The sequence below is a fragment of the Geomicrobium sp. JCM 19039 genome, assembly GCF_000698145.1.
Taxonomy (GTDB): domain Bacteria; phylum Bacillota; class Bacilli; order Bacillales; family Marinococcaceae; genus Geomicrobium_A.
On record NZ_BAXB01000013.1, the window covers coordinates 1 to 57,671 of the forward strand.

Consider the following 57,671-nt stretch of genomic DNA (forward strand, 5'->3'; position numbering starts at 1 on the left):
GATTTTAGCACCGTTTTCACCAAACTTGCGCGCAGTTTGTTCCAACTGGAGCGCAGATTCGATGCCCATAACCGAGCAACCTGTCGGTCCCAGCGGGACCGAACGCAAACTGGCCCCGGTTCGCGCGACCCGCGCCGACGTCTTGCTAGGTTTTTGGCTTGGAAATGCAAAGGATGGTTCTCTGAACCCGTTGCCGCAGGGATGGTGGCACATGCGGGCAAGACGAACGACCGTTCTGCGCGCGAGTTTCCCCCATCTGCGCGCAAGATTGCTCTTTTAACCGATTTTAGCGCCGTTTTCACCAAACTTGCGCGCAGTTTGTTCCAACTGGAGCGCAGATTCAATCCCCATAACTGAGCAACCTGTCGGCCCCAGCGGGGCCGAACGCAAACCGGTTCCGGTTCAGCGCGACCCGCGCCGACAGCATTTCGGGTTTTTCAACTCAGGGTTTGGTCAGGATGTGCATCTCAATAACCATCACTTTGGAACAACATTGTTGTTCATTTTCTTTAAAGTGCTGAATCTGATTCCATAAACGGAGGATTGGAACGAGATGTCGACCGATTGGAAGTAGAACGAGGCAAAGCGGTCACATATGAGTGAATCTAATTCCAATCGATCATCTTTGGAACCCGTTTTTCCAATTAACGATTAAAACTCGGCAGTCCAGAACAACACATCACTTTGTAAGTTCCTCACGACCTAGGTCCGTTCTGTGCGACCATGGCGCGTGATTTTATCATATGACCTCGTAACGGGGACTCATCTAACCAACTGAGCGCTCAGTCAGTCAAATGGACATCTCACCTTAAACAATAAATAAATATTGACACAAAATATTCAAAATTTACGATGTCGAACGAGCGAGCAACTTGCATACATATACGTGGGGTGGAAAACAGTGCGGGTGGTGCTTGTACCGGTATGTTTGTTGAATTGTGTCATTTTTTCTTAATAGTGAAATCTGTCTATACAAGGCAATTGAGCACTTATTTGGCGTTAATTCGACAATATTGGACACCAATTTGATATGTCGACAACGGATAACCTGTTTGATATAATTATATCGTTATGAAATTTTTAGGTTGATGAAGAAACGATTACATAGTGACGTTTTGTTAAGGAAGGAATCGTTGATTTTGCTGATATTTGATCAAATCGGACAACATGCTTTGCTTCATATTACATTTAACTTATTTGTGCTTGTTATCGTTTGGTGGAGTTTGCAAGCACTGAAGTTGGACCGGATCATCCAGCATCCTAAAAGCGGTAGAGGTATGATGTTGTTTATTTTAATTGCCGTTGCGATTACCCACCTGGTGAGCACCTTTTTCCTCGAGTATTTAAATCAAGCACTCATGCTTAGGTACTTATTTTAATGGAACAGAGTTCTAGGTATGTGTGTACTGAAAAAGCAAACACTACTCACAAGTAAACATCGACAGTTTTTCTCATTTAAAAACGTTTGACCATGAAACATGTTGGGAATAAGTCAATGTGAATGAACAAACACAATGACAAAAAATATGCTTGTAACTTTTTACCTGAGTTCACGACTAAGAAAGTGTGTTTCTGTAAAAAGGTACTTAGCAAACGGCTACAGACTGAAACATACTGTGAATTTGGTTGCCAGGTGAATGAAATGGGCGCGGTTCAAGGGGTTTTGTTGGGAACGCCCATCCACGATTCTGAATAGAATAGGAACGAAGTGAGCATTCCTGTCTGGTTGCCAAGCGATCCAGCATTGCCAACGAGTACATTGGCATGCACAAGTGAAAAGATTAATGGACGCGGAGGGGAATACGTTGGAAAAAATTAGAGTCAGAGGGGGTAAAAGGCTCAACGGAACGGTAAAGACAGAAGGGGCAAAAAATGCTGTTTTACCTGTACTTGCAGCTCCCTACTCGCTGAAAAAGGAACCAGCACCATATATGATGTACCAGCTCTAGCAGATGTATACACGATGAAGAGTGTTTTGAACCACCTACAAATGGACGTTGATTATAAAGAAGGCGTTTTCTATGCGAATGCCGAAAAACCGCTTCGTCCGAATGCGCCGTTTGAATATGTGAGAAAGATGCGTGCATCATTTCTCGTGATGGGGCCACTTCTTGCGCGTACCGGTCATGCGCACATTGCGCTACCAGGTGGCTGTGCGATTGGCTCTCGACCGATTGATCAGCACTTGAAAGGCTTCGAAGCTATGGGTGCAACCGTAGAGATTGGTCAAGGATATATTGAAGCCCGCGTAGATGGCAGGCTGCAAGGTGCAAAGATTTACCTTGATTTCCCAAGTGTAGGTGCAACAGAGAATATTATGATGGCAGCAGCGCTTGCTGAAGGAACGACGGTGCTTGAGAACGTAGCGGAAGAACCGGAGATTGTTTGTTTGGCCAATTACTTGAATGCGATGGGAGCAAAAGTGCGTGGTGCAGGGACAGGGACCATTCGCATTGAAGGTGTTGAGCGCTTAGTTGCGGCTGACCACACAATTATTCCGGACCGTATTGAAGCCGGCACATTTATGATTGCGGCGGCGATTACCCGTGGAGACGTTTTTGTAGAAGGTGCGCTCGTTGAGCATATGCGCCCACTTGTTGCAAAGATGCGTGAAATGGGCGTTGTTATTGAGGAATCTGACAACGGTATGAGAGTGATCGGACCGGACATTTTGCGCCCGGTTGATATTAAAACGATGCCACATCCTGGCTTCCCGACAGATATGCAAGCACAATTTATGGCGTTACTCACACAAGCGAAAGGCTCTAGTGTCGTTACAGAGACGGTATTTGAGAATCGTTTTATGCATGTGGAAGAATTCCGCCGTATGAATGCGAACATTAAGATTGAAGATCGTTCAGCGATTGTAACCGGTCCTGTGAAATTGCAAGGGGCAGAAGTTGCAGCGACTGACCTTCGAGCTGCCGCTGCGCTTATTTTAGGTGGTCTCGTTGCTGACGGTGTGACGGAGCTATCTGAACTTCGCCATATTGACCGTGGTTATGTCGACTTCCACAAGAAATTAGAAGGCATTGGCGCGAGAATTGAGCGCGTTGATGTGGAAGAGGCTGCAGAAGGCACGAACCTTCAAGTATTAGACAATGAAGCCATTAATTAACATGTAATGAAAGAACTGAGGTGAAAGCTTCAGTTCTTTTTTGTATACTTAAAAGAAAAAAGGGGATAAACAACGTATGGATCGACGATTTAAAGTCGCCCATCGGGAAGCGTGGATTGGTGTTGGACTGGCTATAATCAACTTCGTATGGTGGTATGGGTTTGCTTACGGCTTAGGGTCACGACCGGTCTCGGAGTACCAATGGGTGTTTGGAATGCCTGCGTGGTTTTTTTACAGCTGCGTAGTCGGCTCCATTGTTATGATTGTGCTCGTCATTATCGCTGTTCGCTACTTCTTTACGGAAGTGCCACTAGAAGAGGATAATGAGCAATGAATTGGGACGTCATGATTCCACTCATTATTTTCGTCGTCCTTGTTTTTGCGATCGGTTTTTGGTCATCAAAAAAAGTGTATGCGAAGTCAAACTTCATGCAAGAATATTTTCTTGGCAGTCGTGAGCTCGGTGGACTCATTCTAGCGATGACGATGATTGCGACATATGGAAGTGCCAGCAGTTTTGTTGGGGGCCCAGGCGCAGCATATACAGAAGGCCTTGGGTGGGTGCTATTATCCATGGCCCAAGTAGCGACCGGATATTTTATACTTATGATATTAGGAAAGAAGTTTGCAATTATGGCGAGGCGTTACAACGCTGTCACAATTGTCGATTATATGAAGGGACGATACGATAATAGCAAACCTGTCGTCATCTTAAGCGCATTGTCGATTATTATTTTTCTTTTTGCGGCGATGACGGCTCAATGGGTTGGTGGCGCTCGGTTAATTGAGGCCATTACAGGTTTGCCGTATACGAGCGCCCTGTTTTTATTTGCCGTCGCTGTTCTTTGTTACGTGATTATCGGTGGTTTTCGGGCGATTGCGATTACCGATGCTGTTCAAGGGTTCGTTATGTTTTTCGGAACACTCATTTTACTCGTGGGAACAATTATTGCCGGCGGCGGTTTGCCAAACATCATGAATGATCTTGCGCAAGAGAATGAATTGTTACTTACACCGTTCGGGCATGATGGTAGTCTTGCAGCGCTGTACGTTTCTTCATTTTGGATTCTTGTCGGCGTTGGTGTTGTTGGACTACCGCAAATCGCAGTACGAGCAATGTCTTATAAAGATTCTCGTGCGATGCACCGCGCGCTCATCATCGGAACGATTGTCGTCGCGTTCATGATGTTTGGAATGCACTTTGCAGGCGTACTTGCCCGCCCGATTCTTCCAGGCATTGAAGAGGCAGACACGGTTATGCCGACGCTTGCAATGACTGTGCTGCCTGCCTGGCTAGCGGGCATTGTGCTTGCGGCACCGATGGCTGCAATTATGTCAACAGTAGATGCGCTTTTGCTCATGGTCAGCTCTTCGATCGTAAAAGATATTTATTATAATTATGTGAATCCAGATGCGACAGAAAAACGGATCAAGCAAATGAGCTTAGGGGTTACAAGTGTCATTGGAATTCTCGTCGTCTTGTTCGCCCTCAGTCCACCCGATCTTCTCATATGGTTAAATTTGTTTGCTTTCGGTGGGTTAGAGTCTGCGTTCGTTTGGCCGCTCGTGCTCGGTTTGTATTGGTCTCGCGGGAATAAATACGGGGCGCTAGCATCGATTATCTTAGGGGTCGGAAGTTATGTCGCGATCTCCATCTTTATGCCAGAGCCGTTTGGAATGCACTCGGTCGTTCTGCCTGTCGCCTTGTCTCTTGTCGGTTATGTGGTGGCTAGTTTGTGCACTCCAGCACCAGCCTTGCAACAAGTCCGCTCGTAAAACTTGTTCTAATCAGTCACGTTTCGCCATAGGCTCATAGTGGTTATCATTGCTAACGAGACAGTGATATGGACAAGTGTTTAGATTGGAGGGGCGTTTTTTGAGGCAGATCTTTGTCGTCGTGAGTATCCTTGCAAGTGTGATTCTCGTCCTTCCCGCCATACTCGTCATGGTTTTTTCAGATTCAGAGGCGAATATGAAAACCGTTGATGTGGAAGAGACAGAGAACATACAAACCGTACAAGAGGCTGAAGAAGCAGATGGAGTAGAAGAAGCCGTCGATGTTTTCGTGCCCGTGTATCGCGACCAAACAGAACAAGTAGAAGAAGTGGAACTTGAAACGTATGTTCGAGGAGTCGTAGCCAGTGAGATGCCTGCTTCCTTCGAAATGGAAGCATTAAAAGCGCAAGCGCTCGTAGCAAGAACGTACGTCGTAAAACAAATGGAATATGAAGAGAGCATTAATTTGCCGGGAGGCGCTTTAGTGACCGATACGACCTCCCATCAAGTGTATTCAAGTGATGAAGAGTTACAACAACGGTGGGGCGCGGATTACGAAGACAGATGACGCGAATTGAAGAAGCCGTCAATGCAACGGCTGGGGAAGTCATCACTCACGATGGCGATCCGATTACCGCATCTTTTTTCTCTACAAGCAATGGATATACAGAAAACGTTGAAGACTACTGGAAAACATCATTGCCTTATTTGCGAAGTGTGGAGAGTCCTTGGGATCAAGACGTCTCCCCTCGATTTAACAATACAGTTACGCTAACTGTAGGCGATGTAGAAACCGCTCTCGGCGTTTCGCTCCCTGAATTTGGCGACTTTGCACCGATCACTGAACGAACAGAGGGGGGGCGGGTCGCTGAAGTCTCAATTGGAGAGCATACGTTCCACGGAAGAGAAATCCGTGAAGCGCTCGGATTAGATTCGAGTGATTTTGATTGGCATCGTGAAGGTAATGAAGTAATTGTAGAAACACGAGGTTGGGGTCATGGGGTGGGTATGAGTCAATACGGTGCGGATGGTATGGCGAAAGACGGCCGTAATTATGAAGAGATCGTGACCCACTACTATCAAGATATTCAAATTGATGATACGACCCAAGCAGCTGAAAGTTATGTATTGAATTTCACAAAAGATGACGAGACAGATTAGAAACCGCCGATCATGGGCGGTTTTTTAATTTTTAACCGAACTATCAAAAAATTTTCATTTACAAGTATATCTTTCTGTGAAATTGATCAGAATGGTTGCTGAGGTGGTGATCAAATGAAAGATCAAGAGAAAAAAGTTTCTCAATCAAAAGAAAAAGAAAATCAAGGGCAAGTAAAAGAAATCACGAAAAAGCCTTGGTTTTGGCCGGCGGTTTATCTTACGGTCTGTGCGGTACTGCTTAGTTCATTCTTTATGTTCCAAGGTGGCGGCACCGATTTAGCCGAAGAGGATCCAACGGAAGAAAATGAAGGAATCTTCGATTTCAATACAGATTCTGAAGACGAAGAAGCGGTTCCTGTAGGCACGGAAGAGGAGCAAATGCAGCTGCCGGTATTTGATGAGTCCGTAGTCAATGTTGTCGGTCATTTCTACGATCATAATGCGACGGCAGAAGAGCAAGAAGCTGCACTCGTATATTACAACCAGACGTATTACCAAAACAAAGGAATTGACCTTGCTAACGCTGATGGGGAAACGTTTGATGTAACAGCAGCGCTCAGTGGTGAAGTCGTGAGAGCAGAGCAAGATTCGCTTTTAGGACATGTTGTTGAGATTTCCCATGGTGATGACCTTGTAACCGCGTATCACAGTTTGCAAGACTTGCAAGTTGAAGAAGGTGATACGATTACGAAAGGCTCAATCATCGGTACAGCTGGTGAAAATGAGTACAACCGTGATGCAGGCGTACACGTTCACTTTGAAGTTCGAGAAAACGGTGTCGCGTACAACCCGATGGATGTGATGAATCTACGTGTTGCTGAAATGAGCTTTGACGATGCTGATGGTATTGATGAAGCGACTCCCTCAGACGAGGAAGGCGACGATGAAGAAGATGAACGTGAAGATGAAGACACTGAATTAGAAGAAGAAGCATCAGATTCAGATGAAGATGATGACACAGAAGAAGAAGAATAAAGTGTCCTTACCCTTGATTTGATCTTGCTCCCGACGATCGGGGGCTTTTTTTGATGTAAGCGCTTTATTTAAAAATTCAAAAAATTATCTTGCATTTTTTTGATGATCGTCGTATGATAATTTTCATAACTAGTGATGTTAATTATATTTACATATTAGGAGGGGGATGTATGAAAAAGATTGAAGCGATCATTCGACCTGAACATTTTCAAAAGTTACGCGTTGGGCTCGATGAAATTGGGATTAGTGGCTTAACGGTTTCTGAAGTCGCTGGTTGTGGCAAGCAAAAGGGGCAAAAGGGCGTGTTTAGAGGCAATGCGTTTGAGGTGACGCTGTTGCCGAAAGTTAAAGTGGAAATGATTATCGCAGAAGAACAAGTCGAAGAAATCATCGATTTAATTTCGGAATCTTCCTTCACAGGAGATGTTGGGGATGGCAAGATCTTCGTCTACGAAGTGGTTGAAGCGGTAAGGATTCGTACGAAAGAACGCGGAGAAAAAGCGATTTCATAAAAAGGGGGATTTCAAATGGACGCGATTGCAGTAGATACGATGTGGGTAATGATTGCTACGTTTCTTGTCTTTTTTATGCATGCTGGGTTTGCCATGTTAGAAACAGGATTTTCCAGGTCAAAAAACGCCGTCAACATTCTCATGAAAAATATGCTTACGATGGCTGTCTCGGTCATTGCTTTCTTTTTCATCGGGTATGCTTTCATGTTTGGGGATACTGCAGGTGGCTTTCTTGGTACGAGCGGGTTTGCCCTCTCTGGCGTTGATGACATTGGGTTCTTCGCGTTTCAAGCCATGTTCGCTGCAACTTGTGCAACAATAATTTCAGGGGCAGTAGCTGAGCGGATGAAGCTCGGAAGTTATATTGCGCTCGCGCTCATGATGGTCGTCATCATCTATCCGATGGTCGGTCACTGGATTTGGTCAGATAACGGCTGGTTAGCCAACTTAGGATTCGTTGATTTTGCAGGGTCAACCGTCGTTCACTTTACCGGTGCCGCTGCGGCCGCAGTTGCTGTATTCGTGCTCGGTGGTCGGATTGGTAAATACAATAAAGATGGCAGTGCCAATGCCATCCCAGGCCACAACTTACCACTCGGTGCACTAGGTGTGTTTATCCTTTGGTTCGGCTGGTTCGGCTTTAACGGAGGCAGTACGCTTTCCCCAGCAGACCCTCTCCTTACTTCCGTTGTCGTGTGCACTGCGCTGAGTGCATCCGGAGGGATTGTCGCAACGGCGATGTACACGCTCTTCAAGTACAAGCGAGTAGACGGATCACTCACACTGAACGGCGCACTCGCAGGGCTTGTCGGGATTACAGCAGGTGCTGCTGATGTTGCCCCGATTGGCGCGCTTATTATGGGTCTTGTAGCCGGTATAATCCTCGTCGAAGCGGTCGCGCTTTTAGACAATAAGTTGAAGCTCGACGACCCGGTCGGCGCCATCGCCGTTCACGGCATTTGCGGCATTTGGGGAACGGTAGCCGTCGGATTATTCGCACTCGAAGGCGGCTTGTTTTATGGCGGCGGAGCGACGCTACTCGGAATCCAAGCGCTCGGAGTGTTCGCCGTCATGGCTTGGGTGCTCGGCTCCACCTTCATCGTCGTGAAAATCATTGGTGCACTCGGTGGTGGCATCCGTGTAAGCGAGCAAGAAGAACTAGAAGGATTAGACTTCAGCGAACACGGCTCCAACGCATACGACTCTGGCTCCACGGCGTTAGGCCTGTCCGGACGTCAAAGTGTCGGCGGCTTAAGCGAAGGTCTCGTCACTCGCTTGGACGCACTGTCTGATGATGATAAAAGCGCAAAAGTGTAACTCAATCGTGTAGAAACGCTCTAGATCCCCGTAGGTCTAGAGCGTTTTTTTGCGGGTGTTAAAGGGACGCAAGTGAAGCGGCAGGAGCGCCGAGCGGAGGACGGTTTTGTTGTCGGCCCCCAGCGGGAGGCCGGCGTGTTGCTGGGGAAAGGCTGAAGTAGAAACTGTGCTCGAGTTGCGACTGAACTGTTCTCAAGTTTGGAAAATACATAGCAAACGAGGCCAAATTACGTAAACTAGGGAACAGAATGAGCGAACTCGGTAACAGATTGCCGGGCACCGTGTGCATCCTCGTTAAGAACTTTCCTAATCTGCGCGCAAGTTAGAGAGAACTGCGCGCAAGTTTTGCAAAATGACTATTAAAATTGTTAAAAAAAGCAAACTTGCGCGCAGATAGCATAAACTTGCGCGCAGAACGAGCGTTCGTCTTCTGCGCAGCCGCGCCGAACCGAGACCGGCTTTGTTCCGGCCCCCCTGGAGGGGGCCGACGTTTCTCTAGCTATTTAAGCGCTGATGTGCGCGCAAGTTACCATGAAATCCACATTAATTCCTCTAATCTCAACAAACTAGAGCGCAAAATCAAGTGGTCCGTCCGGAACGCATCCTGAAGAAATGGGGTGTTCTACCCTACTCGTCATCAATGAAGGGATCGCCACGTATATTTCGTGGTCGCCTTCGTATAATTAGAACCAGTAACCCATTTTGTTTGAGGAAATGTTTTTTTGATTGCTTGAATAAGCGGTCTGTAAGGCGATTTTTCTTACTTTTTCACAGCAAACCCTTGTCCTCACTGAGTTTTTGGTATATCTGCCGGTCTTGGTTAATAAACTGTAACAAACCATCCAGACTGGGAGGCGAGCGGTGTGCATGACTACATCAAAGAGCGAACCATCAAGATCGGTAAGTACATTGTGGAAACTCGAAAAACCGTCCGGACAATCGCTAAGGAGTTCGGCGTTTCGAAGAGTACTGTCCATAAAGACCTAACGGAGCGGTTGCCGGAAATTAATCCTGAATTGGCGAGTGAAGTGAAGGTTATTCTGGATTACCACAAATCTATTCGACATCTAAGAGGAGGAGAAGCGACGAAGGTAAAATATAAAAAAGATACAGAATCGGTATCCCAGCCATAATCATCTAATAGAAGTTAGAAAGTTCAAACATAATAAGAGATGAGGGTTTGATCGTTAGTGACGATCAACCTTCTTTACGTTTACAGCAGGACGAGCTTAAAGTGAGTGACGATTCATTCATAATGTGATACAGTAAATACACAAATATTCACACAAAAGGTGGTTCTTATGTTAAAAGATCACGTTCAACTCCCGGTCATTGCGGCACCGATGTTTCTCGTTTCAGGTACAGAAATGGTAATTGAAAGTTGTAAGCAAGGAATTATCGGAACGTTCCCGCTGCTCAATGCACGTACGGGTGAACAATTGGAACGTTGGATGACAGAAGTGAAAGATGCGCTCGATCAGGCGAAACAAGACGATCCTGAGGCAACGATTGCTCCGTGGGGAGTGAACTTGATCGTACATCGCTCAAACGCGCGGTATGAAGAAGATTTGGAGCGGATCCGCCAATTCCAGCCACCGGTCGTAATTACGTCACTTGGAAATCCAACACCGGTCGTTGAAGTCGTTCACAGTTACGGTGGTATCGTCATGAGCGATGTGATCACGACCAAACATGCAAAAAAAGCAGCGGGTGCAGGTGTAGATGGACTTATTCTCGTCTCAAGCGGCGCAGGTGGCCACGGTGGCTTATTAAACCCGATGGCATTTATCGCTGAAGTAAAGCAGTTTTTTGATGGAACGATTGTACTTGCAGGCTGCATTTCTAGTGGCCGAGAAGTACTCGCAGCCGAAGTGCTCGGTGCGGATTTAGCCTACATGGGCACGCGGTTCATTGCGACTGAGGAAGCGATGGCACAACCGGAGTACAAGCAAATGCTCGTCGAAGCGAATACGGATGACATTCTTTATACGGATGCCATTAGCGGGGTGAACGCCAACTTCCTCATTCCGAGCATGCAAGCCGCTGGTTTGGACCCGACAAACTTACAACCAGCTGGGGAAGTTGATGTGACACATACGAAAAAAGAAGCCAAATCGTGGAAAGACGTGTGGAGCGCAGGCCAAGGCGTGACGTCAGTAAAGACAGTCGCATCAATTAAAGATACCGTAAAAGAAATTAAAGCTGAATATGAGAAAGCAGCGGACGAAATTAGTGCGAAGCGGGCGTGACTCGCATAACAAAACGAGCTAAATTTAGGCTCGTTTCGTTTATTCCACAAATCCGAATCGTTGGACGGGCCAGTAACGCAAGCTCGCTTTGCCGACGATCGCATCTTCCTCAATAAAACCGCTCGACCGGCTATCGATGCTGTTATTGCGGTTATCGCCAACGACGAAATACTCATCCTCGGGGATGATTTCGCCTTCCCCAATATCTGTGAACGTAAAGTCCATCGTCAAGTCATCGGTAAACGGCTCATCGATGAGCTCTCCATTAATGTATAAATCATTATCCGTATATTCCACTTCATCTCCAGGCAACCCAATGACCCGCTTAATGTGGTCTTCCGTTTCGGAGTAGTTAAACACAATCACATCAAATCGATCGGGCTCAGAAAATGTGTACGACAATTTATTAATAATGATCCGGTCCCCATGTTCAATGGTTGGGAGCATCGAACTTCCATTCACGAGATAATTCCCAAAAAGAAACGTTCTTACGATTAAAACAATAATCAACACAATTAAAATTGTCTTTACCCAAGACCAGACCTCTTTCATCAATGCCGTTGCCCTCCTCTGTCTATATTTTGATTGTACAACAACATCCAATCATCCACAAAGGATAGATAAAATTACAATAAAAGGAAATGAAAGACAGAACGTTCAGGATCTTAACTTGTTAAAGTATTGTGTTGCAATATGCAGATAAATGCCTAATGGGCCGTCGACCACATAAGTTCTGCTCGTTCACTTTGCATGTGGTGAACTTATGGAAGATGACTATAGCTTGTCATCAAAAACAGGAAAAGGTAATTGCTAGACCGATAAGAAAAAAGCACCCGACAGAGAGGTGCTTTTTTTCTTATCATAGTGTTCGCTTTTCAATCGCAACTATAAATTCACACCTTAGCCCTTAGATGATAACGGGCTTCAATACAGTGGAGATTTCTATATCATTTGGTTTTTATCGTGGTCGTTTGCGTCTCCGCCAATACCTTCGGTTCCTTCTGCATTGACATTCAAAACGTCGTCCCCGCCTATGTGGGCATTAACCTCGGGTTCCATCGTTTCAAGGTCGTCTTCAGGTGCCTCGCCATTGCACGCTGCGAGCACACTTAACAAGATCATGCTGGAAATGATGCGTTTATTCATGGTCGTTCACCTCATTTCTTTTGCTAAGTATTCCCGAGTGAATAGAGAACATGCATCGCATGATTCTGTCCATCGCTTCATACACTAAGCATATTACTTGTTCGAATTATAGTGCGGGTGTATGGTGTTCTATAGAATCAAACTAGAAAGGGTGGACAAAGTGAGTCAACTTCCCCTCTCCGTGCTTGACCTTGCGCCCGTGTTGCCGGGTCAAACACCAAGCGAAGCATTTGAAAATAGCAAGCATCTTATTCAACATACAGATCGACTTGACTACCACAGGTATTGGGTAGCGGAGCACCATAACATGGAAAGTATTGCTAGCTCAGCGACGAGTGTGCTCATTGGCTACCTTGCGGGGCATAGCGAAAAGATTCGAGTTGGATCTGGAGGCATTATGCTTCCGAACCACGCCCCACTCATTATCGCAGAACAGTTCGGAACACTGGAAAGTATGTATCCAGGCAGAATTGATCTCGGACTAGGTCGTGCACCAGGTACAGACCCGATGACCGTGCAGGCTTTGCGCAGAGATACGAGAAATGCAGTAAACCAATTCCCTGAGAACGTAAACGAGTTGCAGCAATTACTAGGTGATGCAGACATGCCAGTAAAAGCTCACCCAGGTCACAACACGAATGTTCCGATATACTTGCTCGGTTCGAGCACGTACGGTGCACAGTTAGCAGCGGCGATGGGACTGCCATACGCATTTGCTAGCCACTTTGCGCCGAAAGAGCTACACAACGCTTTGAAGATTTATCACGACCGTTTCCAGCCATCTGCATATCTCGATGAACCGTATGCGATGGTCACGGTCAATGCGACTGTTGCCGAAACAAACGAAGAAGCAGAGCGGCTTGCTTCTACAAGTAAGCTGAAGTTCTTAAGCATCATTCGTGGCAATCGAGGCGTGGACACCGCACCCGTTGATAACGTGGAAGACTACATGAGCCGATTGAAAAAGAGCAAGTAGAAAGCATGCTTAAATACTCCTTTGTTGGGGACGAAGAGCGAGTGGCTACAGATCTAAAAGCATTTTACAATGAGACGCGCTTCAATGAACTGATTGTCGCCACCGATATCCACGATCAAGAAAAACGCCGCGACAGCTACACAAGGCTGAAAAAAGCATGGGACCACATCGATTTTTAAAACGTAAGGCGAGCGTAGCTAACAGCTACGCTCGCCTTTTTTGGCGGTGTTTGAAGGGTGGGGCTGGGAGCTAAACCCTTCAAAATTCAAGCGACATGTTGGCACCGTAGGTGCCGAAACCAAATCGAACTTGGTTCGGCGCGGTTCGCGCCGACGTCTTGCTAGGTTTTTGGCGTGGAAATGCAAAGGATGGTTCTATGAACCCGTTGCCGCTGGGGATGGCGGTACATGCGGGCAAGACGAACAACTGTTCTGCGCGCTAGTTTTCCCCATTTGCGCGCAAGTTAGAGCTTTTCACTGATTTTAGCGCTGATTTTGCCAAACTAGCGCGCAGATTCCAGGTTGAAGTGCCAACGACACGTCGGCCCCGTCGGGGCCGAAACGAAACCGAACTCGGTTCGGCGCGGCTCTCGCCGATATCATGTGGGTACTTCGATCCCGTGGATGTACACATGAGCCGGCAATCTATGACCGAGTTTATGAGAATAGACCGCTTTTTCTGCGATTTTCCCCAACTTGAGAATCGTTCGGTCGCAACTCGAGCACAGTTTTCACCTTACCAAGCTTACGATTGGTTCTTGATGAAATTCTTTCGTTCAACTTATCTAGATCGCCAATCTCCAAAATATACCAGAATCAAGCGACATGTCGGCACTGGGGGTGCCGAAACCAATGAAAAACGATCTAGAGCACACATCTCCTAAAATCCCCCAAACCCGACTTCCCTCTATTCCACCTACAAGCTACTCAGCGAACCGACGGATGGCGGCGAGATCAAGGTTGCCCCCGCTGGCAACGAGGACGATGTTGCCGCCGTTGTGGGGAATGTTCCCCGAGCGCAAGGCGGCGAGGTAGTAGCACCAGAAGGTTCGATTACTTGTTTCATGCGAGACAGATAAAAGACGAAGGCTTCTCGGATGTCTTCTTCGCTGACGGTAACGATTTCGTCGACGTATTGCTGAATGATAGGGAACGTCATTGCGCCGGGTGTAGATGCACGTAATCCATCTGCGATGGTATTGGCTGCATCAATGGAAACGCGTTCCCCGCGTTCGAGTGAGCGTCGTGTATCATCAGCGTTGGTGGCTCCACGCCGATGATCTTTACTTCTGGATGGATGCTCTTGATGGCAGTCGCTACACCTGAGATAAGCCCGCCTCCACCAATAGGGACCGCAACGACTTCTGGGTTGTTCACTTGGGATAGGATCTCTAAGCCGACGGTCCCTTGTCCGGCAATGATTTGCGTGTCATCGTATGGCGGGATGAAGGTTGCACCGAGCTGATCAACAAGTTCGTTGGCGTGGGCGATTCGTTCCTCTGATGTCGTTCCGCAGTGAACTACCTCTGCTCCGTAGTTACGAATGGCTTCTTCTTTGGCGGCGTTAGCATCTTCAGGAATGACGATTGTCGCTTTTAGGCCGAGTTCCCGAGCAATGTAGGCGACGGCTTGTCCGTGATTGCCAGATGAGGCGGCAATGAGGTGCGTTGCTCCTTGCTCTTTGGCTTGCATCACGCAATTGGTGGCACCTCGAATTTTGAAGCTTCCTGTTTTTTGTAAATGCTCAGACTTAATATATACACTTGCGTTTGCTTGTTTGTTCAATGTGTTGGACGTGAGTACGGGTGTGACGTGGACGGTATTGTGCAGTCGGACACGTGCTTCGTTTAATTCTTTAACGGTAATCATAGAAGAGTCTCCTTATACTAAATGGTTGAGATACACTTCTCTATACTAGCTGCAAAACCCTCTTTTTATATTTAATAACAACTTTACTTATAGGTTTTATAAGATTAAAATAAAATAATCTCTATTAAGAAGGGACCAAGGGCAATGAATATGGAGAATATTGAGGCGTACTTGTATGTCGCACACTTTCAAAATGTGCACCGGGCAGCCAGAGCGCTTTATCTATCTCAACCATCAGTGACGGCGCGTATTAAATCAATTGAAAAAGAACTGAATGTACAGTTATTCACACGTAAAGGTAGAGGCATTGAAATAACCGCGCAAGGTGCGGAATTTTTACCTTTTGCTGAGCAAATATTCAAAACATATCAGCAGGGCAAAAACATGATGCAAAAACAAGAACATAGTCATGAAGAGTTGGTGATTGGCGCAAATGGCATTGCTACTCGGTTTTTTCTTCCATACGTACTACCTATATGGAGAAATCAGCTTGATTATATTCGAATAAAGACAATTTCAGGGGACAATGAAGACATTCTCAATAAGCTTATCAAAAAAGAAGTCGATGTTGCTTTTGTGCGTGGAATGGAACATCCACTTGTTACCTCCTTTACGCTCCTGAAAAATCAAATACAGCTTGCAGTCAAGCAAGAGCATTCTTTGCTAAGGCAATCTTCCATTAGTGTGGATGATCTCGCTTCTGAGCCGATGGTTTTTTTTGAGTGTGGGGCGTTTGACTGGTCTAGAATTCGTAAGATGTTTGATGTTCACCATACGCGGCCGCCAATTGATTATCACGTTGACGATTTGAGTGTAGCAACAAAACTGATCTCAGCAGGAAAAGGTATAGCTTTCTTCCAGAACTTTGTATGGTAGGGAGCACCGATGATCTTGCCCTCATTGATGTCACTCATCTTATCCAAATACACCACGATATTCAACTCGCATACTTACCTGACCATCTGGATGACGGATACATCAAGACCATGCAACGCAGCGCAATGCACTACACAAACAAAAACAAATCAAAATTTTTCGATCATTGATAAAAATGATTGATCAATGAGTGATTGCCGATGAATCGTCACATTGATACGATATTTCTACCTTTAATTCATACTTAACTTATAAGAATTATATAATAAGTAAGTTTAACGATGGGGGAATGGGAGATGAAGTTTGGAATACTTGATCAAAGCCCGATTGAGATAGGGGGGAGCAGTTCAGACGCTCTTAAACAGAGTGTTCATTTAGCCAAAACTGCAGAGTCTCTAGGATATGAACGGTTTTGGGTTTCAGAGCATCATGGCAGTGAGCAACTTGCGGGAACGTCACCTGAAGTGTTGATGTCTTATTTGCTTGCTCATACGAATACGATTCGAGTCGGTTCTGGTGGGGTGATGCTTCAACACTACAGCCCATACAAAGTCGCAGAGAACTTCAATGTTCTGGATGCGTTGGCGCCTGGACGTGTTGATGTAGGGGTAGGAAAAGCACCTGGGGGTCTACCAATTACTACGCAGGCATTACAAATTGAACAACAGGAAGAGAAGAAGCAATCATTTGATAAAAAATTGTCCCTTCTTCATCAGTACTTTGACGAACGAAGTTCGCTTAGGGCAGAGCCATATCGAAGTACCCCCCCTCCAGTTTACGTTCTCGGAGCAAGTGTTGAAAGTGCACAGTTGGCAGCAAGAACAGGGAGTTCCTTTGTTTTTGCTGGATTTATCAATCAAAGTCGAGAACTTTTAAAAGCCGCTGTAAACGCGTATAGGGAGCTGAGTAAAACGGGCTTGGTCATTCTTGCTCTTCCTATATATGTCGGAGAAAGCGATGAGGAAGCCACTGCTGAAACAAATGACCTTTGGCATTATCGAGTCATTTTTGATGATGGGAGTAAGGTTACGGTCACTTCGAGAGAGCAAGCCGAGTTATTTGGATCTCAAGAAAAAAGGCCTTTCCGTATTGAAGCAGACAAACTTCCGATAATTGCAGGATCTGCTCTCACTGTCCAGCAAACACTTGAGGAAATTACTTCAGATGTTGGGATTGATGAACTCATTTTTCATACACCAATTCGAAATTTCCGTAAACGAATTCGTTCATACGAACAACTTTCGCGTTTATTTGAAAAGGAGGAAGTAGAATGAGCAAGCGAAAACAATTGAAACTGGGTGTGATGCTGCAAGGGCCCGGCAGCATTTTGCTTCATGGAGACATCCGAGTGTGCCGTCTGATGCCAGTGTAAATTTCCGCTACTACACGGAGCTTGCGAAAAAAGCCGAGGCGGCAAAGTTTGACCTCGTTTTTATTGCGGACGGTTTGTACATTAACGAGAAATCAATCCCGCACTTTTTGAACCGGTTTGAACCGATCACGATTCTTTCCGCACTCGCGGCGGCAACAGATCAGATCGGGCTCGTCGGGACGTTGTCCACGTCGTACAGCGAACCGTTCACCGTCGCCAGGCAATTCGCTTCCCTGGATAAGATTAGCGGCGGCCGGGCAGGCTGGAATGCGGTCACCTCTCCGCTTGAAGGGTCGGCGAAGAACTATAGCAAATCAGCTCATCCGACCCATGCGGATCGATATGAAATTGCAGAAGAATATTTGGGCGTCGTGCAAGGGCTTTGGGACTCCTGGGAAGATGACGCCTTCATCAGGGACCGTGATAGCGGTCAGTTTTTCCGAGCGGACGGCATGCACCGCCTTCATCATGAGGCAAACATTTTTCCGTGGAGGGACCACTCAATATTGATCGCTCGCCTCAAGGGCAGCCGCTCATCTTTCAAGCAGGTTCCTCGGAACCTGGAAAAAACCTAGCCGCAAAAGCGGCAGATGCTATTTTTACGAATGCGACGTCTCGAGAGGAAGCGGAGGCGTTTTATAAAGACGTAAAACAAAGAGCGTTTGGTCAGGGTAGAAATGCCGACGAACTTCTTATCTTCCCTGGACTTCGGCCGATTATCGGCAAGACGAAAGCTGATGCAGAGGCAAAGTATGAAGCGATTGCCGACCTCGTGTCAACGACGGACACGCTGAACTATTTGGGTCGCTATTTTGACCATTTTGATTTCAGTCAATTTTCATTAGATGCTCCATTCCCGGACATTGGCGATGTGGGCAAGAACAGCTTTCGTTCGACGACGGACAGCATTAAACAAAAAGCAAAACAAGAAAACCTCACGCTTCGTGAAGTGGCACGGCTTGTGACCACGCCGAAAGGTCCATTTCTCGGCACAGCGCAAGAAATTGCAGATGAGTTAATTGATTGGTATGAAGCAGAAGCGGCGGACGGTTTTATTCTTGCTCCACCGGTGCTTGGAGAAGGGCTTGACGATTTCATCGAAGGCGTTGTGCCGCTGCTTCGTGAAGCAGGTGTGTTCCGCGATGAGTATGAGGGCGAAACGCTTCGCGATCAATTAGGGCTGCCAGTGAAAGAAAACCGTCATTCCAAGGCGGTTCACAGATAAGAAAGAGGAGTGAGGGAGAAGATGAAGAAGACAGCGACGCTTCTGACCGCAGGAATTTTATTGCTCGGTGCATGTAGCGAGGAAAATGAACAAAGTGCAGCGGATGCGACACCAACCGAAGGTGGGGAACTTAGTTATGCACTGGCGACGTCTCCGGGTGGGCTCGATCCGAATGTGGTTCCTGCAGCTGTTGATTACCGAGTGATGCGTTCTATTTATGACAGCCTCGTCATTCAAACCGAAGACGGAATTGAACCTTGGCTCGCAGAGAGCTGGGAAATCTCAGATGATGGTACAGCGTATACGTTTCATTTACGCGACGACGTCACGTTTCACGATGGCACACCATTCAATGCGGAAGCAGTCCAATACAATTTCGAACGCATTAAAGATCCTAAGACGCAGTAAGATTTGCGACGACGCTTCTCGGACCTTATGAATCATCGGAAATCGTCGATGAACATACAATTACCGTCCAACTTTCACAGCCGTACAGCCCCTTTTTAAGCTATTTAAGCCAAGCATTTCTAGGCATCGTTTCTCCGACAGCAGCTGAAGAGCACGGAAGTGCGTTAAGCACGAATCCAGTTGGTACCGGCCCGTTTGTGTTTGAAAGCTGGCAAGAGAACAGCAAGATTACGCTACAGCGAAACGATGAGTATCAATGGGGACCGCCGATAGCTGAAAATCAAGGAACGCCTCATCTGGACACTTTGTCGTTTTACATCATTCCCGAAGAGTCTTCGAGGATTGGAAGCGTACAAAGCAACGAAGTATTAGCAGCTGAAACTGTACCGCCGCAAAACGTCGATGCCTTGGAAGGAAATCCAGACATCGATTTGCTGAGTGCAGAATCTACAGGCATTCCGTTTACGCTCATGTTTAACCAAAATCATGAGCCTTGGGATGAGTATGAAGCGAGGAAAGCGGTGCAACTTGCCCTCGACTTGGACAGCATCGTCGACAGTCTCTACCTTGGTCAGTATGAGCGGGCAGACGCGCCGCTGACCCCGGGGACACCTGGTCAATTGATCGAGAAACGGATGATCAAAACATTGAAGAAGCGAATCGCTTGCTAGATGAACTCGGATGGGAACGTCAAGGAGACGGAACGCGTGTAAAAGACGGAGAGCCACTTCAACTTTTTTACGTTGAATCATCTCCAAACAGGGAGAAACGAAATGACATTGCCTATTTAATTCAACAGCAATTAAGTGAGGTCGGCATTGAGGTGGACATTGAAATTTATGCAGACACATTTGATGTCGTCATGGACCGAAGTGATAATCATTTGCACGGGGTGAGCAACGTTTCCGGAGATCCGGACATTTTAAGAAGCTTCTATCATTCAAATGCGATTCCAACCGCGGAACAGTGGGGACATAATCATACACACTATTCTTCTGATGAGTTGGATCAATTGTTCGTCGATGGACTGGAAGCGCTCGATGAGGAAGAGCGATTGGCCATTTATGATGAAATTCAAACATACGTGCAAGATGAAGTGTTGGGACTGCCGGTCTATGTGTTTCCGTACACTGTTGCGTCGAGCAGCCGTGTAGACGGAATTGCCTTTGATACACTCGGCTATCCGTTATTCTATGATGCAAGTGTAGGGCAGTAAGGAGTGAATGAGAATGAAGCGGCTAGTTATTCAACGGTTGTTTAGTGCAATTGGCGTTGTGCTCGGGGCTTGTGCTCTCGTATTCTTGATTTTGTATATGTTGCCCGGAGACCCAGTTCAGCGCATGTTAGACGGTGCGCCGGCAGATGAGAACACCATTATGCACCTACGGGAACAGCTCGGTTTGGATTTGCCGCTCCATCAGCAGTTTCTTAATTATATGGGTAATTTGCTGCAAGGCGATTTCGGGCACTCCTTCGTCACTCAGGAGCCGGTACTCGACCGTATTCTCGAACAGTTGCCAGCAACCATTCAATTGACGGTCATGAGCATGGGAGTTGCGGTTGTGTTTGGTGTCACGCTCGGCATTCTTTCGGCGCTAAAATCGAATACGTGGATTGATTTTCTCGTGCGCGTTGTGAGTTTGTTCGGTGTATCGATGCCGACCTTCTGGTCAGGGATTCTGCTGATTCTATTGTTTGGCGTCACCCTTGGTTGGCTTCCGACAATGGGCTCTGAAGGATTTCAGTCGTTAATTTTACCATCGCTAGCCCTCGGTTTTGTCAGTGCTGGATACATTGTTCGGATGGTCCGAAACAGTGTACTGGAGACGATTCAAGATCCTTACGTCACGACGCTGCGAGCAAAAGGGTTGTCTGACGGAAAAGTGACTTACCTTCACGTGTTCCGTAATGCTCTGATACCTGCAATCACAATGATCGGCGTGCAAGTCGGAGAGCTGCTGGCAGGTGCTGTCGTTATTGAGACGGTTTTTTCCAGACAAGGCATCGGAAGGTTGGTGGCGGATGCCATTATTACGCAAGACTTTCCGGTCGTGCAAGGTGTCGTTATCGTCACGGCAGTCGTGTATGTGCTTGTGAACTTCACGATTGACCTATCGTATTCCGCCATCGACCCACGAATACGAAGAGGCGCCGGCTAGCTGGATGAAAGGAGGAAACGGTGTGCGCGTACTAACAAGTGAAAAAATCCAAATGAACGCAAGCGAAAACATCCATCCGAAAAGAAAGAGACGACGCGCGCTCTCCGACGTCGGCGTCTGGGTGGCAAGTGTCATTGTTTTTATCTTTATTTTATGTGCTCTACTACCGGGGTGGATAGCTCCGTACGGACCGACCGAGTTGTTTCAAGATCGTACACTCCAGTCCCCGTCACTCTCGCATTGGATGGGTACTGACCATTACGGTCGCGACGTGCTGACGATGGTCATCCACGGAGCAAGAGATTCGTTAGTCATCGGATTTGCGGCCGTAGCCATCGGTCTTTTCGCGGGTGGCCTCGTTGGGGCGATTGCCGGATATGCTGGAGGCGTAATTGAAGGTGTGCTCATGCGGCTCATTGATATTCTCATGGCGATTCCGGGGGTGCTGCTCGCGCTCGTGATTGCACTCGCACTTGGCCCAAGCTTGCAAAACCTTATCTTGGCAATCGCCATCGCTGCGATACCAGGCTATGCTCGGGTCATTCGCGGACAGGTGAAATCAACAAAACAAAGGCCGTATATTACCGCTTCACGAGCGATCGGACTCAACCCGATTCGAACGTTTAAGCGCCACATTATGCCGAACGTGTATGCGCCGATTCTAGTCATGGCGACTGTCGGAGTCGGCTCATCTTTACTCGTCGGTGCGGGCCTTAGTTTTTTAGGTTTAGGCGTGATTAAGGAGATTCCTGATTGGGGTACGCTACTTTCCCAAGGGCGCAACTATTTGACGGTTGCCTGGTGGACGGTCACTTTCCCGGGACTTGCGATCACGTTGTTCGTACTTTCCATTAATATTGTCGGCGACTACCTTAGAGATCGTTTAGATCCCCGTCGTTCAATTTGAGAGGAGGACCCGTGTTTTGGAACAGATTCTGGATGTAAGAGATGTAAGTGTAGAAGTAAAGGGAAAAGAAGGAGAAGGAATTCCTTTACTTCGTCACGTGTCGCTTGAGTTGCGCGAAGGGGAGACCGTTTGTCTCGTAGGAGAATCGGGAAGTGGGAAAACGTTGCTCGCAAAAACGATCATGCGTCTCATTGATTACGAACAAGCAGAGCAGACCTGCGGAGAAGTGGCGTTTCGCCACGAACCGCTTCATCTAAAAACAGCAAAACAGATGCAGGCGATTCGCGGGAAGGAAATCGCGATGATTTTTCAAGAGCCGATGTCTGCTTTTGATCCGGTGTTCACGATCGGCAGGCAGATCGTTGAGACAATACGAGAGCATGAAGACATTTCGAAGAAAGAAGCGAAACAAAAAGCGCTCGACATGCTGGCAAAAGTAAAGCTGCCATCTCCATCTCTTCATTTCAAGCAATACCCAAATGAACTTTCAGGCGGCATGCTGCAGCGAGCCATGATTGCGATGGCCCTTTCCTGCAGGCCTGCGCTGCTCATCGCTGATGAGCCGACGACAGCACTCGATGTGACCGTTCAAGCAGACATCATGAGTCTGTTAAAGTCGCTGCAAAACGAATACAAAATGACGCTGTTGATGGTCACTCACGACTTGAGTCTTGCCGCGGAAGTGTCGGACCGAATTGTCGTGATGTATGCGGGCAAGATCGTTGAGATTGCGGATGCGAAAACCCTAGCCCGCAAAGCGTTGCATCCTTACACGTCCGGTCTTTTAAAGGCGAGTGCGGTCGCACAGGCCGACCCAGCTTACCCACTCAGGACCATTCCCGGTTCCATACCGGACCCATCAAACGTGCCTTCGGGTTGTGCGTTCCAAGACCGCTGTGCACATGCGACGAATAAATGCCGTAAAGAGCCGCAGCTGACGTCTGTCGATCAGCAGCACGTTGCGTGTTGGCATGTGGATGATGCTGTACAGCCGCTGGATGAAATCGCTGCTGAAAAAAATCTGAAAGGCAACACATTGAAAAGTAATGAAATTCTTTATACGGCGGAAAACGTAAAAAAGGTATTTTCATCAAAGAGAGCAAGGAAAACGAAAATCATTGCCGTGAATGGTGTTTCTGTTGATATCTACAAAGGAGAAACGTTCGGACTCGTTGGCGAATCCGGCAGCGGAAAATCGACGTTGGGCCGGTTGCTGCTTCAATTAGAAGACCAAACAGAAGGAACGATCCTTTACGATCAAATCAATTTAAGAACCTTAAAAAATCGACAATTAAGAAGCTACCGTAAAGACATTCAGATTATTTTCCAAGATCCATATGCATCATTGGATCCACGCTGGAAAGCAAAAGACATTGTCGGGGAACCGCTTGCCTCCATTTCGGTTTGAAAGGAAGAAAACTTCAAGAAAAAGTCGAACGTCTTCTCGATCAGGTCGGTTTGAATCCGGAATGGGGAGAACGGTATCCTCATCAATTTTCTGGAGGGCAGCGACAAAGGCTGAACATTGCCCGCGCCATTAGTACAAAGCCCCGCTTTATCGTTGCAGATGAAGCCGTATCCGCGTTGGATGTTTCTGTGCAGGCGCAAATCATTAACTTATTGAAACATTTGCAAAGAGAACTCGGTCTTACGTATCTGTTTATTAGCCACGACCTTGGTGTCGTTCGCTACATCTCGGATCGTATCGGTGTCATGAAGGCCGGAGAGCTCATTGAGATCGGTGATCGAAATCACATCTTTCACACTCCGCAGCATGACTATACGAAAAAGCTGATCGGAGCAATCCCACAATCTATGTAAGGAGGACGTTGGAATGAGTCAAACCATAATCGTTTGGTCAAAAGCAGGGTGCCACTATTGTGAAGAAGTGCGAGGATTTCTCCGCGGAAAAAACGTTGCGTTTTCAGAGATTGATATTACAGAGAAGGATGACTATCGTGACATTTTGGAAGTGAAGTACGGCATTCGCCACGTACCCGTCGTGGAAATTGGAAACGACCATGTCTACTCAGCTGTCACAGAGGTCGGCATTGAGCATGTGGAAAAAGCACTCCAACAAACGTAAAGAAAAGGGGATGAGTCATATGACGGATGTAGCGATCATTTACGGAGGTGTAAAAGCTGAGTCCCGTTTGAACGTATTAACCGACTATGCCATCGATCATCTGGAGTCGACGCAACAGTCCTATTCCGTCATTCCAGTGTTTGAACTGCCGTCCGAAGACTTAATTACAGCAAATTCAAAGCGCGCAGAAATTGCGAATGCATTAAAAACCGTACAAGAAGCGCGGGCGGTCATTGTGCTAACACCTGTGTTTAAATCCGCCTATTCCGGTGTGTTAAAGACGTTTTTGGATCTGTTACCGATGAAAAGTCTGGAAAATAAAGTCGTACTTCCCATAATGATTGGTGGGTCCTTCGGCCACCTTCTTGCTATTGATTACAGCCTCAAACCTGTCCTCACCGCACTCGGTGCCAGCTGGATTCAAAAAGGAAGTTACGTCTTGGATGCTCATGTAGCAGAGGGGAGAATCATTGAACAGCAAGCAGAAGCTAGGATGCACACAGAGCTAGAACATTTTATAAACGCGATGATCGTTCAGCAGCAGACATCGTAAAGAATTACCTCGACGTCGGCCGTTTCGGCCGGCTGTTTTTTTATCAATAAAGAAAGCGCTTTCTAAAAAAACATTGACTTATTTCTGAATTGATTGTAAATTGTATTCGAAACCGGTTTAGTATATTTTTCGAAAGGGGCGAGTCAACTGTATACATTTCCACGATCGTTTCATTGGGGCGCTGCCACATCCTCATATCAAATTGAAGGAGCAGCGGACGTTGACGGAAAAGGGCCGTGCATTTGGGATACATTTGTTGAACAAGAAGGGGCGATCCTCGATCAGACAGATGGCAGAATAGCCTGTGATCACTATACTTATTTCAAAGAAGATATTAAATTGATGAAAAATTTAAACTTTAGCCATTATCGTTTCTCGATCAATTGGTCACGTGTGATGCCGGATGGTAGAGGCCCTGTAAACGAAGCCGGAATTGATTTTTATAAACGGCTGATCAATGAATTGAATGAACACCAGATCACACCGATGCTCACACTCTATCATTGGGAGCTTCCTCAACAATTAGAGGATGAAGGCGGCTGGTTAAACCGCGATACGGCTTACTACTTTGCGGAATATGCGGAGCGGATGTTTCGCGAATTCTCTGCTGAAGTGCCGTATTGGATTACGCAAAATGAGCCGTGGGTAGCATCGCGCTTAGGGTATGGCGAAGGAATTCACGCTCCGGGTAAAAAAGGATTAAACAATTTCCTGACCGCCGCTCACCACTTGCTACTTTCCCACGGTCTTGCGACAGAGCGTTTGCGCGCGATGAAGCAAACCGAGCAACAAACGGGCATCGCCTTAAACCTTAGTTCTCATTACCCAGCAGATTCCCGCCCGTCGAGCCAAGAGGCTGTCATTCGGCGGATGGCTTCTTAAACCGGTGGTTTTTGGACCCCGTTTATAAAGGAACGTATCCTAAGGATATGCTCACAATCTATGAAAAACAGACGGATCTGTCATTTTTACAACAAGGAGATTTAGAGCAGATTCAGCAGCCAATTGATTTTCTCGGCATTAATTATTATTCAAGCGATTTTGTGGAGGCTTCCCCGGTGTCGACTGAGAATCCCGCAGGATCGAAGCCGGTAGAAACGAGCCTGCCGAAAACGGCTATGGAATGGGATGTGTATCCAGAAGGGTTATATGATTTGCTCGTTAGAGTGACGAATGATTATGGAAAACAGCCGTTGTATGTGTCAGAAAACGGTGCGGCGTATCGAGATGAAGTGGTTGGGGGAGAGGTGAATGATGAGCAGCGAGCCGATTATCTAGACCAACACTTGCAATCGTGTTTACGAGCCATCCAGTCGGGCGTTGATTTACGTGGGTATTATGTCTGGTCGTTTCTGGACAATTTTGAATGGGCGTACGGGTTATCAAAGCGATTTGGGGTTGTTCATATTGATTTTACAACACTCAAACGAACGCCTAAGCAAAGTGCCTATTGGTTACAAGCGTTCATTGCTAGTCAGACGGTACATTCATGAATGTTTACGAAAGCGGTTTCTTCAAAAAAGGAGGACGAATGAATGAAGTGGCGTAACGGGTATGTTGTTGTCGGTTCGGTGCTACTATTGACTGCATGTAATGGGGATGAGGGGTCTTCTGCAGATGGTGAAGAGGTGTCATTAACGATGTGGACGTTTGACACCGTTCCGTATGAGGAGATGGCAGCGGAGTATATGGAAGAACATCCACATATTACGATTCAAGTGGAAAATCTCGATATGGAAGACCACCACAACAACTTGTTTAATGCACTATCAGCAAGTAGTGGAGCACCAGACATGGCGATGATTGAAGTTTCCGAAATGGATCGGTTCCAAGTGGCGGAAGATCGCTTTCACAATTTGTATGAGTACGGTGCAGAAGATGTGGCCGGTGACTATTTAGATTGGGCGTGGGCGGTTTCAGAGAACACCGACGGAGACTTCTTGTTTGGACTTCCGACAGATATTGGACCGACCGTTATGTTCTATCGTCAAGATGTTTTTGAAGAAGCTGGTCTGCCTAGCGAACCCGAGGAAGTAGAAGAGATGATCGCTACGTGGGAGGACTATGAAGAAACCGCGCGGACCATTTATGAAGAGACGGGAAAACCAATGGTCGATAACCCTGAGCTTATCTTTAACGCTCAGCGAGACATTCGCCCTGAGGCGTACTTCAATGAAGAGGATGAACTCATTATGGAGACTTCCGCTCATGTGCGCGAAGCCTATGATTACACGGTGGACATGATTGATGAGGGCACGGTTGGAAGTGTGGATATGTGGTCACCAGAATGGGGGGACGCCCAAGCGCAAGGCAGTTACGCGACGATGTTAGCACCGGCCTGGATGCAAGGGGTGATCCGGAACAATGCTCCCGATTCTGATGAGTGGCGCGTCGTGACGATGCCAGGAGATGAAGGCGGTAACTGGGTGGTTCGTATATGACGGTTCCAGCGGAGTCGGACCATCCAGAAGAGGCGTATGAGTTTTTAGCGTGGATGCTTTCTCCGGACCAACAGCTCGAAGCGTTTCGGGCTGACGGTCTATTCCCTTCCACACCAGCTACGTATGAGATGGAAGAGTTCCAAAATTATAGCGACGAGTATTTCGGTGGTCAAAACACCGCACAAATCTTTGCGGAAGCCGCTGAAGACGTGAGTTACATCTACAAAGGAAGACACTACGGCATGGCAAACGAGGAAGTTCTTGAAGCGCTCATGAATGTTGTTGATGGGTCTGACGCTGAGCAAGAATGGCAAGCGGCAGTGAATCGAATTGATCAGCAAATGAATCGGTAATTCTATTTCGGGAGAGGAGTGTGAATCATTCCTCTCTTCCTTTCGAGGAGAGATAATCATGGGCCTTACCTTGGAGAAAAAACAGAAAAAAAATTACTGAAAAGAAGCGAAATGCGCTATCGGGATATTTGTTTATTTCCCCGTTTTATTTGTTGTTTGCTGTGTTTGGTCTGTTTCCGATTTTGTTTAGTTTCTATATTGGTTTCTTTCGTTGGGACGGGCTGAGCGACATGGAATTCGCAGGCTTACATAACTTTCAGTACATCTTAAACGACGAGTTGTTTTGGAAAAGTCTTTCGAACACACTCATTATTGGTATTATGGGAACCGCGCCTCAGCTCGTCATCGGAATATTGCTCGCGTACGCCCTTAATGCAACATTTTTAAAATACAAAAATGTATTTCGGATGATGATCTTTTTGCCGTACGTGACGTCGATTGTAGCGGTAGCCATTGTGTTTAGCGTTATTTTTAGTAACCAGCCACACGGGCTAATCAACTCTGTGATCGGTTTGTTTGGCATGGACCCGTCGTGTGGAACCGTTCGGAATGGGGTGCGAAGATTGCGATAGCGACGATGATTTTTTGGCGCTGGCTCGGCTACAATACGCTTATTTATTTAGCGGGAATGCAGAGCATACCCGGGCATTTATATGAAGCGGCGCGGCTAGAAGGGGCATCGATTTTTCAGCAGCTTCGCTACATTACGATTCCAATGTTAAAACCGTTCATTCTCTTTACCGTATTTACGGCCACGGTGGGTGCTTTGCAAGTGTTCGCCGAGCCAATGATTTTTTCTGGGTATCGCCCAGAAGGTATGACCGTTGTGCTCTATTTGTACCGGGAAGGGTTTCATAATAACTACTTCGGAACCGCAGCGGCAACGTCGCTCATCCTATTTTTTATTATTATTGTATTTACAGCTGTAAACATGTTCTTGACGAGTCGAATCGGTCAGCAGTCGAAACGGAGGGCGCGAGTATGAAAAAAGGAATCGTTTATACGCTTCTAATCATCGTCTCTCTCTTGTCGATTTTCCCAATCTATTGGATGTTTGTCATGGCGACGAGCCCAAACCATGTAATTAATAGCATTCCCCCTGTGTTAATTCCAGGTCCAGAAATGATGACGAACTTTGAAAACGTCTTAAGCAACATTCCGTTTTTCCGTAACTTGCTCAATTCATTCTTTGTTGCAAGTACGATTACGATCGGCGTCATCTTTCTTTGTTCTCTAGCGGGGTTTGCGTTTGCAAAACTACAGTTCCCAGGTCGACGATCCTTGTTTCTCATTGTGCTTGCAACGATGATGATTCCGCCTGTACTGGGTGTGATTCCGCTGTATTATTTAATTACAAACTTTGGCTGGCTGAATGATTATCGTGCCCTTATTTTCCCAGGGTTAATTAACGCGTTCGGGATATTTTGGATGAGGCAGTACATCTATAGCGCTATTCATGATGAAATTGTAGAAGCGGCCCGCATTGATGGGTGTTCCAACTGGCGAATGTATTGGAATATCGTCATTCCGATGGTGTATCCGGCGTTTGCTACACTCGGAATTATCGTGTTTATGCAAATCTGGGGAGACTTTATGTGGCCGCTCATCGCATTGCAAGATACGTCGATGTATACACTTCAAGTTGCATTGAGTGTATTAGAAAGTGACCGGAGCCGGGATTACGGTATGATTATGTCAGGAACGTTTTGGGCGACCGTCCCACTCATCGTTGTGTTTCTTATTTTTAATCGATTATTTATCCGCAGCATCACCGACGGCGCGTTGAAGGGATAACAATAGGAGTGTGTAAAAGCAAATGAGAATGACAATCAAAGAAATCGCACGCCTATCAGGCGTTTCACAGAGCACGGTATCTAAAATCATTAACAACTACGATGATGTCGGGAGTGAGACGAAAAATAAAGTCTTGCAGATTATGAAAGAACACGGATACCGGCCATCGTATTCTGCCCAATCATTAGCGAAAAAGGTGACGCATGTGATTGGTGTCATCTATGCAGGGCGGGTAAATGCTGACTTTAACCATCCGTTTTTCGTCGATGTGTTAAATGCGTTTAAAAATAGCGTCGGGCGGCTTGGTTATGACCTGATGTTCTTTTCAAATGAACATTTTCACGAAGGAGACGAAGATTTCTTAGAAAGATGCCGTCATTACAATGTTGACGGGTGCATCATTATCGGCGGGGAGACAATTCAGCCGTCCGTCTATGCGCTTGACGAGAGTGAGATCTTGTGTTGGCATTGATCTCACCTTGCGGGGCAAAAACTCGACGTACTTGATGACCGACAACGATGAAATGTTAGCAAAGGTCATTGAACATTTCTATTTAGAAGGTCACCGAGATATCGGCTTTATCGGCGGGCAAAAACCGTCGACCATTGCCCGTCTGCGCTTGGATGCCTTCCACAGCGCGATGCGTAGCTATCAGCTTCACGTTAACGAAGACTGGATCTATGAAGGAGATTTCTTCGAACAGAGCGGCTACGAAGCGATGCGTTCGTTTCTGCAGCAAGAATCCGTCCCGTCCGCCATTTTTACCGCCTCCGACTTGATGGCGATTGGTGCGCTACGGGCACTTAAAGAGGCACAGTTGCCCCTTCATTCATACAGCATCATCGGCTGTGACGATATCGATGCAGCACAATATGTAGACCCGCCGCTCACAACCGTCCGCCAAAACAAAGAAAAGATCGGACAGCTCGCGTCCCGGTTGCTTAAAGACTTAATTGACGAGAACATGCACGGCGTGGAGCGGCTCGTGGAGCCAGAGCTCGTCATTCGGGCTTCGTCCAATCCGGTTGAGGGTTGAGGTGGGGCGAGCGAACATCGTGGTCACTCCCCGCGCCGAAGCTAGACCGGTTTCGGTTCGGCCCCACCGGGCCCGAAAGGTTTCTATCTCTCCAGACACAAATCTGCGCGCAAGTTGGAAGAAAGTGCGCGCAAGTTAGCATGGAATTGACGAGCAATCGTCTGAATCTAGCAAACTAGAGCGCAGATTGACAAAACTTGCGCGCAGAATAGGCGCGACGAGCCACCCCCTTTTTAAGCCCACTCATGCGAAAATTTTGCGTCTTTGCTGTTTGTTTATGGGCTTTCTAACTTTTAATATGAGGCTTTGACGAAACCCCAACGTAATGTCTACGTTGGGGTTTCGTTCTTTTTGTGGGCTTTTTGCCCTTCATGCAATCGATTGAACTTAAGATCCAAGTTGCGGTCGGTCCCGTCTCCTGGTCATCCGCTAACCAGACTTTTTTGTATTTTCAGTTGTATTTTCTAACCGAGTGTAATAAAATAACTTAAAACATAGTAAACAACTAAGTATTATCAAATATACATGAATTAAGGTGATCCGATGACATCCCTTGTCGATGTTCAACAGATGAGCAAATCGTTCCAATCCCATCAAGTTTTGTCAGAGATTTCTCTATCGATTGAAAAAGGAGAATTCGTTTCTATTCTTGGCGAGAGTGGCTGTGGTAAAAGTACGCTTCTCAATGTGATCGGTGGGTTTGAGGCACCAACATCCGGTGCTGTCCACCTTGATGAAAAACCGGTAGAGCGTCCGAGCCGTCGCGCCATCATGCTATTTCAACATTACGGGCTTCTTCCATGGCGAACGGTACAAAAGAATGTCGAGTTCGCGTTGGAGGCGGAAGTTCCATCCAAAGAAGAACGGCGAGCGCGAGCGGAACAGTATCTAGAGCTAGTCGGGCTGGCGAGCAGTGCCAGCCAATTCCCGTCTCAGTTGTCCGGAGGAATGCAGCAGCGAGTGGCGATTGCGCGAGCGCTGGCTATTCAGCCGGAACTTATCTTAATGGACGAACCGTTTGCCGCTCTCGATACATTTAATCGTTATCACCTCCAAGATGAGTTGCTCCGCATTCAGCAACAAGAGGAGACGACGATTGCTCTTGTCACCCATGATATTGATGAAGCGGTGTATCTTTCAGACAGGATCATCATTATGGACCGAAATCCTGGCACAATTCAAAAAACAATCAACATCACGTTACCGCGGCCAAGAGATCGAAGCCATGGCGATTTTCAATATTTTCGAAAGCTAATTTTTGATACGTTTCATTTTGGTAGAACCGAAATTGATTCTGATTATCACATCTAGGGGGACCCACGATGCCACGTCAATACTATGCAATCCCAGCCATATTGCTTCTCGTTTCGGCCATTGTGATGAGTGGGTGCCAGCAACGTGAAGCGGCTGCAGACAACACGATTAAGGTAGGCTATCTGCCTATCACTCATGCAGCGCCCCTATACATCGCCAATGAACAGCAAGAACAATTCATGCATGACGCAGAGATCGAACTGATTCGCTTCGGAACGTGGATTGACCTGATGGACGCGCTGAACAGTGGCAGAATTGACGGTGCATCAGTACTCTTTCCACTTGCGATGAAAGCCCGTGAAAAAGGGATTGACATCAAAGCAACGGCACTCGGCCATGAAGACGGGAATGCCATCATCGCCAGCCACGACATTCAGCATGTAGAAGACCTGCACGGAAAAACGGTTGCTATACCACACACCTTGTCTACGCACAACTTGTTACTCGATAAAATGTTAGAGAATGCAGATATGGCTTATGACGATGTAAACGTTGTGGAGATGCCGCCAGCAGAAATGCCTGCCGCGCTCTCAGAAGGTCGAATCGAAAGCTATATCGTCGCCGAGCCGTTTGGGGCGATTGGCGTCACGCTAGACGTCGGCCACGTGCTCGGTCAATCTCATCAACTTTGGCCAGGGTGCTTATGTTGTGCGATGGTATTCAGACAGAGCTTTTTAGAAGATCGCCCAGAGTTAGCCAAACAATTTATGGAAGGCTATGTACAAGCAGGCGAACATGCTGAAGATGATCTTGATGCTCACCTCGCTTACTTGAATGTGGAAGAAGAGGCTTTGGAATTGTCACTAGAATGGATTTCCTATGAAAACTTGAAAGTGAATCGTGAGGATTATGATTATATGACGGAGCGGGTGCTCGATTTAAACTTGATGGAGCAACCGCCATCTTATGAAGAGTTTGTTGATACGTCACTACTTGAGGAGATCCAACGTCGCCCATGAAGAAACTTGTAAATATTCTCATCGCGTTTACGCTCGTTGTCATCGTGTGGCAACTCGTTATTTGGATTGGAGATTACGAAGAAGCGCTTTTGCCATCCCCGTTGCGGTTGGGGAAGGTATCGTCAGCATGACGCTGGATGGTACGCTGTTTGAACATATGGTCGTCAGTTTGTACCGGTTCTTTACTGGATATGGCCTTGCCGTCGTCGTCGCCATCGTGCTCGGATTAATTTTAGGTCGTTCCCCAAGATTATGGGGGGTTGCTGACCCTATTGTACAAGTGTTAAGGCCAGTTGCTCCGGTTGCTTGGACACCGTTTATCGTGCTTTGGTTTGGAATTGGAAGCATGCCTGCCATTGTAATTATCTTTATCGCAGCGTTCTTTCCTGTGCTTCTTTCTACCGTCTCTGCCGTAAAGAAAGTGGACGCAACGTATTTGAAGCTTGCCGAGAACCTAGAAGTAAGGCAGCCGGCACTTATGTATAAAGTGATTCTTCCTGCTGCGTTCCCCGGCATTGCCAACGGCCTTCACCTCGCGGTCGGGACTGCGTGGATCTTCCTCGTTGCCGGGGAAATGGTCGGGGCACAGTCAGGACTTGGGTATCTCATCATTGATGCGAGAAACGCTTTAGACCTTGATCTCGTGCTTGCAGGCATTGTATTTATTGGCGTACTTGGCTTAGCCATCGATAAACTGATCGGGCTGTTTGAAACATGGGTTGGGAAACAGTGGGGATTTAACCGCTAGTTTGCCGTTCGTACGGCAGCACTTGCAATTGGTCAGATGGAATTCGCTCACCACTCTCACGATCAAAAAAACCAATGCTCACTTCTTGGCCGGTCTGTTCGTCAACGAGCTTCTTGTAACATTTGTCCAAATGGTCTCGTCCCCAGAGCAGAAATGCATGAAAAACGGGCTCAAGTGCTCGCCCTTTGTTGGTGAGTGCATACTGATAGCGTGGAGGGTGTTTGCTGTACAGCTCAGATGTGACCATTCCTTCTGCTTCCAACGCCTTAAGTCGAGATGATAAAAGGTTTGCTGAAACCGTTTCAAGATTGTGCTTAATATCATTAAAGGTCGTGTTTCCGATAAGAATTTCATGAATGATGAGAAGCGTCCAGCGATCGCCGACGATGTTCAGTGTTTGTGCAATGTTACATGGAAGTGGGTAACGTTCTTTCATCACATTTCCTCCTTTTGTTTCGTAAGTATAACATAGAGTATACTAAGTTGATTTTTTTAACTAAGTATAATAAAATAACTACAAACAATAAAGGAGTGACGAACAAATGGCATTATTTTTAGTTGAAGCGACATTAAATGAGTCTGGTGAGAACAAATCAGCTGTAGAAGCAGCTGTCGCAACGTTACATCTAGACGAGGGAAAGCTCATTGAAGTGCAAGTTGCGAGCGACTTTAAGAAAGTGTACGTCATTGTTGAAGCGAACAAAGAAGAGGAGGTTCAGCCTGCATTTTCAGGAGAAGCATTTACGGTGCAGACAGTGAAAGAAGTGCGAATCGTCGGGCAAGAGCTAGAAGATGTGAAGAAAAATGCGGGACAAATCAATTATCTTGTAGAGTGGAATTTCCCTGCAGACTTAACGATGGACCAATACTTGGCACGCAAAAAGAAAAACTCTGTGCACTATGCTGAAGTACCAGAAGTCGAATTTCAGCGCACGTATGTATGTGAAGATATGACAAAATGTTTATGTTTTTATGATGCCCCTGACGATGATGCCGTGAAACGTGCAAGGGAAGCGGTAAGCGCACCTGTTAGCTCGATCACAAAACTATCCAGAGATTAATAGGAGGAGAAGCACATGCTTGAGCAATGGTTGAAAAAAACATTAAAGCCACTCGTGCAAGACATTGATATGGAAGGAATGTATCCAGATCAAATCTTACGAGGGCTTGGAGAGCATGGGTGCTTCTCTTCGCAGGAACGCTCTTATTTGGAAACCGTTCAACAAGAAGTCGAAACGGTGAAGGTCGTTTCAAAGTTTTGCATGACGACAGGGTTTATTGCCTGGTGCCACCTTGCGTTGCTCACATACGTTCGTCATACGAGTAATGAAGCGCTTAAGCAGAAGTTTCTCCATGGATTAGAGCGTGGAGACATTCTCGGTGGAACGGGTCTTTCCAATCCGATGAAACATTTTGCTGGTTTAGAGCCATTGCACTTGTCAGCGAAACCGGTCGGCGAAAACTACGAAGTATCCGGCACGTTGCCGTCTGTTTCAAACCTTGGTCCAAACCATTGGTTTGGCGCAGTTGCTCGTGTTGAAGGTGAAGACCGGAACATCATGATCTTTGTGAATTGTTCGAGTGAGAACATTCGCTTGAAAGAAAAGAAAGAGTATTTAGGGATTAATGGAAGTGCCACCTATGCTGTCCGGTTTTTAGACCAAGTCATTCCTGCGGAGCACATATTAGCAGAGGATGCCGATGCTTTTGTGGCAACGATCCGACCGTACTTCCTCGTGTACCAGATTCCGCTAGGTTTTGGGGTAATGGAAGCGGCGATTGCGGCGGTGAAAAGCGCAAACAGCAAACAAAATGGCTGCAACGAATATTTGAGCGAGCAGCCAGACACGATTAGCGTCTTATTAAAAGAGCAAGAAGCTGCGCTTTCTAATCAGTTTGCGAACGAGGATGAGCTCTATTGGGAGGCACTATTGCCAATTAGAAAAGCGAGCGCAGAAGGGCCATTTTAGCCGCGCACATGACGATGCTCCACGTCGGCGGTCCTGCGTATACAAAGAAAAGTCACCCAGCAAGAAGGTTGAGAGAAGCCTATTTTCTAGTCAATCTAACCCCGACCATCCGGCATTTAGAGAAAATGATGGACAATACTGAAACCCGCGTAGCCAAATGATTGGCTGCGCGGGTTTTTTTAAGGGGTGTGACTCAAGTCGCAGAGAAATCTCAAAACATTCGATCCTTTGATTCATATTTCGACATCGATGTGGTAAAATTAAGCATTGATGACTGTGGATGTGAGCGTAAGGGAACACTATTATACATATATTGACATTTCATTTGAGAGGAAGGTGCCAAATGTTTGGCAGAGATATTGGAATTGACCTAGGAACGGCAAATGTGCTCATGCACATTAAAGGGCGCGGCATCGTGCTTAATGAACCTTCAGTTGTAGCGATTGATAAAGGAACGGGGAAAGCGCTAGCCGTCGGTGAAGAAGCCTTTCGCATGGTCGGGAGAACCCCTGGCAACATTGTCGCACTTCGTCCGATGAAAGACGGCGTCATTGCTGATTTTAATTTGACCGAGGCAATGCTTCGCCACTTCTTAGCGAAAGTGAACGTCAAATCGTCATTCGTAAAACCGAGGATATTAATTTGCTGTCCGACAGATATTACATCAGTGGAACAAAAGGCAATTCGTGAGACGGTTGAAAAGAGCGGTGGCAAGAACGTGTACTTAGAAGAAGAGCCGAAAGTGGCCGCGATTGGTGCGGGTATGGATATTTTCCAACCGAGCGGCAATATGGTCGTTGACATAGGCGGGGGAACGACAGACGTCGCTGTCTTATCAATGGGTGGTATTGTCACGTCGAAGTCAATTAAAACGGCTGGCGATCAGTTTGATAGCGACATTCTTGCGTATATTAAGAGAAAATACAAGTTACTTATCGGTGAACGAACGGCTGAAGATATTAAGAAAAATGTGGCGACCGTCTCGCCTAGCGGTCGGGACGAGCAAATGGACATTCGCGGGCGTGATATGGTGAGCGGGCTTCCACAAACAATCACGGTTAATTCTAGTGAGATTAAAGAAGCATTAAGCGAGTCGGTTTCGAACATTGTGGCCGCGGCAAAGTTCGTATTGGAGCAAACACCTCCTGAGCTTTCAGCAGACATCATTGATCGAGGCGTTATTCTTACCGGAGGAGGAGCTCTTCTTCACGGCATGGACACGCTGCTGACAGATGAATTAAAAGTGCCGGTACTCATTGCCGAGGAGCCGATGCACTGTGTGGCCATTGGTACGGGAATTATTCTTGAGAATTTGGATAAGATGTCGACGCGCTTAAAGGCATAATACGAGAGGGGAAGCGGACTATGATTCGTGGGTATTATCAAGCGGCTTCAGGATGATTACACAGCAACGCCGAACGGAAATGTTGAACGATAACTTAGCCAATGTGAATACACCAGGGCACAAAGCGGATTACGCAGGCATTCGCTCGTTTCCGAACATGCTTATCCAAGCGATGAATACCGGTCAGAGGCAACCGGTCGGGGAACTTTCGACAGGGGTTTATATGCAGGAGCGAACGCCAGATTATCGTCAAGGAGACTTGCAAGAGACTGGAACGAGTACGGATGTTGCGCTATTGCAAGGCTTCGTTGATGGTGGGGGCTTGTTCTTTGCTGTAGCAGGTGAAGATGGAGAAGCTGCCTATACGAGAAACGGTAATTTCGCCGTTGATGGGGAAGGCTATTTAACGACGAGTGCTGGGCATCGTTTGCTCGGTAATGATGGTGAAGCAATGCTTGTTACGAATGAATGGTTTCAGATGAATGAGACGGGGGAGATTACCGACCAAGAAGGAAATGCGGTCGGTCAGTTGGACGTTCGTTTTGCAGAAGATCCGAACGATTTGGTGAAAGCTGGCGAGGGCCTTTTGACGACAGCGGGCGGAGAATTGCCAAGCGCAATCGGCATTGCCGATCTCCCATATTCGTTGCAACAAGGATTTGTTGAACGATCCAATGTCGATCCGATGACGACGATGACAGATATGATGACCGCTTATCGACAGTTTGAAGCGAATCAGACTGTACTTCAAGCATATGACCAGAATTTACAACGGGCAGCAAACGACATCGGTCGACTTGGGTAGTCATATTTCCCGGGAATGATGTCGGAAATGGGGGAGTGACGAAATGATTTCATCAACGGTTTCCATGGGTCAGTTGCAACAAGGCATTGATACAATTTCTCATAACTTAGCGAATATGAACCGAACAGGCTATCAAAGAAGAGAGAGCTCTTTTGCCGATATGCTTTATCAACAAGTGAACAATCAAACCGTCCCACAACCAGAAGGTACACGCTATACACCGGAAGGTATTCGCGTCGGTACAGGGGCTGGACTAGCACAAACGGCTATGCGTTTTGAGCAAGGATCAATTCACCAGAGCGGGCGGAGTCTTGACTTTGCACTCACGCAACCTGGACAGTTCTTCCCTGTGGAGCGAGATGGTGAGACGTACTTAACGCGTGACGGCGCTTTTTATTTAACAGAATCAGCAGCAGGAGCGTGGCAGCTCGTGACGAGAAACGGGGAAGCGCTACTTGATGTGAACGGCAACGCAATGACTGTGCCTGGAGAGGCGGTTGATTTCACGTTACAGCCTGACGGAACATTAAACGCACAGTTAAATGATGGAACAGAAGTGGCCATCGGGACGTTGAGTGTAGCCAATGTGAGTAAGCCGCAATTACTTGAAGCGATTGGCAATAATTTATTTGCAATTCCGGACGTGGATGCGCTTGATCTTGCCATTGGTGATGTACTAGAATATGAAGCGGCGACAAGTGAATCGGTTGTTCAAGGCGCATTGGAACAATCGAATGTAGATATGGCTATGGAAATGGTGAAACTGATGGAGATGCAACGTCTTTATAGCATGCATTCTCGTTCATTAAGTCAGTCTGACCAAATGATGGGCCTTGTGAACAGTTTACGTTAATGTAGTGCCCTAGAGCGTAAGGAGTATTCCATGACTGAGCAATCGACGGATGAATCAATGGAAGAGAACGACAAAAAACAAACCCGTAAAGAGCGAAGGAAAGAAAAGCGAGCAGAGAAGAGAGGCAGAAGAATTCGGGCATTCCCAATCTGGCTTCGCTTACTAATCGTTGCGCTTTTATTCATTGTTGCCCTCGTTCTCGGCTTGCTCTTTGGTTATAATATCATTGGAGGTAGTGAAGGTTTTGATATCTTGCAATGGGAGACATGGACAGACCTCTATGACTATATTAACGGCTAAAGGATGTTGAACAGATGCTATCAATTGAAGAGATTAAAGAGATCATCCCCCACCGCTACCCGTTTTTACTCATTGATCGGGTAACAGAACTGCAAGCGGGAGAACGTTGCACAGCGATTAAGAACGTGAGTGCAAATGAGGAGTTTTTCAATGGCCATTTTCCTGATTTTCCACTTATGCCTGGCGTGTTAATCGTTGAGGCACTCGCGCAAACTGGAGCAGTTGCCCTATTAAAGCACGAGAATTTTGCAGGGAAACTGGCTGTTTTTGCAGGAATTGATAACTGTAGGTTTAAAGGGCAAGTGAAACCTGGCGATCAATTAAAACTGGAAACTACGCTTACACGGGTGAGAGGTTCGATCGGTAAAGGTCACGGAGTTGCAAGTGTGGACGGACAAACCGTAGCCGAACTAGATTTGATGTTTGCCATTACAGATAAAGATTCATAATTGCGAAGGAGCCGACACCGGTTCCTTTTTTATATGATGAAAGTAAAGATTCACAAATAAGACATGAATACGTTTAAATTGTGTAGTAAAATGGGCGAATTGTAAGAATCAGATGACATTGTGAGACATTGTCTAAACACATTCAAAAATGAACGCAATTCATAGACGAGGTAGGATTGGGCTGATAAGATGTACACAGTTGATCAACAGATCAGCATAAGAAACTCAAACTCTTACATTTAAAGGGGAAATTAACAATGAATAAAAAATTACTATATGGTGCACTTTCTTCAATCCTAGCTGTCGGTATGCTTGCTGCTTGTGGCGACGACGCTGAAGAGCCAGCAGACGAGAACGGTACAGACGACGTAGAAGTTGACGGTGACGACGACATGGACACTGAAGACGACTTGGACATTGACGAAGAGCCAATGGACGAAGAAGACGACATGGACATGGACGAAGATGAAGATATGGATGCAGACGCTGATGCAGATGCAGACATGGATGATGAAGACGAAGACACTGACGCGTAAGTGTCATAAAAAGGCTGCCTACCGGTAGCCTTTTTTTTATGGAAAAATACGGTTATCATTTTATCGTTTTGTGAGATAATATAAACGCTAATCTGGATCGTTGAACGAGGTGCGTAACAAAGATGACGTGGGATGTATTAAATGTAATTGGAACACTGGCGTTCGCGCTTAGTGGTGTGGTCGTCGCTATGGAAGAGCGATACGATCTAATGGGAGTTTATATTCTCGGGTTTGTGACGGCATTTGGCGGGGGAGCCATTCGAAATTTATTGATTGGTGTACCTGTCACAGCTTTGTGGGACCAAGGCATGTTGTTTATTATTGCCTTCGTCGCGATTACGATTTTATTTGTTTTTCCACGCTTTTTAAGTCGCAGGGGTTCAATGTGGGGTGTGTTCTTTGATGCAATCGGCTTAGCGGCGTTTGCCGCACAAGGAGCCATCTTTGCAAACAGCATGGGCCTACCTGTGAGTGCTGCCATTGCAGCAGCGGCGCTTACAGGCACCGGTGGTGGAATGGTCCGTGATCTACTAGCTGGAAGAAGGCCGCTGTTTTTACAAAAAGAAATTTACATTGCGTGGACATTGATCGCAGGAGTGCCCATCGGATTAGGTTGGGTGTCACATCCGATCGGTTATTTTTTTGTGGTTGTGCTAATTGTCACTCTTCGAATGCTCAGCGTGCGTTATCAATGGCGTTTACCGTCCCGACAACTAGGCACTTCGTAGTGCCTAGTGTCAATATGGACTATATAACCAATTTTGTCGTTTTTTACACTTCATTCTAGCTTTAATAAGTATAAAGTAGTAAAATACATATACTATTTGTTTCCTCAATCCTTGCAATCTAATCATAAACACATATGAAGTTAGGAGGGCTAGAATGGCAGTTAGCACGATGGGCAAATTTTTTGTCACTTCAGCCACAGTTACAGTTGCTGTACTCACCGTTCCGATGATCGCCGACGCCGCTTTGGAGAACCAAGTGCTCCGATTTGGCCAACAATCCGAGGATGTTAAACATCTGCAAACCTTACTTAAAGAAAAAGGATATTTTACATATCAAACCGCCACAGGCTATTATGGCGACGTTACCGTTCGGGCCGTTCGCCAATTCCAAGGGGATCATAACCTTGTTGTAGACGGTATTGCCGGTCCCAATACGATTGGTGCCTTACTAAAAGACCAACCACGCCAGCAAGTACAAGCCGTTAGTACGAATTCGAGTCGTTCATCTGGAATGCTTCGTTCTGGAAGCAAAGGCGAATCTGTCAGTCAGTTACAGCGACAGCTTCGAGATCTCGGCCACTTCTCATCAACAGTTGATGGTCACTTTGGCCGCGTCACGGAAGCTGCAGTCAGAGACTTCCAACGCTCCCATGGCTTAGTGCCGACGGCATCGTCGGACCGAAAACCGACCGCCAGCTTCAAGTCGTACAAGCCGCTGACAACCCGAACCGTAATACAAACAGTGGGCAGTCCGAAACCCGGCCTTCCTCATCATCTCCGGGGCTTTTATCACCAGGTGATCGTGGCAACAGCGTATCCGTTCTTCAGCAACAATTGAAAGACCTAGGTTATTACAGTCATGCCGTTACTGGCACCTTCGGGCCTGTTACCGAACGCGCCGTTCGCGACTTTCAACGCAACAATCGCATTGGAGTCGACGGGCTTGTTGGACCACAAACCCACCGCACGCTCTCTGACAGTCCGAAGCGAGCAGGGGAAAGCGCAGGATCAGGTTCTGGCTCGACGCCAACAACGCCATCTAATACCGTTCTTCGCCAAGGCGCACAAGGACAAGCAGTGACGAACTTGCAACAACAATTGCGAGACAACGGCTACATGAATATCGCACCAACTGGAGTATTTGGTGACCTTACATACCAAGCCGTCCGTAAGTTTCAACGAGACAAAGGCCTCGTCGTCGACGGCATCGCTGGTCCCGCGACATTTGGCGCTTTAAATGGCAACACCGGCAGTGCAAAACCCGCCCCGCCACCAAGCAGCGGAGGGAATAGCGGTAGTGGCTCCTTTAGTCTCACAGAGTTAGTGAACACAGCATCGCAATACATAGGAACACCATATGTGTGGGGAGGGACAACTCCTTCCGGCTTTGACTGTTCAGGATTTATCCAATATGTATTTAACAAAAGTGGTGTAAACACTCCGCGGACCGTTGCACAAATGTTCGCATCAGGCAACTCTGTTAGCTCACCGAGTGTTGGTGACATCGTCTTCTTCGACACAACCGGTGGACCGTCCCACGCTGGCATCTACATCGGCGGCAACAAGTTTGTTCATGCAGGTAGCTCTACGGGCGTAACCGTTGCCGACCTGAACAACAGCTATTGGAGCCCGCGTTATCTCGGTGCAAAACGCTTACACTAAAACGAACGTCCCCACTATTGGGGGCGTTTTTTCGTTGCAATTGATGTCGGTGTCCCCGACACATGCATCGAGGGAAGTAGAGTACTTTAGCAGAGGCGCGGGCCCGGTTGCCACAGGTGGACGGGCGGGGCTGCGCTGCGTAGGAGGCGAACGCCTGTTCTGCGCGCAAGTTTGCGCTTTTGACCGATTTTAGGGCAGATTTCCCCCAAACATGCGCGCAGTTTGTGCCAACTAGCGCGCAGATGGAGCCAAGCCAAAGACCGACCTGTCGGCCCCCGTCCGGGGCCGAAGCGAAACCTGCCTCGGTTCGGCGCGGCTCGCGCGACGGAATGTTGGAACTGTGGAGTGGAGATCTGAGATTCTGCGCGACCCGCTTGCTCGCAATTATAGTTTGGCAAAGGCGGGGCATTGATGAAAACGTGACGTTTCTATTATTCAGAATATACAACCATTCGTGTATAATGAGCGAAAATGATGAGCGAGGGGGAAACGTGATGGAGGGCAATCGCTTAGGAAACCGTGCGTTAGACAAGATTGAGAAATTGGGCAACAAGTTGCCGCACCCGTTTATGCTGTTTGTGTATTTTATTGTGGCAATCATACTCACGTCATTTATCATAAGTTTCTTTGATGTGGCGTTTCAGGATCCGGAATCAGGAGATATGATTGAGATTAACAACATGCTATCAGCCGATGGCATTGAGTACATATTTTCCTCGATGCTCGATAACTTCACTGGATTTACACCGCTCGGCACTGTTCTAAGTTTGATGCTTGGTATCGGGCTTGCTCAGAAGGTCGGCTTAATGGAATCATTCATGAAGAAGACGATTACGAATGCGCCGAAACAGCTCGTCACGTATGCCGTTGTGTTTGCAGGCATTCTTGGCAACCTCGCCTCTGACGCAGCATTCGTGATTATTCCTCCACTCGCGGCGATGGTTTTCTATTCCATAGGCCGCCACCCGGTCGCCGGCCTCGCAGCAGGATTTGCCGGTGTTGGCGCTGGGTTTACTGCCAACTTTCTGATCACAGGAACGGACGCTCTATTGTCCGGCATCTCCACCGAAGTGGCGCAGACCATCAATGCTGATCTCTTCGTCACACCGGTTGATAATTATTTCTTCATGGTTGTTTCGGTGTTTATGCTCATTTTCGTCGGGGTTTGGATTACCGAGAAGGTGACCGTGCCGCGGCTTGGTAAATACGACCCCAAATATGCAGAAGATGGGGTGCTAGACCAGAAAGTCGAGGAGATCACACCGGAGATTAATCGCGGCCTTCGGAACGCCCTCATCGCTGGTGCGTTGTACATTGGTGTCGCCGCCCTCTTGATCCTGCCGCCCAACGCGATCCTCAGAGGGGACGACGGCTCGATGGTGCCCTCCCCGTTCTTCGACAACATTGTGCCGATCAACCTGCTGTTCTTTCTCGTCGTCTCCATTACGTATGGGGTAACGGTGAAAGAGATTACAGCGGCGCGGGATGTGCCCGAGAAGATGGCCGCTGCAATGAAAGATATGAGTGGCTTTATCGTGTTAATCTTCGCGGCTTCTCAGTTTATAGCGTACTTCGATTATACGAATATTGGGGCGTGGATTGCAGTGAGTGGGGCTTCGACACTTGAAAGCATGAACTTCACGGGGCTGCCAGTAATCGTTCTGTTCATCTTGTTTACGACGATGTTAAACATGTTCATTTTCAGTGGTTCTGCGCAGTGGGCGCTCATGGCACCGGTGTTTATTCCGTTGTTCGTCTATTTGAATTATGACCCAGCGTATATTCAACTCGCGTACCGGATTGGGGATTCCTCAACGAACATCATTACGCCGATGAACCCATACGTGCCGATGGTGCTCGCCTTTTTGAAGCAGTATGATACACGGGCAGGGTTTGGGACGTTATTTTCCATTATGATTCCGTATACGATTGTCATCTTGACGTTGTGGATTATTATGTTTGTCGTCTGGTCGTTGTTAGGGTTGCCGATTGGACCGGGGTCGGGAATGCATATTCAGTAAAGGAGGAAGGGAAATGGAACTTCCAAAGATCGGAAGGCCGGCAACGAGTGCTCTTCACCATGCGGGCATCTATACTCTTGAGCAAGTGAGCGAACATACACAAAAAGAAATTGTGGCATTGCACGGCGTTGGCCCGAAAGCAATTCGAATTTTGAGCGAAACATTGGAAGAAGCCGGTATGAAGTGGAAAGAGTAGCCTATCCGTAGATTTATATTTCATGACATTTTTCAAGGAAGTTATTCTTGGCTCAGTGGCGGGCTCCTATGTTATACTACACGAATAATTCAGCAATTGATGAATAAGGAGTGACGATTTGTATGAACTTTACGTGGGACGCAATGCTTTCACTAGCCATTGAAGTTGTAGCCATTATTATCATCTATTTGATCGTTCGAGCTGTTGGGAATTCCGTCATTAGCCGTACGTTCAAGAAGCGCGGAGAAAAAAGGAACCCACGCCGGTCGAGCCAAAACATTAAGCAACATCATTAAGAGCGTATTCGGTTACGCCATCCTGTTTATTTTCATCCTCGTCATGCTTGGCGCATTTGACATTGATATTATGCCGCTCATTGCAGGTGCGGGTGTGATCGGCCTTGCGGTTGCATTCGGTGCACAAGGTCTTGTGAGCGATATTGTGACGGGATTCTTCTTGCTGCTCGAAAAGCAAATTGATGTTGAAGATTATGTGACGATTGCAGGACTTGACGGGATTGTTGAAGAAGTAGGACTTAGAACGACGCGCATCCGTGGGTTCGATGGAACACTTCACTTCATCCCGAACCGCGACATCATGAGCGTGAGCAACCACTCACGGGGGAACATGGAAGCCTTTATCGATATCGGCATCTCCTTCAACGACAACATCAACGAAGCGATGGCCGTGTTGCAAACAGCCACAAAGAAACTGTACGAAGAAGACGAGAACATCGTCGAAGAACCCTACGTACTTGGTGTGACGAGCTTCGATGAATACGACATGAAGATTCGCATCCTCACGTACACGACCAACATGAATCAATGGGCCGTCGAACGTAAACTCCGTCAAGTGTGTAAAGAAGCGCTAGACGAAGCCGGAATTCATATTCCGCTACCGCAACAAATCTATACCGACCATAAGGCAAACGGATAAGGGAGCAGGAATGAATTGGATGCCTTGCAAATGTTGAGGAACTTCCTCATCGCGTTCATCATCCTCATGACGTTAATTGTCATTGTCCTAATCATTTTAGCGGTCGTTGATCCAACAGTGCATACCATGCCGACCGGCACCATGATGAGCGTGTCCATCGGCGCCTTACTGTTCGTCATCAACAACCGCCTAATCCGCAAACAAGAAAAGAAGCTGCCCAACTAAAGGCAGCTTCTTTTCTTGTGCGCAAATTGCTGAAGAGCGAGCGTGCTGTCGGCGCGAGCCGCGTCGAATCGGGACCGGTTCCGTTTCAGTCCCGAAGGGGGCCGACAGGTCGATGGGGCTTAAGTTTGGCGTGGCTCCATCTGCGCGCAAGTTGGAACAAACTGCGCGCAAGATAAGTGGAATTTATTCTATAACCGCTAAAATATCCAAACTTGCGCGCAAAAACCATAAACTAGCGCGCAGAATGATGGCTTCCCCCGGTGCGGGCAGCCGGGGGAAGCTTCACACCTGAAACTGTGCCCGAGTTGGCTGTGCTTTCCGCTTATCGGAAACTTGCCGCCAACTCGCTAACCGATCACCCCACCGCGCCAAAGTAACAATATCATGTCGGCGCGAGCCGCGACGAGGTGAGTGCAGTTTTGTTCGGCCCCAGTAGGGGACGACGGGTAGTTAGTTTTTGGCTGTGATCTGCGCTCAAGTTGGAGGGAATTGCGCGCAAGTTTGACATAATCACCGCAAAAATCCCCTAAATCAAGTAAACTAGCGCGCAGAATGGCCGTCTCTCGTAGGACCTCGCCCCGAACCAAGACCGGTTCCGTTTCGGCCCCCGCTCGGGACGACGTGGTGCCTGTGTTTTGCCCGCAACGCAAAAAATACCGACCCTGCGTAGGTCGGTATTATCATTGGCTATAGGCGTCAACAGCGCGTAAGATGGAGCGCGCGCTTTGGTCGCGCATGAGGTCGGTTTGTTGCAACGAAGCATCCCCAGAGTTGGTCATAAAGCCGAACTCGACGAGAGCTGCAGGCATTTGAGTGTTTGTAAGCACCCTGAAAGCACTTCCGCGAATACCGCGATCACGCATCGGCACTTCGGAAACCGCCATCTGTTGCAGAGTACGTGCCAACTCTTTGCTTTGCGAGCTTCCGTGCATATAAAACGTCTCGATGCCGTTTGCTTCTACTTCGAAAGAGGCGTTGGCATGGATGCTGATGAACACATCTGCGGACTGACGGTTCGCAAACGCCGCTCGGTCCTCCAAACCAACATACGTATCGCCTGTTCTAGTGAGTGATACGTCATATCCGGCAGAAGAAAGGTAGTTTGCCGCCCGCTCGGCAATGTCGAGCGCCAATTCTTTCTCCATTACATCACCGACAATTGCCCCGGGATCGCGGCCGCCATGGCCAGGATCGAGCACGACGCGCTGGACACCTTGCAATGACGCCTCGGGCGCTGGTTCCGGCACGGGTTCTGTGTTAGCTTCAGTGACGGTCTCTTCCTCGTCCACTTCGGAGACGCCGCTCGCAGTAATGAAGTCAAGACTCACATAACCTGCGCGACCGTTGTATGTAATCTGTCCCCACCCCTCACTAACCTCAAGGTATTCTATCGTTTGCCGGTTGCTGAGTGCCCCGATAACGGGCGCATCTGCATTGGCTGAATCCCGAACATTCAGCGTGCCACTCGTATCCACATACCCAGTTTCGTATGCGTGTGCGTGTAAGGGCATCATCACAAGTATTGAGAAAAATAAGACGATTGCAGTAACGATGGATTTTTGCATATGTGGGAGCCCCTCTCTATCAATCTATCAATTAGGTACGTCTAAGATTACGAGAAAAACACACCCTGCGTCAAGAACAATTGCTCGCCAAACTTCGGCGAATGATGGAAGAAAAACCCGATGGTGACAGGGTTTGTAGAATGTTGCTGGACAGTGATACGTGTGAAATTCAAGAGTAAATGCCTAGATGAATAAGGTTTCTTTTAAGAATGTAAGCACTTACAATATAAACTAAGAACATTTAGTGCAACCGATTGCACCATAAAAAGAAGGAGGCGTGAATTTTGAAGAAGGTACTCGTAGGGATGCTCGTCCTGGTTCTTGCAGCTTGTGCGCCGGACCGAGAAGAAGAGGCAATCACAGAAACGCCAGACGGGGAAGCTCCAGAAAAACCAGACACGTTACACGTATGGATTCAAGAAGAAGACGACCACATCGCAGCAATGGAAGAAATCTTCGCCGCGTATACAGAAGAAACCGGCATCGAGATTGAGTATGCACAAATGTCTGCAATCGACCAATCTGAGAACATTGCGCTAGACGGACCCGCAGGTACAGGCCCGACATCTATCATATCGCTCACAACGGCATCGGTAGCCAAGTCGCTCAAAACCTCGCTGCCCCGATTGAGTTAGATGCCGAGCAGGAGGCGAGGTTTACGGAAGAAAGCATTGAAGGACTCTCTTATGAAGGTCAGTTATACGGTATTCCATTCGTATCAGAGACAACCGCCCTACTAATTAATGAAAATATCGTCTCTGAACCGCCAACGACAGTCGAAGAGTTAGAAGCCATTGCGGAGGAAGAAACAGACGTTTCGAGTGACCAGTTTGGATTTTTGGCAGATACGACTGAAATGTACTTCGCTTATCCGTTCTTCACAGGGTTTGGGGGCTACATCTTTTCAGAAGAGGGTGACATTGGTCTAAATAATGAAGGAACTGTTCAAGGGGCTGAGTTGATTCAGAGCTGGCACATGAACAACTGGATTCCGTCCTCCATTGATGGGGAAATTCAAGACGGACTTTTCATTGAAGGAAATGTGGGTGTCTCCTTGACTGGGCCGTGGAACATTCCGAGCTACGCGAGAGGCATTGGGGAAGAGAACTTGCAGTCCGCGCCACTACCTGAACTGCCAAACGGTGAAATCGCAAGCTCTTTTGTGACATTCAAGTCATGGGTGTTATCTCCGTTCTCCGAGAAAGAATACTGGGCAGAAGACTTAATGCACTTCATGACAAACGACACGAACAACATGGAATACTACCGAGAAACGAACGAATTACCTGCCGTCACCCACCTGTTAGAAGACCCAGAAATTACTGACGACCCACTCATCCAAGGTTTTGCCGAACAGATCCAACACGGAACCGCCATGCCAAATACACCAGAAGCGGACCAAGTGTGGTACCCAATCAACGATGCTCTCCAATTCATGCTGAAGGCGAAGACATCCAAGAAGTGCTAGACGAAGCCGTCGAACGAATCGAAGAAAACATCGAGATGATGGGCGGATAAAGGATGCGGCTATTAATCACCTTATAGAATGATCTATGAGGTGATTAAAGTTTAAACGATAACCGTAGGTACTTTTGGACAATCGCCGAGTAATCATAGTATAATAGCATGACATTTCATATAATTTAGACTTGTTTATCTATTTTTGTTCTATCCTGACTAAGGAGTTGGTTCGGTATGCAACTACAAGATCTGCTTCCACTAATGTCAAAGATGTACTTATCTCGAACGGTTGATAGCTTCCTAAAAGATGTAAAGCTTTATGAAGAAGACGAGATGAGAAATATTATTCTAAAGAACATTGAAGAGTTTAGAAACGACAAGAGAGTGAAGAGCAATTTGAATTTCAGGACGACAGATCGCGATATTACGCTTTTGAATCGACTGATACTCAAATGCTTGCTTGGTAGTCAAAACTACATACTCACTGAAAAGCAGTTGCACAAGGAAGTGCTTGATCTTCAATCTCAAATTCTGCATGACAGTCAAGACGACGATTACATGAATGCCAAAATTGATGCGACCGCAGGTAGAGTGTACACAGCCGTATTAAACACAGCTTGGCTTAAAGACGATGCGCTAAATGAACATGAAATTAACATTCTGTATACGCTTAGGGATGAATTTAATTTGTCCATACGCGATCACTATTTATTGGAAAGTAAAATTGGACGGTTCCCGCGCAAAAATGGAAAACTACATTCGACACAGAACATTGATCAATCACTAAAAGACCTACAGCAAAGGGGGATTGTCGTTCGTATCAAATCAGATGCTCCTTATTACGTCATTCCAAGTGATATTGTAAGAATTGTTCGTTATGAAATGGGTGAAGAATTACGAACAGAGACGTATCAGCAGCTTTTAAAAGATTTAAATTTAACCCAACTAAAGCAAGTTCTTTCATCGATGAATATCAACACAAGTGGTGTTAAGGAAGCTATTATTGAACGAATCATCAAATATAACATTCTGCCTTCGCAAACACTCGCAAACCTAAGCAACACGGAGCTCACGCAATTTTTAAGGTCTAAAGAAGGCGTGAGAATAAGCGGGAACAAAGAAGAAAAAATCCAAAACATCATCGACTACTATGAGAACATTACAACGAAAGCCGACTCAGACCCAACAGATGAGCGGTCAATCTATTATGATTTTATGGATCAACTTGCCTCCAGAAACTACAAGGCTCTACGTGCCAATCGAGTCATTCAGAAAGACGTGAACGTAGAGACTTACTTTGAGCAAGCGACCGAGTACTTGTTTGAAAAGAAACTAGGTTTGCAGCTTGAAGAAATGCCAGGTTCAAAGCATGCCGACGGAAGAATCAAGTTCGACACAAAATCGGTTATGCTTTGGGATAACAAGAGCACAGAGAAAGCATATACATTCCCTAATGCACACTTTGATCAATTTTTAGGGTACATTCGCTCTGAGAAAATGAGAGTTGCCGTCTTTCTCATTGTTGCTCATGACTTCACGCAAGAAGCGATCAACCAAGCACAAAAGTTAAAAGTCTTCTCTGAGCAAGACACCGGCGTAGCTTTAATTAGAACAGAGGATTTAAAGTACATTGCAGAACATTGGAAAGAGTATTCTGAACAGAAGAAGCCCGAGTTCAACCTTCAAGTATTTAACCTAACGGCAGAGATGAATCGCCAATTACTGACAAATAGAATGGAATGGATCATTAATTAATCGAGTCCCCCTATTAACTTCACCCCCTAATCTATCGATATTAAGAATAGAGAAGGGGGTTTTTCATTGAAACGGAAATTTACGATATCCCATAAATTTGGTCTTTTGGCAGGCTCCATGATGCTCCTCTTCATGGTCGGAACAGCGGCCATGCTATACATTCAAGTTACATCGAACATGGAAGACGCGATGCAAGATCGGTTGGAAGCTGACTTGTTGCTCGGTTATGAGCTGATGGACCATCAATATCGGGGTCCTTGGAACATTGAAGATGATCAGCTATACAAAGGCAATCGCCTCGTCGATAGCAGTATGGTAGAGCACATTGCCGAACTGACAGACGGTGATGCCACGCTATTTATAGAAAATGTGCGTGTCGCAACGACCATTGAAATTGATGGTGAACGGGCTATTGGCACAACCGCGCCCGAGGAAGTCGCCCAGACCGTTCTCGGAGACGGCGAACCGTTCTTCGGTTCAACCGTTGTGGAGGGCGAGCCGTTTCAGACCGCCTACCAACCCATTGAGAATAACAATGGTGAAGTGATCGGCATGTGGTTCGTTGGACAATCTCAGCAGGGGATCGTATCTGCTATTTTAGACAATTTCTTTTGGTTGCTTGTCACTTATGTTGGTGTAATTGTTGTCGTTCTGCCCGTGTATTATTTCTTGAATCGCAATCTCAGTCGGCGTTTCAAGAACACAACCGACGTGCTTGCTCTCGCAGGTCATGGGGATTTCTCACAACCGCTCACCGACGGGTCTCGGGATGAGCTCGGTATGGTGGCAACGAGCTATAATCAAATGCGAGAACAGGTCGAATTGTTGCTTACAAACATTCAAACTACATCGGAACAGGTCGCCTCATCATCAGAGGAGTTATACGCAAGTGCCGAGGAGCTCGGCGCCGTCTCTGAACATAGTACCGCCCTCAATGAGGATGTTGCCAGCAAAGCGGAAACCCAACGCGCCCAGACTGGAGAAGCGACCGCCCGCGCCTCGGACGTAATGGACTTGATGCAAGTCATGAGCACGCGCCTTGGGGAAGTGCGCGACGTGTCGGAGGACACTGAGCGAGAAATAAAAGCCGGCGGGGTCCGCGTGCGCCAGTCGATGGAGAAAATGGAGCTCGTCCAATCTCAGACGCACGCTACGTCCGAGCGATTCGAAGGGTTGAAAAGAGACTCAGCCTCGATCGGTGAAATTGTGACGGCCATTTCTGAGTTCGCTGAGCAAACAAACTTGCTCGCCTTGAACGCCTCGATTGAAGCGGCACGGGCAGGAGAGAATGGCAAAGGGTTTGCTGTCGTCGCAAGCGAAGTGAAGCGTCTCGCCGAAGACTCTGCGAAAGCAGCTGAAGAAATTGCCCGCTATATTGGAGACATTCAATCGCAAATCTCCAGCTCAGCAGTTGACATTGAGGGCAGTTTGCGCACTGTCGAACAAGGTCTAGGGGAAGTGAACAACATCGATGAAGCGTTTCGTCGCATCGAGCAGTCCATGCAACAACTGTTCGCCAAAGTTGAAGAAATTAGCGAAGACGGTGGCCGCGTCACTACCGAAACCGTGCTCGCCGACGATGCCATCCAAAACGTTGCTCGTGACATCGAAGCCATCGCAGGCATCACCCAACAAGTTGCCGCCTCATCCGAGGAGCAACATGCATCAAGTGAAGAAGTCGCCAGCGCCGCCGAGTCTTTGGCTCAATCCGCGCAGCAGTTAAAAGAGCAAACAGCAGAGTTTCGGTTTTAGGTGGGAGGAATGGCTTGCTGTCGGCGCAAGTCGCGCCGAAGCAAGGGCGGTGGGCGTTTGTCGGCCCCGCTGGGGCCGACAGGTTGCTCGGTGTTTGGCAGCATTCCCGAACTGCGCGCGAGTTGACGTGTGTTGCGCGCAAGTTACCTGAAATGGGTGGGATTCTATGAAAATGTAGCAAACATGCGCGCAGTTGGTCTGAACTTGTGCGCAGATTGGCGCGTACCTGTGCGTCAATAACTTGAAATGCTGTCGGCGCGAGTCGCGCGAACCGACACCGGTTTCCCTTCGGCCCCGCTGGGGCCGACAGGTCGCTGGCACCTCAACCTGCAATCTGCGCTGGAGGTTCGTTAGGGAGCTTGGGTAAAGGTGTCAACAGCATTTTTTGAGACTTCGCCGTTGTGGATGTGTGCAGTAAGGTATTGAACGAAGGCATTAACGACGGGTGATTCCAAAGAGTCTTCTGAGTAAATCATCCATGTTTTACGGATAAGGTCTTCATCATTAATCTTTAAATTGTACGTGTAGAATTGATCTTTTGGTTGCAAACAGATTCCTGGAATGATTCCATAGCCTAATCCGTGTCGAACCATCTCTTTACATGTTTCGATTCTGTCTACGTCCATAACGATCTGCGGTGGCAGTTTGAAATTGTTGTTCCACCAGTCTTTAATCATTAATTCAAGCAATTGGATCTGTCCTAAAAGAAATACGTTTCATGTCCGGAAGTTTTTTTTATATCGATCTTATCTTTTGAAATGAGGCATACATTCTCTTTACTTATGAGAATACTATTCGCTTTCCAATCATAGCCTCCACGGATAATGCCAATGTGGATTTTTTCATCTTCCAATTTCTTAAGGATGGCAGAACTCCAGCCTGTCGTTACTTCCACTTGTATGTTCGGGAATTCTTCCATAAATTTCTTTAATATTTCTGGCAACCGGTAATAAGAAAAGGTGCTAGATACGCCAAGGCGCAAATTTCCTTGATTTTTTTTGCCCATATTCAGCAACCAATCCTTCGTTTTTTCCAACTCACGGCTCATCTTCTCAAAGTAATGAACAAGGTACTCCCCCTCACTCGTGAATTTCAATCCTTTATTACTGCGTTTCGCAATTTCAATACCGAATTCACGCTCAATGCTTGAAAGACGATAGGTGATTGCGGGTTGGGAGATGTATAACATTTCCGCAGTCTTCGTAATGCTTTTAACCTCATACAATGTCTGTAACAAAATCCAGTCTTTCTCATTCATTTTGTTGCCTCCCTTTTTGATCAATTTGTTAATGAATCCATCTGAAAAACACCGGAAAGCGAACGACTATTCCGACATTTATATTATGCATGAGAAATCTCTTGTTATTTAATTCGAGAATAATAATTATAAATATATATTTTCTAACATAGTAAAGAAAACATACGGAAGGCACTAGTATAGGGGTGATGAGATGTGTCAGAAGTATATAAAAAATTTTTATAATAGTATATAGAATATATGTATTTTCATTCTTCGCCTCGGTTAATTATAATTTTACTAACCTATTTAGAAGAAGGAGGTGGAAAGATTGAAAGAAGTTTATCAGTATATCGAAGATCATCAAGACCGGTATATTCATTGGTTGCAAGAACTATGTCGCCAACCAAGTGTTTCAGCCCAAAATCGCGGAATGGAGGAATGCGCACAATTAGTATCATCCTATCTTCAACATATTTGTGCATCACCAGAGCAAATAGCCACGCCAGGGTATCCGGTTATTTATGGCGAGATTAATGAAAATCAATCAAGAACCCTCTCTTTCTATAACCATTATGACGTACAGCCAGAAGACCCTATCGATCAGTGGACGAACGAACCGTTTGCTGCACACATTCAGGACGGGCGTATCTGGGCACGGGGTGTTGCCGATAACAAAGGGTCTCTACTTTCTAGAATCTGCGCAGTAGATGCCTACCAACAAGTGCACGGTAAACTTCCTATCAATGTAAAATTTATTATTGAAGGAGAAGAAGAAATTGGCAGTCCCAACCTTGGTGATTTTGCAGAGAAATACAAGGAAAAAATTAAGGCAGACGCGTGCATATGGGAAAATGGGTATAAAAACACTGATGGGAGTTTGCAAGTTCGATTAGGTGTAAAGGGCATGCTGTATTTGGAATTACAAGTACAAGGGGCCAATACAGATATGCATTCTTCCAATGCAGCGATCATTCCCAACCCAGCATGGCGGTTAGTATGGGCGTTATCCACGTTAAAGGACGAAAATGAAAAGATACTCATTCCTGGATTTTACGACGGGGTACAAGCGCCTAACGAGAGTGAGAACCAGCTATTGGAAGACATGGTTTATCAAGAGCACGAAACATTGAAACAACTAGGATTAAATGAATTCCTTCTATCGCTTTCCGGTAACGCATTGAAAGAAAAGTTGTTATTCCAGCCAACGTGCACCATTTGTGGGATGGAATCTGGTTACACAGGTGACGGGTCGAAAACCGTTCTTCCTTCGATGGCTAAAGCAAAAGTCGATTTTCGTCTTGTAGGAAATCAAGACCCGCAAGACATCTTGCAGAAAGTTCGGCAGCATCTCGACAATCATGGCTTTGAAGACATTGCCATAACCACGTATGTCGCAGAACATCCTGCAAAAACGGACATAGACGCTGATATTGTGCATACCGTTGTTGACAATGTCGCATCTGTTTACGGTGTTCCTCCTCAAGTGCAACGCACCGGTGCAGGTACTGGCCCAATGTATGTAGCTTGTCAGAAGTTTGGTATTCCTGCAGTTGGGTTTGGCGTAGGACATGTTGCTTCAAATCAGCACGCCCCGAACGAGAATATTTTTGTTAACGATTTTATACAAGGCATTAAATTTGCAGCACTCGTTATGCATGAATTTGCAGAGTGAATGTCAGACTATAAATATAAATAATAATAAAAATAATTAGTATATTTTTTATTTAAAAAATAAAAAGGGGGTATTAATGTTGAACAAATTCACAGTACGTTGTCTCGTGCCATTTGCGATAAGTGCCGTTGTTCTTAGCGGATGCATTACAGACGAAGATGCCATGACGACCGATCCAGACGATGATGGTTTAGGGGATGCCAACACGAATGAAGAGAATTCCGAAGGGGAGGATTCGAGCGATGGCGGAACATTAACATTGCGCAAGGAGCCGATATGGTTTCGTTTGACATACATGACCACAGCAATACAGGCACGGAGGCTATCCATGTCAACCTCTTTAGTTATCTTGTAAAGAATGACGTCGAAAATGGTGAAATTCTACCTGACCTCGCTACCGATTGGGAATTAATTGATGATGAAACATGGGAATTTACCCTTCGCGAAGATGCTACTTTTCATAATGGTGATTCAGTGACAGCGGAAGATGTCAAATTCACACTAGAGAGAGTCTCATCTGACGAGACGCTTCAAGAATACGAAAACTATCGGCAGATTGAAGAGGTAGAAGTCATTGATGACTATACGTTTCAAATCCATACGAACGGGCCTCAACCTGCAATGTTAAACCGCATATCGCGCCTTGGTTCAGGAATTCTCCCGAAGGATTACATTGAAGAAAATGATTGGGATCATTTTCTGCGCGAGCCTGTCGGTTCAGGGCCCTATCAATTTGTGCAGTGGGCGATGGATGACAGGGTAGTGCTTGAAAGATTTGATGATTATTTTGAAGCCGATCAAGCGCAGTGGGACGAAATCGTCTTTCGTTCCATACCGGAATCTTCGACACGTGTAGGTGAAGTTCTAGCGGGAGGTGTGGACATTGCAATGAATATCCCTCCGATGGACTGGGATCGCGTGGAATCGAACGAAGGTACTTCAGTTGTAGAAGGGCCAACAAATCGTACGATGATGCTCGTTCCGAATCATCGTGAGGATTTCGCTACATCTGACATCCTTGTTCGGGAAGCCATTGATTTGGCCATTGATAACCAAGCACTGCTTGACAACTTGATGGGTGGGTCGGGAACCCCGTCATTGACGAGAGTAAATCCAGGGAATTTTGGGGTGAATGAAGCATTGCATGATGACTATCGCTTTGACCCAGAGGAGGCACGCGCCAAACTTGAAGAAGCAGGCTATGCAGATGGTCTAGAACTTACGCTCCATTCTCCTGATGGTCGCTACCTTCAGGACAGGGAAACGACTGAGGTCATTTCAGGAATGTTGAGCGAAGTAGGCATTGACGTCAATATCGATTTCATGGAATGGAGTTCGTTTGTTGATCTACGTGCAGCCAACCAGCAAGAAGATCTTTATCTCATTGGTTTATCCGGTTCTTTATGGGATGCTGCGCATCAATTAAGGCATCACTCGTCCATGGTTGCAGAGGACCATATTGGATATCGAAATGATGAATTTGATGACATTTATCTAGATGCAGAAGTAAACATGGATGAAGCTAGTCGTCAACAGCAATACGAGGAACTCCAAACGATCGCAGACGAAGATCTGATCAACATCATGCTTTTCCAAGCAGACAATTTCTTTGCTGTGAGTGACAGAGTCAATTTTGAACCTCGTCTTGATGAATTGTGGATGGTGGACGAGATTACGATTACTGAATAATGAATATGTATGTTGAAGAGGGGCCGTGGTGCTTGCACCATGTTTCCTCTTTTGGATACCGGGGGTGGAGAGGATGAAGAAATATTTATTTTGGCGGGTAATGCAAATTATCCCAGTATTGCTTCTTATATCAATGTTCGTCTTCGGTTTACTATATATGGCAGGCGATCCAGTCGCACTCATGCTTCCAGAAGATGCTACACAGGAGCAAGTCGATTCACTAAGAGCATCCTTAGGGTTGGACCAGCCTTTTTATGTCCAATATTTTCATTTTGTTGGTGATCTGCTTCGAGGAGATTTCGGGTATTCCTATCGTTACAACCAACCAGCATTACCTATTGTATTGGAACGATTGCCTGCGACATTTGAACTGGCGTTTTCTGCGATGTTCGTGGCGATCATCATGGCCATCCCACTCGGCATTGCCTCAGCAACGAAGAGAAATACGTTTCTAGATATTTTCATTTCTGGCGGTTCTGTGCTTGGAAAAGCGATGCCCAACTTTTGGCTAGGTATCATGTTAATCCTCATGTTCGCCATTACGTATCCGTTCTTTCCAGTCTCAGGGAGTGGGAGCTTTGCTCACCTCATACTGCCGGCAATCACGCTTGGAACGGCCAGTGCAGCAGAAATGACAAGAGTTTTGCGATCGAGCATGTTAGAGACGTTAAATCAAGATTATGTTCGAACGGCCGTAAGTAAAGGGGTTAGAAATACGAAAGTCGTGAACTTACACGCATTTCGCAATGCGCTCGTACCGTTTATTACCATTACATTTTTACAGACGTCCTCACTTGTGAGTGGGGCGCTGATTACAGAAGTGGTATTTTCCTGGCCAGGATTAGGTCAACTGCTTATTCAAGCCATTAATGGCCGAGACATGGCCATTGTACAAGCTTCAATTTTTATGGTGGCGTTTATTGTCATTGCCATGAATCTTTTTGCTGACATATTATACCGCGTACTTGACCCAAGAATTCGATACGATTAGGAGGTTTTCTCATGCAAGCAGAGCAACAACTATCATCTTCAGAGTCCATGGCTAATCATAGTTTTTTACACACGCTAAAGCGTTGGGCCAGGCTTTTAATAAGAAGTAAAACTGGCATGGTAGGCCTCGTAATTACACTTTTGGTTACGCTGCTTGCAATCTTTGCTCCTTTAATTGCACCGTATCCTCC

56 protein-coding genes and 9 pseudogenes (1 of these 65 running past the window's edge) are annotated in these 57,671 nt (G+C 46.7%); 58 read left to right on the forward strand and 7 right to left on the reverse strand.

Annotated features, from left to right (window positions below):
* From JCM19039_RS25600 to JCM19039_RS12970, 11 genes and pseudogenes are all read left to right on the forward strand, one after another.
* Nucleotides 1-357: hypothetical protein (locus JCM19039_RS25600; protein ID WP_042427817.1), on the forward strand; the 357-nt coding region annotated here is incomplete at its 5' end.
* Between the two features lie 776 nt (nt 358-1,133).
* A complete protein-coding gene (locus JCM19039_RS12925; protein ID WP_238544805.1) occupies nt 1,134-1,379 on the forward strand; it encodes a DUF1146 family protein in 246 nt (81 codons plus the stop codon).
* A gap of 426 nt (nt 1,380-1,805) precedes the next feature.
* Nucleotides 1,806-3,118, forward strand: a pseudogene (gene murA / locus JCM19039_RS12930) (UDP-N-acetylglucosamine 1-carboxyvinyltransferase).
* A gap of 76 nt (nt 3,119-3,194) precedes the next feature.
* Entirely contained in the window at nt 3,195-3,452 is a 258-nt protein-coding gene (locus tag JCM19039_RS12935) for a YhdT family protein (RefSeq protein WP_042427820.1), read from the forward strand.
* Nucleotides 3,449-4,894 carry a sodium/pantothenate symporter gene (panF, locus tag JCM19039_RS12940; protein WP_042427823.1) on the forward strand — a complete coding sequence of 482 codons (1,446 nt, stop codon included), beginning with the start codon at nt 3,449-3,451 and terminating at the stop codon, nt 4,892-4,894. Before JCM19039_RS12935 ends, panF begins: the two co-directional genes overlap by 4 nt.
* 100 nt (nt 4,895-4,994) lie before the next feature.
* A pseudogene (gene spoIID, locus JCM19039_RS12945) lies at nt 4,995-6,055 on the forward strand (stage II sporulation protein D).
* Between the two features lie 114 nt (nt 6,056-6,169).
* Nucleotides 6,170-7,030 (forward strand): M23 family metallopeptidase, encoded by an 861-nt coding sequence (locus tag JCM19039_RS12950; protein WP_042427825.1) that lies wholly within the window; start codon nt 6,170-6,172, stop codon nt 7,028-7,030.
* A gap of 170 nt (nt 7,031-7,200) precedes the next feature.
* Nucleotides 7,201-7,542, forward strand: coding sequence for a P-II family nitrogen regulator (locus JCM19039_RS12955; protein ID WP_042427827.1), 342 nt, complete (start codon nt 7,201-7,203; stop codon nt 7,540-7,542).
* 15 nt (nt 7,543-7,557) lie between these two features.
* Nucleotides 7,558-8,859 (forward strand): ammonium transporter, encoded by a 1,302-nt coding sequence (locus JCM19039_RS12960; protein WP_052398775.1) that lies wholly within the window; start codon nt 7,558-7,560, stop codon nt 8,857-8,859.
* A gap of 863 nt (nt 8,860-9,722) precedes the next feature.
* Nucleotides 9,723-9,992 (forward strand): sporulation transcriptional regulator SpoIIID, encoded by a 270-nt coding sequence (gene spoIIID, locus JCM19039_RS12965; protein ID WP_042402713.1) that lies wholly within the window; start codon nt 9,723-9,725, stop codon nt 9,990-9,992.
* Between the two features lie 168 nt (nt 9,993-10,160).
* Nucleotides 10,161-11,108, forward strand: a complete 948-nt coding sequence (locus JCM19039_RS12970) for a nitronate monooxygenase family protein (protein ID WP_042427830.1) — start codon at nt 10,161-10,163, stop codon at nt 11,106-11,108.
* A gap of 39 nt (nt 11,109-11,147) precedes the next feature.
* Here JCM19039_RS12970 and lepB read toward each other — a convergent pair whose 3' ends face one another.
* Together lepB and JCM19039_RS12980 are read right to left on the reverse strand one after the other, a co-directional pair.
* Nucleotides 11,148-11,660: a signal peptidase I gene (lepB, locus tag JCM19039_RS12975; RefSeq protein WP_042427985.1), complete on the reverse strand. Its 513-nt coding sequence runs from the start codon at nt 11,658-11,660 to the stop codon at nt 11,148-11,150.
* Between the two features lie 390 nt (nt 11,661-12,050).
* Nucleotides 12,051-12,254, reverse strand: a complete 204-nt coding sequence (locus JCM19039_RS12980; RefSeq protein WP_042427833.1) for a hypothetical protein — start codon at nt 12,252-12,254, stop codon at nt 12,051-12,053.
* 160 nt (nt 12,255-12,414) lie between these two features.
* On the opposite strand from JCM19039_RS12980, the gene JCM19039_RS12985 reads away from it, so the two are divergent.
* Entirely contained in the window at nt 12,415-13,230 is an 816-nt protein-coding gene (locus tag JCM19039_RS12985) for an LLM class flavin-dependent oxidoreductase (protein ID WP_373975646.1), read from the forward strand.
* Between the two features lie 5 nt (nt 13,231-13,235).
* A complete protein-coding gene (locus JCM19039_RS27980; RefSeq protein WP_373975648.1) occupies nt 13,236-13,409 on the forward strand; it encodes a hypothetical protein in 174 nt (57 codons plus the stop codon).
* A 736-nt stretch (nt 13,410-14,145) separates the two neighbouring features.
* On the opposite strand, the pseudogene JCM19039_RS12990 reads toward JCM19039_RS27980, so the two are convergent.
* Nucleotides 14,146-15,098 (reverse strand): annotated as a pseudogene (locus JCM19039_RS12990) (threonine/serine dehydratase).
* 150 nt (nt 15,099-15,248) lie between these two features.
* On the opposite strand from JCM19039_RS12990, the gene JCM19039_RS12995 reads away from it, so the two are divergent.
* The 21 genes and pseudogenes from JCM19039_RS12995 (at nt 15,249) to JCM19039_RS13075 (ending at nt 33,330) form a co-directional block, all read left to right on the forward strand.
* Nucleotides 15,249-15,974 (forward strand): LysR family transcriptional regulator, encoded by a 726-nt coding sequence (locus JCM19039_RS12995; protein ID WP_193744235.1) that lies wholly within the window; start codon nt 15,249-15,251, stop codon nt 15,972-15,974.
* Between the two features lie 296 nt (nt 15,975-16,270).
* Complete coding sequence (locus JCM19039_RS13000) at nt 16,271-17,248, forward strand: LLM class flavin-dependent oxidoreductase (RefSeq protein ID WP_052398777.1); 978 nt, start codon at nt 16,271-16,273, stop codon at nt 17,246-17,248.
* Nucleotides 17,245-18,571 (forward strand): annotated as a pseudogene (locus tag JCM19039_RS13005) (LLM class flavin-dependent oxidoreductase). The gene JCM19039_RS13000 and the pseudogene JCM19039_RS13005 overlap by 4 nt, the downstream one beginning before the upstream one ends.
* Before the next feature lie 21 nt (nt 18,572-18,592).
* Entirely contained in the window at nt 18,593-18,979 is a 387-nt protein-coding gene (locus tag JCM19039_RS26570; protein WP_255343661.1) for an ABC transporter substrate-binding protein, read from the forward strand.
* 59 nt (nt 18,980-19,038) lie between these two features.
* Nucleotides 19,039-20,195 (forward strand): annotated as a pseudogene (locus tag JCM19039_RS27985) (ABC transporter substrate-binding protein).
* Between the two features lie 13 nt (nt 20,196-20,208).
* On the forward strand, nt 20,209-21,138 hold the full coding sequence (locus JCM19039_RS13015; protein WP_042427839.1) for an ABC transporter permease: 930 nt from the start codon (nt 20,209-20,211) through the stop codon (nt 21,136-21,138).
* 22 nt (nt 21,139-21,160) lie between these two features.
* Complete coding sequence (locus JCM19039_RS13020) at nt 21,161-22,045, forward strand: ABC transporter permease (RefSeq protein WP_238545040.1); 885 nt, start codon at nt 21,161-21,163, stop codon at nt 22,043-22,045.
* A 16-nt stretch (nt 22,046-22,061) separates the two neighbouring features.
* Nucleotides 22,062-23,453, forward strand: coding sequence for an oligopeptide/dipeptide ABC transporter ATP-binding protein (locus JCM19039_RS13025; protein WP_052398779.1), 1,392 nt, complete (start codon nt 22,062-22,064; stop codon nt 23,451-23,453).
* Complete coding sequence (locus JCM19039_RS26585) at nt 23,450-23,866, forward strand: ABC transporter ATP-binding protein (protein WP_052398780.1); 417 nt, start codon at nt 23,450-23,452, stop codon at nt 23,864-23,866. Before JCM19039_RS13025 ends, JCM19039_RS26585 begins: the two co-directional genes overlap by 4 nt.
* A gap of 13 nt (nt 23,867-23,879) precedes the next feature.
* Entirely contained in the window at nt 23,880-24,131 is a 252-nt protein-coding gene (locus tag JCM19039_RS13030; protein WP_042427842.1) for a glutaredoxin family protein, read from the forward strand.
* Nucleotides 24,132-24,150: 19 nt separating this feature from the next.
* Nucleotides 24,151-24,684, forward strand: a complete 534-nt coding sequence (locus JCM19039_RS13035; RefSeq protein ID WP_042427845.1) for an NAD(P)H-dependent oxidoreductase — start codon at nt 24,151-24,153, stop codon at nt 24,682-24,684.
* Nucleotides 24,685-24,885: 201 nt separating this feature from the next.
* Nucleotides 24,886-26,177, forward strand: a pseudogene (locus JCM19039_RS13040) (GH1 family beta-glucosidase).
* Between the two features lie 42 nt (nt 26,178-26,219).
* Nucleotides 26,220-27,125 carry an ABC transporter substrate-binding protein gene (locus tag JCM19039_RS13045; RefSeq protein WP_307190249.1) on the forward strand — a complete coding sequence of 302 codons (906 nt, stop codon included), beginning with the start codon at nt 26,220-26,222 and terminating at the stop codon, nt 27,123-27,125.
* Nucleotides 27,122-27,478 carry an extracellular solute-binding protein gene (locus JCM19039_RS27365; RefSeq protein ID WP_307190250.1) on the forward strand — a complete coding sequence of 119 codons (357 nt, stop codon included), beginning with the start codon at nt 27,122-27,124 and terminating at the stop codon, nt 27,476-27,478. The genes JCM19039_RS13045 and JCM19039_RS27365 overlap by 4 nt, the downstream gene beginning before the upstream one ends.
* Before the next feature lie 92 nt (nt 27,479-27,570).
* Nucleotides 27,571-28,463, forward strand: a pseudogene (locus tag JCM19039_RS13050) (carbohydrate ABC transporter permease).
* Nucleotides 28,460-29,272, forward strand: a complete 813-nt coding sequence (locus tag JCM19039_RS13055) for a carbohydrate ABC transporter permease (protein ID WP_042427848.1) — start codon at nt 28,460-28,462, stop codon at nt 29,270-29,272. The pseudogene JCM19039_RS13050 and the gene JCM19039_RS13055 overlap by 4 nt, the downstream one beginning before the upstream one ends.
* A 22-nt stretch (nt 29,273-29,294) precedes the next feature.
* Nucleotides 29,295-29,744, forward strand: coding sequence for a LacI family DNA-binding transcriptional regulator (locus JCM19039_RS27370; RefSeq protein ID WP_307190251.1), 450 nt, complete (start codon nt 29,295-29,297; stop codon nt 29,742-29,744).
* Nucleotides 29,722-30,309, forward strand: coding sequence for a substrate-binding domain-containing protein (locus tag JCM19039_RS27375; protein WP_307190252.1), 588 nt, complete (start codon nt 29,722-29,724; stop codon nt 30,307-30,309). Before JCM19039_RS27370 ends, JCM19039_RS27375 begins: the two co-directional genes overlap by 23 nt.
* A 543-nt stretch (nt 30,310-30,852) precedes the next feature.
* Nucleotides 30,853-31,620 carry an ABC transporter ATP-binding protein gene (locus JCM19039_RS13065; RefSeq protein ID WP_042427850.1) on the forward strand — a complete coding sequence of 256 codons (768 nt, stop codon included), beginning with the start codon at nt 30,853-30,855 and terminating at the stop codon, nt 31,618-31,620.
* Between the two features lie 11 nt (nt 31,621-31,631).
* Nucleotides 31,632-32,582 carry an ABC transporter substrate-binding protein gene (locus JCM19039_RS13070; protein WP_042427851.1) on the forward strand — a complete coding sequence of 317 codons (951 nt, stop codon included), beginning with the start codon at nt 31,632-31,634 and terminating at the stop codon, nt 32,580-32,582.
* Nucleotides 32,579-33,330: pseudogene (locus JCM19039_RS13075) on the forward strand (ABC transporter permease). The gene JCM19039_RS13070 and the pseudogene JCM19039_RS13075 overlap by 4 nt, the downstream one beginning before the upstream one ends.
* On the opposite strand, the gene JCM19039_RS13080 reads toward JCM19039_RS13075, so the two are convergent.
* The gene (locus tag JCM19039_RS13080) at nt 33,320-33,766 is read right to left on the reverse strand and encodes a helix-turn-helix domain-containing protein (RefSeq protein WP_042427853.1); all 447 of its coding nucleotides are present in this window, start codon (nt 33,764-33,766) and stop codon (nt 33,320-33,322) included. The pseudogene JCM19039_RS13075 and the gene JCM19039_RS13080 overlap by 11 nt on opposite strands.
* Before the next feature lie 106 nt (nt 33,767-33,872).
* Here JCM19039_RS13080 and JCM19039_RS13085 point away from each other — a divergent pair, with 106 nt between their 5' ends.
* From JCM19039_RS13085 to JCM19039_RS13150, 15 genes are all read left to right on the forward strand, one after another.
* Nucleotides 33,873-34,391, forward strand: coding sequence for a DUF4242 domain-containing protein (locus JCM19039_RS13085; RefSeq protein ID WP_042427855.1), 519 nt, complete (start codon nt 33,873-33,875; stop codon nt 34,389-34,391).
* Between the two features lie 15 nt (nt 34,392-34,406).
* Nucleotides 34,407-35,300 (forward strand): acyl-CoA dehydrogenase family protein, encoded by an 894-nt coding sequence (locus tag JCM19039_RS13090; RefSeq protein WP_052398782.1) that lies wholly within the window; start codon nt 34,407-34,409, stop codon nt 35,298-35,300.
* A gap of 343 nt (nt 35,301-35,643) precedes the next feature.
* Entirely contained in the window at nt 35,644-36,645 is a 1,002-nt protein-coding gene (locus JCM19039_RS13095; RefSeq protein ID WP_042427858.1) for a rod shape-determining protein, read from the forward strand.
* Between the two features lie 52 nt (nt 36,646-36,697).
* Complete coding sequence (locus JCM19039_RS13100; protein ID WP_307190253.1) at nt 36,698-37,450, forward strand: flagellar hook-basal body protein; 753 nt, start codon at nt 36,698-36,700, stop codon at nt 37,448-37,450.
* Between the two features lie 43 nt (nt 37,451-37,493).
* The gene (locus tag JCM19039_RS13105; protein ID WP_042427861.1) at nt 37,494-38,303 is read left to right on the forward strand and encodes a flagellar hook-basal body protein; all 810 of its coding nucleotides are present in this window, start codon (nt 37,494-37,496) and stop codon (nt 38,301-38,303) included.
* 30 nt (nt 38,304-38,333) lie between these two features.
* On the forward strand, nt 38,334-38,603 hold the full coding sequence (locus tag JCM19039_RS13110; protein ID WP_042402736.1) for a DNA-directed RNA polymerase subunit beta: 270 nt from the start codon (nt 38,334-38,336) through the stop codon (nt 38,601-38,603).
* Between the two features lie 14 nt (nt 38,604-38,617).
* A complete protein-coding gene (gene fabZ, locus JCM19039_RS13115) occupies nt 38,618-39,052 on the forward strand; it encodes a 3-hydroxyacyl-ACP dehydratase FabZ (RefSeq protein WP_042427864.1) in 435 nt (144 codons plus the stop codon).
* 257 nt (nt 39,053-39,309) lie between these two features.
* Nucleotides 39,310-39,588 (forward strand): hypothetical protein, encoded by a 279-nt coding sequence (locus JCM19039_RS13120; protein WP_052398783.1) that lies wholly within the window; start codon nt 39,310-39,312, stop codon nt 39,586-39,588.
* 122 nt (nt 39,589-39,710) lie between these two features.
* Nucleotides 39,711-40,316 (forward strand): trimeric intracellular cation channel family protein, encoded by a 606-nt coding sequence (locus tag JCM19039_RS13125; protein WP_042427867.1) that lies wholly within the window; start codon nt 39,711-39,713, stop codon nt 40,314-40,316.
* Between the two features lie 154 nt (nt 40,317-40,470).
* The gene (locus JCM19039_RS22170; protein ID WP_052398784.1) at nt 40,471-41,154 is read left to right on the forward strand and encodes a peptidoglycan-binding protein; all 684 of its coding nucleotides are present in this window, start codon (nt 40,471-40,473) and stop codon (nt 41,152-41,154) included.
* On the forward strand, nt 41,151-41,978 hold the full coding sequence (locus JCM19039_RS22175; protein WP_052398785.1) for a peptidoglycan-binding protein: 828 nt from the start codon (nt 41,151-41,153) through the stop codon (nt 41,976-41,978). Before JCM19039_RS22170 ends, JCM19039_RS22175 begins: the two co-directional genes overlap by 4 nt.
* Before the next feature lie 494 nt (nt 41,979-42,472).
* Nucleotides 42,473-43,999, forward strand: coding sequence for an AbgT family transporter (locus tag JCM19039_RS13135; protein WP_042427869.1), 1,527 nt, complete (start codon nt 42,473-42,475; stop codon nt 43,997-43,999).
* 13 nt (nt 44,000-44,012) lie between these two features.
* Entirely contained in the window at nt 44,013-44,195 is a 183-nt protein-coding gene (locus JCM19039_RS13140) for a hypothetical protein (RefSeq protein ID WP_042427872.1), read from the forward strand.
* A 204-nt stretch (nt 44,196-44,399) separates the two neighbouring features.
* Nucleotides 44,400-45,131, forward strand: coding sequence for a mechanosensitive ion channel family protein (locus tag JCM19039_RS13145; RefSeq protein ID WP_238545041.1), 732 nt, complete (start codon nt 44,400-44,402; stop codon nt 45,129-45,131).
* 15 nt (nt 45,132-45,146) lie between these two features.
* A complete protein-coding gene (locus JCM19039_RS13150) occupies nt 45,147-45,356 on the forward strand; it encodes a hypothetical protein (protein WP_042427876.1) in 210 nt (69 codons plus the stop codon).
* A gap of 680 nt (nt 45,357-46,036) precedes the next feature.
* Here JCM19039_RS13150 and JCM19039_RS22180 read toward each other — a convergent pair.
* Nucleotides 46,037-46,921, reverse strand: a complete 885-nt coding sequence (locus JCM19039_RS22180; protein ID WP_052398786.1) for an N-acetylmuramoyl-L-alanine amidase — start codon at nt 46,919-46,921, stop codon at nt 46,037-46,039.
* A gap of 284 nt (nt 46,922-47,205) precedes the next feature.
* Here JCM19039_RS22180 and JCM19039_RS22185 point away from each other — a divergent pair, with 284 nt between their 5' ends.
* From JCM19039_RS22185 to JCM19039_RS13175, 4 genes are all read left to right on the forward strand, one after another.
* Nucleotides 47,206-47,556, forward strand: coding sequence for a hypothetical protein (locus JCM19039_RS22185; protein WP_052398787.1), 351 nt, complete (start codon nt 47,206-47,208; stop codon nt 47,554-47,556).
* Entirely contained in the window at nt 47,511-48,389 is an 879-nt protein-coding gene (locus JCM19039_RS22190) for an extracellular solute-binding protein (protein ID WP_238545046.1), read from the forward strand. The genes JCM19039_RS22185 and JCM19039_RS22190 overlap by 46 nt, the downstream gene beginning before the upstream one ends.
* 227 nt (nt 48,390-48,616) lie before the next feature.
* A complete protein-coding gene (locus JCM19039_RS13170) occupies nt 48,617-50,137 on the forward strand; it encodes an SAP domain-containing protein (protein WP_042427883.1) in 1,521 nt (506 codons plus the stop codon).
* A gap of 66 nt (nt 50,138-50,203) precedes the next feature.
* Complete coding sequence (locus JCM19039_RS13175; protein WP_042427885.1) at nt 50,204-51,889, forward strand: methyl-accepting chemotaxis protein; 1,686 nt, start codon at nt 50,204-50,206, stop codon at nt 51,887-51,889.
* Nucleotides 51,890-52,239: 350 nt separating this feature from the next.
* Here the strand turns inward: JCM19039_RS13175 and JCM19039_RS26590 are convergent, their stop codons facing one another.
* Together JCM19039_RS26590 and JCM19039_RS26595 are read right to left on the reverse strand one after the other, a co-directional pair.
* On the reverse strand, nt 52,240-52,578 hold the full coding sequence (locus JCM19039_RS26590) for a LysR family transcriptional regulator substrate-binding protein (RefSeq protein WP_255343663.1): 339 nt from the start codon (nt 52,576-52,578) through the stop codon (nt 52,240-52,242).
* 11 nt (nt 52,579-52,589) lie between these two features.
* On the reverse strand, nt 52,590-53,147 hold the full coding sequence (locus JCM19039_RS26595) for a LysR family transcriptional regulator (RefSeq protein ID WP_255343664.1): 558 nt from the start codon (nt 53,145-53,147) through the stop codon (nt 52,590-52,592).
* 301 nt (nt 53,148-53,448) lie between these two features.
* On the opposite strand from JCM19039_RS26595, the gene JCM19039_RS13185 reads away from it, so the two are divergent.
* The 5 genes and pseudogenes from JCM19039_RS13185 to JCM19039_RS13200 all read left to right on the forward strand — a co-directional run.
* The gene (locus JCM19039_RS13185) at nt 53,449-54,801 is read left to right on the forward strand and encodes a M20/M25/M40 family metallo-hydrolase (RefSeq protein ID WP_307190254.1); all 1,353 of its coding nucleotides are present in this window, start codon (nt 53,449-53,451) and stop codon (nt 54,799-54,801) included.
* A 79-nt stretch (nt 54,802-54,880) separates the two neighbouring features.
* Nucleotides 54,881-55,156 (forward strand): hypothetical protein, encoded by a 276-nt coding sequence (locus tag JCM19039_RS23845; protein ID WP_152550206.1) that lies wholly within the window; start codon nt 54,881-54,883, stop codon nt 55,154-55,156.
* The gene (locus tag JCM19039_RS13190) at nt 55,078-56,490 is read left to right on the forward strand and encodes an ABC transporter substrate-binding protein (protein WP_052398789.1); all 1,413 of its coding nucleotides are present in this window, start codon (nt 55,078-55,080) and stop codon (nt 56,488-56,490) included. Before JCM19039_RS23845 ends, JCM19039_RS13190 begins: the two co-directional genes overlap by 79 nt.
* A 73-nt stretch (nt 56,491-56,563) precedes the next feature.
* Nucleotides 56,564-57,481, forward strand: a complete 918-nt coding sequence (locus tag JCM19039_RS13195) for an ABC transporter permease (protein WP_042427892.1) — start codon at nt 56,564-56,566, stop codon at nt 57,479-57,481.
* Nucleotides 57,482-57,528: 47 nt separating this feature from the next.
* Nucleotides 57,529-57,671 (forward strand): annotated as a pseudogene (locus JCM19039_RS13200) (ABC transporter permease); it runs 740 nt beyond the window's last position.

Bases quoted from the DNA above. Each gene is read 5' to 3' on its own strand.
- JCM19039_RS12935 (WP_042427820.1), top strand. From the start codon at position 3,195: ATGGATCGACGATTTAAAGTCGCCCATCGGGAAGCGTGGATTGGTGTT.
- panF (WP_042427823.1), top strand. From the start codon at position 3,449: ATGAATTGGGACGTCATGATTCCACTCATTATTTTCGTCGTCCTTGTT.
- JCM19039_RS12950 (WP_042427825.1), top strand. From the start codon at position 6,170: ATGAAAGATCAAGAGAAAAAAGTTTCTCAATCAAAAGAAAAAGAAAAT.
- JCM19039_RS12955 (WP_042427827.1), top strand. From the start codon at position 7,201: ATGAAAAAGATTGAAGCGATCATTCGACCTGAACATTTTCAAAAGTTA.
- JCM19039_RS12960 (WP_052398775.1), top strand. From the start codon at position 7,558: ATGGACGCGATTGCAGTAGATACGATGTGGGTAATGATTGCTACGTTT.
- JCM19039_RS12970 (WP_042427830.1), top strand. From the start codon at position 10,161: ATGTTAAAAGATCACGTTCAACTCCCGGTCATTGCGGCACCGATGTTT.
- lepB (WP_042427985.1), bottom strand. From the start codon at position 11,660: ATGAAAGAGGTCTGGTCTTGGGTAAAGACAATTTTAATTGTGTTGATT.
- JCM19039_RS12980 (WP_042427833.1), bottom strand. From the start codon at position 12,254: ATGAATAAACGCATCATTTCCAGCATGATCTTGTTAAGTGTGCTCGCA.
- JCM19039_RS27980 (WP_373975648.1), top strand. From the start codon at position 13,236: ATGCTTAAATACTCCTTTGTTGGGGACGAAGAGCGAGTGGCTACAGAT.
- JCM19039_RS12995 (WP_193744235.1), top strand. From the start codon at position 15,249: ATGGAGAATATTGAGGCGTACTTGTATGTCGCACACTTTCAAAATGTG.
- JCM19039_RS13000 (WP_052398777.1), top strand. From the start codon at position 16,271: ATGAAGTTTGGAATACTTGATCAAAGCCCGATTGAGATAGGGGGGAGC.
- JCM19039_RS26570 (WP_255343661.1), top strand. From the start codon at position 18,593: ATGAAGAAGACAGCGACGCTTCTGACCGCAGGAATTTTATTGCTCGGT.
- JCM19039_RS13015 (WP_042427839.1), top strand. From the start codon at position 20,209: ATGAAGCGGCTAGTTATTCAACGGTTGTTTAGTGCAATTGGCGTTGTG.
- JCM19039_RS13030 (WP_042427842.1), top strand. From the start codon at position 23,880: ATGAGTCAAACCATAATCGTTTGGTCAAAAGCAGGGTGCCACTATTGT.
- JCM19039_RS13035 (WP_042427845.1), top strand. From the start codon at position 24,151: ATGACGGATGTAGCGATCATTTACGGAGGTGTAAAAGCTGAGTCCCGT.
- JCM19039_RS13045 (WP_307190249.1), top strand. From the start codon at position 26,220: ATGAAGTGGCGTAACGGGTATGTTGTTGTCGGTTCGGTGCTACTATTG.
- JCM19039_RS27365 (WP_307190250.1), top strand. From the start codon at position 27,122: ATGACGGTTCCAGCGGAGTCGGACCATCCAGAAGAGGCGTATGAGTTT.
- JCM19039_RS13055 (WP_042427848.1), top strand. From the start codon at position 28,460: ATGAAAAAAGGAATCGTTTATACGCTTCTAATCATCGTCTCTCTCTTG.
- JCM19039_RS27370 (WP_307190251.1), top strand. From the start codon at position 29,295: ATGAGAATGACAATCAAAGAAATCGCACGCCTATCAGGCGTTTCACAG.
- JCM19039_RS13065 (WP_042427850.1), top strand. From the start codon at position 30,853: ATGACATCCCTTGTCGATGTTCAACAGATGAGCAAATCGTTCCAATCC.
- JCM19039_RS13070 (WP_042427851.1), top strand. From the start codon at position 31,632: ATGCCACGTCAATACTATGCAATCCCAGCCATATTGCTTCTCGTTTCG.
- JCM19039_RS13080 (WP_042427853.1), bottom strand. From the start codon at position 33,766: ATGAAAGAACGTTACCCACTTCCATGTAACATTGCACAAACACTGAAC.
- JCM19039_RS13085 (WP_042427855.1), top strand. From the start codon at position 33,873: ATGGCATTATTTTTAGTTGAAGCGACATTAAATGAGTCTGGTGAGAAC.
- JCM19039_RS13090 (WP_052398782.1), top strand. From the start codon at position 34,407: ATGCTTGAGCAATGGTTGAAAAAAACATTAAAGCCACTCGTGCAAGAC.
- JCM19039_RS13095 (WP_042427858.1), top strand. From the start codon at position 35,644: ATGTTTGGCAGAGATATTGGAATTGACCTAGGAACGGCAAATGTGCTC.
- JCM19039_RS13100 (WP_307190253.1), top strand. From the start codon at position 36,698: ATGATTACACAGCAACGCCGAACGGAAATGTTGAACGATAACTTAGCC.
- JCM19039_RS13105 (WP_042427861.1), top strand. From the start codon at position 37,494: ATGATTTCATCAACGGTTTCCATGGGTCAGTTGCAACAAGGCATTGAT.
- JCM19039_RS13110 (WP_042402736.1), top strand. From the start codon at position 38,334: ATGACTGAGCAATCGACGGATGAATCAATGGAAGAGAACGACAAAAAA.
- fabZ (WP_042427864.1), top strand. From the start codon at position 38,618: ATGCTATCAATTGAAGAGATTAAAGAGATCATCCCCCACCGCTACCCG.
- JCM19039_RS13120 (WP_052398783.1), top strand. From the start codon at position 39,310: ATGAATAAAAAATTACTATATGGTGCACTTTCTTCAATCCTAGCTGTC.
- JCM19039_RS13125 (WP_042427867.1), top strand. From the start codon at position 39,711: ATGACGTGGGATGTATTAAATGTAATTGGAACACTGGCGTTCGCGCTT.
- JCM19039_RS22170 (WP_052398784.1), top strand. From the start codon at position 40,471: ATGGCAGTTAGCACGATGGGCAAATTTTTTGTCACTTCAGCCACAGTT.
- JCM19039_RS13135 (WP_042427869.1), top strand. From the start codon at position 42,473: ATGGAGGGCAATCGCTTAGGAAACCGTGCGTTAGACAAGATTGAGAAA.
- JCM19039_RS13140 (WP_042427872.1), top strand. From the start codon at position 44,013: ATGGAACTTCCAAAGATCGGAAGGCCGGCAACGAGTGCTCTTCACCAT.
- JCM19039_RS22180 (WP_052398786.1), bottom strand. From the start codon at position 46,921: ATGCAAAAATCCATCGTTACTGCAATCGTCTTATTTTTCTCAATACTT.
- JCM19039_RS13170 (WP_042427883.1), top strand. From the start codon at position 48,617: ATGCAACTACAAGATCTGCTTCCACTAATGTCAAAGATGTACTTATCT.
- JCM19039_RS26595 (WP_255343664.1), bottom strand. From the start codon at position 53,147: ATGAATGAGAAAGACTGGATTTTGTTACAGACATTGTATGAGGTTAAA.
- JCM19039_RS13190 (WP_052398789.1), top strand. From the start codon at position 55,078: ATGGTTTCGTTTGACATACATGACCACAGCAATACAGGCACGGAGGCT.
- JCM19039_RS13195 (WP_042427892.1), top strand. From the start codon at position 56,564: ATGAAGAAATATTTATTTTGGCGGGTAATGCAAATTATCCCAGTATTG.